This window comes from Mesorhizobium sp. ESP-6-2 (assembly GCF_020164675.1).
GTDB lineage: Bacteria > Pseudomonadota > Alphaproteobacteria > Rhizobiales > Rhizobiaceae > Mesorhizobium.
On record NZ_JAIUGT010000015.1, the window covers coordinates 54,782 to 109,748 of the forward strand.

58 protein-coding genes and 1 tRNA gene (2 of these 59 cut by a window edge) are annotated in these 54,967 nt (G+C 64.0%); 31 read left to right on the forward strand and 28 right to left on the reverse strand.

Translation table 11 applies throughout. The features are described from left to right. Positions 1 to 29, forward strand: the end of a protein-coding gene (locus LB532_RS29125; protein WP_140640258.1) for an ArsR/SmtB family transcription factor. 274 nt of this gene lie to the left of the window's left edge; the window shows 29 of its 303 coding nt (coding positions 275-303); its start codon lies off the left edge, out of view; the stop codon is at positions 27 to 29. 17 nt (positions 30 to 46) lie between these two features. Here LB532_RS29125 and lysA read toward each other — a convergent pair whose 3' ends face one another. From lysA to argH, 3 genes are all read right to left on the reverse strand, one after another. Then, positions 47 to 1,315: a diaminopimelate decarboxylase gene (gene lysA / locus LB532_RS29130; RefSeq protein ID WP_140640260.1), complete on the reverse strand. Its 1,269-nt coding sequence runs from the start codon at positions 1,313 to 1,315 to the stop codon at positions 47 to 49. Positions 1,316 to 1,383: 68 nt separating this feature from the next. Continuing rightward, positions 1,384 to 1,590 (reverse strand): lipoprotein, encoded by a 207-nt coding sequence (locus tag LB532_RS29135; protein ID WP_140525432.1) that lies wholly within the window; start codon positions 1,588 to 1,590, stop codon positions 1,384 to 1,386. 116 nt (positions 1,591 to 1,706) lie between these two features. Continuing rightward, positions 1,707 to 3,107, reverse strand: coding sequence for an argininosuccinate lyase (gene argH / locus LB532_RS29140; protein ID WP_140640262.1), 1,401 nt, complete (start codon positions 3,105 to 3,107; stop codon positions 1,707 to 1,709). A gap of 37 nt (positions 3,108 to 3,144) precedes the next feature. On the opposite strand from argH, the gene tlpA reads away from it, so the two are divergent. The 5 genes from tlpA (at position 3,145) to LB532_RS29165 (ending at position 8,512) form a co-directional block, all read left to right on the forward strand. Beyond that, a complete protein-coding gene (tlpA, locus tag LB532_RS29145; RefSeq protein WP_140640264.1) occupies positions 3,145 to 3,831 on the forward strand; it encodes a thiol:disulfide interchange protein TlpA in 687 nt (228 codons plus the stop codon). 333 nt (positions 3,832 to 4,164) lie between these two features. After that, complete coding sequence (ugpB, locus tag LB532_RS29150) at positions 4,165 to 5,469, forward strand: sn-glycerol-3-phosphate ABC transporter substrate-binding protein UgpB (protein ID WP_140640266.1); 1,305 nt, start codon at positions 4,165 to 4,167, stop codon at positions 5,467 to 5,469. 244 nt (positions 5,470 to 5,713) lie between these two features. Beyond that, positions 5,714 to 6,598, forward strand: a complete 885-nt coding sequence (gene ugpA, locus LB532_RS29155; RefSeq protein WP_140640268.1) for a sn-glycerol-3-phosphate ABC transporter permease UgpA — start codon at positions 5,714 to 5,716, stop codon at positions 6,596 to 6,598. A gap of 8 nt (positions 6,599 to 6,606) precedes the next feature. Continuing rightward, entirely contained in the window at positions 6,607 to 7,455 is an 849-nt protein-coding gene (gene ugpE, locus LB532_RS29160; protein WP_140640270.1) for a sn-glycerol-3-phosphate ABC transporter permease UgpE, read from the forward strand. Positions 7,456 to 7,462: 7 nt separating this feature from the next. Continuing rightward, positions 7,463 to 8,512, forward strand: coding sequence for a sn-glycerol-3-phosphate import ATP-binding protein UgpC (locus LB532_RS29165; protein WP_140640272.1), 1,050 nt, complete (start codon positions 7,463 to 7,465; stop codon positions 8,510 to 8,512). A gap of 45 nt (positions 8,513 to 8,557) precedes the next feature. Here LB532_RS29165 and LB532_RS29170 read toward each other — a convergent pair whose 3' ends face one another. The 3 genes from LB532_RS29170 to LB532_RS29180 form a co-directional block, all read right to left on the reverse strand. Next, complete coding sequence (locus LB532_RS29170) at positions 8,558 to 9,640, reverse strand: ABC transporter ATP-binding protein (protein WP_140640274.1); 1,083 nt, start codon at positions 9,638 to 9,640, stop codon at positions 8,558 to 8,560. Further along, positions 9,637 to 11,217 carry an ABC transporter permease gene (locus tag LB532_RS29175; RefSeq protein ID WP_181169391.1) on the reverse strand — a complete coding sequence of 527 codons (1,581 nt, stop codon included), beginning with the start codon at positions 11,215 to 11,217 and terminating at the stop codon, positions 9,637 to 9,639. Before LB532_RS29175 ends, LB532_RS29170 begins: the two co-directional genes overlap by 4 nt. Positions 11,218 to 11,385: 168 nt before the next feature. Continuing rightward, the gene (locus LB532_RS29180) at positions 11,386 to 12,393 is read right to left on the reverse strand and encodes an iron ABC transporter substrate-binding protein (protein WP_140553251.1); all 1,008 of its coding nucleotides are present in this window, start codon (positions 12,391 to 12,393) and stop codon (positions 11,386 to 11,388) included. Here LB532_RS29180 and LB532_RS29185 point away from each other — a divergent pair. The 4 genes from LB532_RS29185 (at position 12,392) to LB532_RS29200 (ending at position 16,028) form a co-directional block, all read left to right on the forward strand. Next, complete coding sequence (locus LB532_RS29185; protein WP_140640278.1) at positions 12,392 to 12,694, forward strand: hypothetical protein; 303 nt, start codon at positions 12,392 to 12,394, stop codon at positions 12,692 to 12,694. The two genes, LB532_RS29180 and LB532_RS29185, sit on opposite strands and share 2 nt — an antisense overlap. A gap of 6 nt (positions 12,695 to 12,700) precedes the next feature. Then, the gene (locus LB532_RS29190) at positions 12,701 to 13,252 is read left to right on the forward strand and encodes a sigma-70 family RNA polymerase sigma factor (RefSeq protein ID WP_140513867.1); all 552 of its coding nucleotides are present in this window, start codon (positions 12,701 to 12,703) and stop codon (positions 13,250 to 13,252) included. Position 13,253: 1 nt separating this feature from the next. Further along, positions 13,254 to 13,892, forward strand: coding sequence for an NrsF family protein (locus tag LB532_RS29195; RefSeq protein WP_140640280.1), 639 nt, complete (start codon positions 13,254 to 13,256; stop codon positions 13,890 to 13,892). A 210-nt stretch (positions 13,893 to 14,102) separates the two neighbouring features. After that, positions 14,103 to 16,028, forward strand: coding sequence for a PAS domain S-box protein (locus LB532_RS29200; protein WP_224557549.1), 1,926 nt, complete (start codon positions 14,103 to 14,105; stop codon positions 16,026 to 16,028). 33 nt (positions 16,029 to 16,061) lie between these two features. On the opposite strand, the gene LB532_RS29205 is transcribed toward LB532_RS29200, so the two are convergent. The 7 genes from LB532_RS29205 to LB532_RS29235 all read right to left on the reverse strand — a co-directional run bounded on the left by LB532_RS29205 (position 16,062) and on the right by LB532_RS29235 (position 21,472). Next, a complete protein-coding gene (locus LB532_RS29205) occupies positions 16,062 to 16,940 on the reverse strand; it encodes a 3-hydroxybutyryl-CoA dehydrogenase (protein WP_140500869.1) in 879 nt (292 codons plus the stop codon). Positions 16,941 to 17,059: 119 nt separating this feature from the next. Next, positions 17,060 to 17,989, reverse strand: a complete 930-nt coding sequence (locus tag LB532_RS29210; protein WP_140640284.1) for an electron transfer flavoprotein subunit alpha/FixB family protein — start codon at positions 17,987 to 17,989, stop codon at positions 17,060 to 17,062. 20 nt (positions 17,990 to 18,009) lie between these two features. Further along, the gene (locus tag LB532_RS29215) at positions 18,010 to 18,759 is read right to left on the reverse strand and encodes an electron transfer flavoprotein subunit beta/FixA family protein (protein WP_140640286.1); all 750 of its coding nucleotides are present in this window, start codon (positions 18,757 to 18,759) and stop codon (positions 18,010 to 18,012) included. 190 nt (positions 18,760 to 18,949) lie between these two features. Next, on the reverse strand, positions 18,950 to 19,750 hold the full coding sequence (locus LB532_RS29220; protein ID WP_140640288.1) for a rhomboid family intramembrane serine protease: 801 nt from the start codon (positions 19,748 to 19,750) through the stop codon (positions 18,950 to 18,952). Positions 19,751 to 19,781: 31 nt separating this feature from the next. Then, positions 19,782 to 20,363, reverse strand: a complete 582-nt coding sequence (locus LB532_RS29225; RefSeq protein ID WP_140640290.1) for a cob(I)yrinic acid a,c-diamide adenosyltransferase — start codon at positions 20,361 to 20,363, stop codon at positions 19,782 to 19,784. A 25-nt stretch (positions 20,364 to 20,388) separates the two neighbouring features. Then, positions 20,389 to 20,580, reverse strand: coding sequence for a twin transmembrane helix small protein (locus LB532_RS29230; RefSeq protein ID WP_140553239.1), 192 nt, complete (start codon positions 20,578 to 20,580; stop codon positions 20,389 to 20,391). A gap of 25 nt (positions 20,581 to 20,605) precedes the next feature. Further along, positions 20,606 to 21,472 carry an SDR family oxidoreductase gene (locus LB532_RS29235; protein WP_140640292.1) on the reverse strand — a complete coding sequence of 289 codons (867 nt, stop codon included), beginning with the start codon at positions 21,470 to 21,472 and terminating at the stop codon, positions 20,606 to 20,608. A 58-nt stretch (positions 21,473 to 21,530) separates the two neighbouring features. On the opposite strand from LB532_RS29235, the gene LB532_RS29240 reads away from it, so the two are divergent. Further along, entirely contained in the window at positions 21,531 to 22,382 is an 852-nt protein-coding gene (locus LB532_RS29240) for a YihY/virulence factor BrkB family protein (RefSeq protein ID WP_140500876.1), read from the forward strand. A gap of 80 nt (positions 22,383 to 22,462) precedes the next feature. Here the strand turns inward: LB532_RS29240 and LB532_RS29245 are convergent, their stop codons facing one another. Next, positions 22,463 to 23,359: a DMT family transporter gene (locus LB532_RS29245; protein WP_140640294.1), complete on the reverse strand. Its 897-nt coding sequence runs from the start codon at positions 23,357 to 23,359 to the stop codon at positions 22,463 to 22,465. Positions 23,360 to 23,509: 150 nt separating this feature from the next. Continuing rightward, the gene (gene gluQRS, locus LB532_RS29250; RefSeq protein WP_140640296.1) at positions 23,510 to 24,379 is read right to left on the reverse strand and encodes a tRNA glutamyl-Q(34) synthetase GluQRS; all 870 of its coding nucleotides are present in this window, start codon (positions 24,377 to 24,379) and stop codon (positions 23,510 to 23,512) included. A gap of 73 nt (positions 24,380 to 24,452) precedes the next feature. Here gluQRS and LB532_RS29255 point away from each other — a divergent pair, with 73 nt between their 5' ends. Both LB532_RS29255 and LB532_RS29260 read left to right on the forward strand, forming a co-directional pair. Continuing rightward, positions 24,453 to 25,094: a DNA-3-methyladenine glycosylase family protein gene (locus LB532_RS29255; RefSeq protein ID WP_140640298.1), complete on the forward strand. Its 642-nt coding sequence runs from the start codon at positions 24,453 to 24,455 to the stop codon at positions 25,092 to 25,094. Between the two features lie 130 nt (positions 25,095 to 25,224). Further along, positions 25,225 to 25,782 (forward strand): HNH endonuclease, encoded by a 558-nt coding sequence (locus LB532_RS29260; protein ID WP_023677956.1) that lies wholly within the window; start codon positions 25,225 to 25,227, stop codon positions 25,780 to 25,782. Between the two features lie 342 nt (positions 25,783 to 26,124). On the opposite strand, the gene LB532_RS29265 is transcribed toward LB532_RS29260, so the two are convergent. Further along, positions 26,125 to 26,643 carry a disulfide bond formation protein B gene (locus LB532_RS29265; protein WP_140640300.1) on the reverse strand — a complete coding sequence of 173 codons (519 nt, stop codon included), beginning with the start codon at positions 26,641 to 26,643 and terminating at the stop codon, positions 26,125 to 26,127. An 82-nt stretch (positions 26,644 to 26,725) separates the two neighbouring features. Next, a complete protein-coding gene (locus LB532_RS29270) occupies positions 26,726 to 27,313 on the reverse strand; it encodes a YqaA family protein (protein WP_140640302.1) in 588 nt (195 codons plus the stop codon). A 328-nt stretch (positions 27,314 to 27,641) separates the two neighbouring features. Between LB532_RS29270 and LB532_RS29275 the strand changes: the two genes are divergently transcribed. Both LB532_RS29275 and LB532_RS29280 read left to right on the forward strand, forming a co-directional pair. After that, a tRNA-Leu gene (locus tag LB532_RS29275) sits at positions 27,642 to 27,726 on the forward strand. Between the two features lie 290 nt (positions 27,727 to 28,016). After that, the gene (locus tag LB532_RS29280; RefSeq protein ID WP_140640304.1) at positions 28,017 to 28,226 is read left to right on the forward strand and encodes a hypothetical protein; all 210 of its coding nucleotides are present in this window, start codon (positions 28,017 to 28,019) and stop codon (positions 28,224 to 28,226) included. A 62-nt stretch (positions 28,227 to 28,288) separates the two neighbouring features. On the opposite strand, the gene LB532_RS29285 is transcribed toward LB532_RS29280, so the two are convergent. After that, positions 28,289 to 28,492 carry a hypothetical protein gene (locus LB532_RS29285; protein ID WP_140640306.1) on the reverse strand — a complete coding sequence of 68 codons (204 nt, stop codon included), beginning with the start codon at positions 28,490 to 28,492 and terminating at the stop codon, positions 28,289 to 28,291. A gap of 334 nt (positions 28,493 to 28,826) precedes the next feature. Between LB532_RS29285 and LB532_RS29290 the strand changes: the two genes are divergently transcribed. Then, positions 28,827 to 29,060, forward strand: a complete 234-nt coding sequence (locus LB532_RS29290; protein WP_140640308.1) for a polymerase — start codon at positions 28,827 to 28,829, stop codon at positions 29,058 to 29,060. 557 nt (positions 29,061 to 29,617) lie between these two features. On the opposite strand, the gene LB532_RS29295 is transcribed toward LB532_RS29290, so the two are convergent. The 5 genes from LB532_RS29295 to LB532_RS29315 all read right to left on the reverse strand — a co-directional run bounded on the left by LB532_RS29295 (position 29,618) and on the right by LB532_RS29315 (position 33,931). Further along, the gene (locus LB532_RS29295) at positions 29,618 to 30,898 is read right to left on the reverse strand and encodes a GNAT family N-acetyltransferase (protein WP_140640310.1); all 1,281 of its coding nucleotides are present in this window, start codon (positions 30,896 to 30,898) and stop codon (positions 29,618 to 29,620) included. Next, complete coding sequence (locus LB532_RS29300) at positions 30,898 to 32,298, reverse strand: lipopolysaccharide biosynthesis protein (RefSeq protein WP_140640315.1); 1,401 nt, start codon at positions 32,296 to 32,298, stop codon at positions 30,898 to 30,900. The genes LB532_RS29295 and LB532_RS29300 overlap by 1 nt, the downstream gene beginning before the upstream one ends. A 176-nt stretch (positions 32,299 to 32,474) precedes the next feature. Beyond that, a complete protein-coding gene (locus LB532_RS29305) occupies positions 32,475 to 32,681 on the reverse strand; it encodes a DUF1127 domain-containing protein (RefSeq protein ID WP_140640318.1) in 207 nt (68 codons plus the stop codon). A gap of 55 nt (positions 32,682 to 32,736) precedes the next feature. Then, complete coding sequence (locus tag LB532_RS29310) at positions 32,737 to 33,237, reverse strand: hypothetical protein (RefSeq protein WP_140640320.1); 501 nt, start codon at positions 33,235 to 33,237, stop codon at positions 32,737 to 32,739. A gap of 421 nt (positions 33,238 to 33,658) precedes the next feature. Next, a complete protein-coding gene (locus LB532_RS29315; RefSeq protein WP_140640324.1) occupies positions 33,659 to 33,931 on the reverse strand; it encodes a DUF4242 domain-containing protein in 273 nt (90 codons plus the stop codon). 213 nt (positions 33,932 to 34,144) lie between these two features. Here LB532_RS29315 and LB532_RS29320 point away from each other — a divergent pair, with 213 nt between their 5' ends. After that, a complete protein-coding gene (locus tag LB532_RS29320; protein WP_224557551.1) occupies positions 34,145 to 36,733 on the forward strand; it encodes a helix-turn-helix transcriptional regulator in 2,589 nt (862 codons plus the stop codon). 59 nt (positions 36,734 to 36,792) lie between these two features. Here LB532_RS29320 and secA read toward each other — a convergent pair whose 3' ends face one another. Continuing rightward, positions 36,793 to 39,525, reverse strand: coding sequence for a preprotein translocase subunit SecA (gene secA, locus LB532_RS29325; protein WP_140640326.1), 2,733 nt, complete (start codon positions 39,523 to 39,525; stop codon positions 36,793 to 36,795). A 259-nt stretch (positions 39,526 to 39,784) separates the two neighbouring features. Here secA and LB532_RS29330 point away from each other — a divergent pair, with 259 nt between their 5' ends. Further along, positions 39,785 to 40,711, forward strand: coding sequence for a peptidylprolyl isomerase (locus tag LB532_RS29330; protein WP_140640328.1), 927 nt, complete (start codon positions 39,785 to 39,787; stop codon positions 40,709 to 40,711). A 63-nt stretch (positions 40,712 to 40,774) separates the two neighbouring features. On the opposite strand, the gene LB532_RS29335 is transcribed toward LB532_RS29330, so the two are convergent. After that, a complete protein-coding gene (locus LB532_RS29335; protein ID WP_140640330.1) occupies positions 40,775 to 41,374 on the reverse strand; it encodes a TetR/AcrR family transcriptional regulator in 600 nt (199 codons plus the stop codon). A gap of 388 nt (positions 41,375 to 41,762) precedes the next feature. On the opposite strand from LB532_RS29335, the gene argJ reads away from it, so the two are divergent. The 5 genes from argJ (at position 41,763) to LB532_RS29360 (ending at position 44,984) form a co-directional block, all read left to right on the forward strand. Then, complete coding sequence (argJ, locus tag LB532_RS29340) at positions 41,763 to 43,004, forward strand: bifunctional glutamate N-acetyltransferase/amino-acid acetyltransferase ArgJ (RefSeq protein WP_140640332.1); 1,242 nt, start codon at positions 41,763 to 41,765, stop codon at positions 43,002 to 43,004. 29 nt (positions 43,005 to 43,033) lie between these two features. Then, positions 43,034 to 43,786: a GNAT family N-acetyltransferase gene (locus LB532_RS29345; RefSeq protein ID WP_140640617.1), complete on the forward strand. Its 753-nt coding sequence runs from the start codon at positions 43,034 to 43,036 to the stop codon at positions 43,784 to 43,786. Positions 43,787 to 43,794: 8 nt separating this feature from the next. Beyond that, on the forward strand, positions 43,795 to 44,217 hold the full coding sequence (locus LB532_RS29350; protein WP_140640334.1) for a (deoxy)nucleoside triphosphate pyrophosphohydrolase: 423 nt from the start codon (positions 43,795 to 43,797) through the stop codon (positions 44,215 to 44,217). 163 nt (positions 44,218 to 44,380) lie between these two features. Next, positions 44,381 to 44,695: a hypothetical protein gene (locus LB532_RS29355; RefSeq protein WP_140640336.1), complete on the forward strand. Its 315-nt coding sequence runs from the start codon at positions 44,381 to 44,383 to the stop codon at positions 44,693 to 44,695. A 109-nt stretch (positions 44,696 to 44,804) separates the two neighbouring features. Beyond that, the gene (locus LB532_RS29360; RefSeq protein ID WP_140500916.1) at positions 44,805 to 44,984 is read left to right on the forward strand and encodes a Flp family type IVb pilin; all 180 of its coding nucleotides are present in this window, start codon (positions 44,805 to 44,807) and stop codon (positions 44,982 to 44,984) included. Positions 44,985 to 45,011: 27 nt separating this feature from the next. Here LB532_RS29360 and LB532_RS29365 read toward each other — a convergent pair whose 3' ends face one another. After that, the gene (locus tag LB532_RS29365) at positions 45,012 to 45,884 is read right to left on the reverse strand and encodes a methyltransferase domain-containing protein (RefSeq protein ID WP_140640338.1); all 873 of its coding nucleotides are present in this window, start codon (positions 45,882 to 45,884) and stop codon (positions 45,012 to 45,014) included. 65 nt (positions 45,885 to 45,949) lie between these two features. Here LB532_RS29365 and LB532_RS29370 point away from each other — a divergent pair, with 65 nt between their 5' ends. The 4 genes from LB532_RS29370 to LB532_RS29385 are packed head-to-tail and all read left to right on the forward strand — an operon-like array spanning position 45,950 to position 48,340. After that, positions 45,950 to 46,750 (forward strand): ComF family protein, encoded by an 801-nt coding sequence (locus LB532_RS29370; RefSeq protein ID WP_140640619.1) that lies wholly within the window; start codon positions 45,950 to 45,952, stop codon positions 46,748 to 46,750. Between the two features lie 27 nt (positions 46,751 to 46,777). Further along, on the forward strand, positions 46,778 to 47,047 hold the full coding sequence (gene grxC / locus LB532_RS29375; RefSeq protein ID WP_140500918.1) for a glutaredoxin 3: 270 nt from the start codon (positions 46,778 to 46,780) through the stop codon (positions 47,045 to 47,047). Positions 47,048 to 47,057: 10 nt separating this feature from the next. Next, positions 47,058 to 47,918 carry a carbon-nitrogen hydrolase family protein gene (locus LB532_RS29380; RefSeq protein ID WP_140640340.1) on the forward strand — a complete coding sequence of 287 codons (861 nt, stop codon included), beginning with the start codon at positions 47,058 to 47,060 and terminating at the stop codon, positions 47,916 to 47,918. Further along, positions 47,915 to 48,340, forward strand: coding sequence for a DUF1178 family protein (locus LB532_RS29385; RefSeq protein WP_140640342.1), 426 nt, complete (start codon positions 47,915 to 47,917; stop codon positions 48,338 to 48,340). Before LB532_RS29380 ends, LB532_RS29385 begins: the two co-directional genes overlap by 4 nt. 4 nt (positions 48,341 to 48,344) lie before the next feature. Here the strand turns inward: LB532_RS29385 and LB532_RS29390 are convergent, their stop codons facing one another. Continuing rightward, positions 48,345 to 48,830, reverse strand: coding sequence for a MarR family winged helix-turn-helix transcriptional regulator (locus LB532_RS29390; RefSeq protein WP_140625588.1), 486 nt, complete (start codon positions 48,828 to 48,830; stop codon positions 48,345 to 48,347). Between the two features lie 99 nt (positions 48,831 to 48,929). On the opposite strand from LB532_RS29390, the gene LB532_RS29395 reads away from it, so the two are divergent. Next, positions 48,930 to 49,844 (forward strand): DMT family transporter, encoded by a 915-nt coding sequence (locus LB532_RS29395; RefSeq protein ID WP_140640344.1) that lies wholly within the window; start codon positions 48,930 to 48,932, stop codon positions 49,842 to 49,844. Between the two features lie 6 nt (positions 49,845 to 49,850). On the opposite strand, the gene ubiG is transcribed toward LB532_RS29395, so the two are convergent. Further along, complete coding sequence (ubiG, locus tag LB532_RS29400) at positions 49,851 to 50,600, reverse strand: bifunctional 2-polyprenyl-6-hydroxyphenol methylase/3-demethylubiquinol 3-O-methyltransferase UbiG (RefSeq protein ID WP_140513840.1); 750 nt, start codon at positions 50,598 to 50,600, stop codon at positions 49,851 to 49,853. 213 nt (positions 50,601 to 50,813) lie between these two features. Between ubiG and LB532_RS29405 the strand changes: the two genes are divergently transcribed. The 3 genes from LB532_RS29405 to ptsP form a co-directional block, all read left to right on the forward strand. Further along, a complete protein-coding gene (locus LB532_RS29405; RefSeq protein WP_140640346.1) occupies positions 50,814 to 51,386 on the forward strand; it encodes a putative glycolipid-binding domain-containing protein in 573 nt (190 codons plus the stop codon). Between the two features lie 210 nt (positions 51,387 to 51,596). Continuing rightward, complete coding sequence (locus tag LB532_RS29410) at positions 51,597 to 52,850, forward strand: aspartate kinase (RefSeq protein WP_140640348.1); 1,254 nt, start codon at positions 51,597 to 51,599, stop codon at positions 52,848 to 52,850. Positions 52,851 to 52,930: 80 nt separating this feature from the next. Further along, positions 52,931 to 54,967, forward strand: the 5' portion of a protein-coding gene (gene ptsP / locus LB532_RS29415) for a phosphoenolpyruvate--protein phosphotransferase (RefSeq protein ID WP_140640350.1). 234 nt of this gene lie beyond the right edge of the window; the window shows 2,037 of its 2,271 coding nt (coding positions 1-2,037); the start codon lies at positions 52,931 to 52,933; its stop codon lies beyond the right edge, outside the window.

Here is a 54,967-nt window from a genome sequence, read left to right on the forward strand (position 1 = left end):
CAAGAGCACTCATCCAGAACCGGCTATAGGGCCGCAGTCGCGGCTTCTATGCAAGCCAGTCGGGCATCGAATCCAGGCCGATCAGCTCGTCATAGGTCGGGCGCGGGCGCACCACGTGGAAACGATCGCCGTCGACCAGCACCTCCGGTACCAGCAGGCGGGTGTTGTAGGTGCCCGCCTGCACCGCGCCATAGGCGCCAGCGGTGGCGATGGCGACCAGGTCGCCGGACTTGAGTCTTGGCAGGTCGCGGTCGAGGCCGAGATAGTCGCCGGTCTCGCAGACCGGGCCGACGATATCGACCGTCATGCGCGGCGCGTCGGCGGGCGGCAGCACCACCGGTCTTATGTCGTGAAAAGCGTCGTAGAGCGTCGGCCGGATCAGGTCGTTCATGGCGGCGTCAACGACGAGGAAATTCTTGGCATCGCCTTCTTTCGCGAAGATCACTTGCGAGACGAGGATACCGGCATTGCCAACGATCAGCCGGCCCGGCTCGAACATCACCTTCAAGCCGAGCTTGGTGACGTGCTTGCGGACGATCTGCGCATAGGCGTCGGGGAGCGGTGGCGGGTTGTTGTCGACGCGGTAGGGAATGCCGAGACCGCCGCCGAGATCGACATGCTCGATGGCATGGCCGTCGGCGCGCAGCGCGCCGACCAGTTCCACCAAAAGCGCGAAGGCATCGTCGAAGGGTTGCAACTCGGTGATCTGGCTGCCGATATGGGTGTCGATGCCGGTGACCTTGATGCCCGGCAATTCGGCCGCGCGCGCATAGACCTGACGCGCCTTCTGCCATGGGATGCCGAACTTGTTCTCGGCTTTGCCGGTCGAGATCTTCTTGTGCGTCCTGGCGTCGACATCCGGATTGATGCGCAGCGAGACCGGCGCCACCTTGCCCAGGGCAACGGCGCGCGACGAGAGCAGCTCGAGTTCGGGCTCGGATTCGACGTTGAAGCACAGGATGCCCGCTGCCAGCGCAAAGTCCATTTCACGCGCGGTCTTGCCGACGCCGGAGAACAGGATCTTGCTGGCCGGGATGCCGGCTGCCAATGCGCGCCGCAACTCGCCTTCCGACACCACGTCGGCTCCAGCGCCGAGCCTGGCCAAGGTCCTCAGCACCGCCTGATTGGAATTCGCCTTCATGGCGTAGCAGACCAGTGCATCAAGCCCGGCAAAGGCCTGAACGAAGACGCGGTAGTGCCTGGTCAGCGTGGCCGTCGAATAGCAGTAGAATGGCGTGCCGACGGTTGCGGCGATATCCGATATCGCCACGTCTTCGGCATGAAGCACGCCGTCGCGGTAGTCGAAATGATTCACGAGAGTGGTTCCGAAAAGTTGGAGCAGGGTAGGAGCGGGTTTAGCACCTCAAACCGCTCTCACCGGCTCTAGAGCAGCGGGTCGAGAATGAACTTCTTGTCCGCGACCGGTTTTTCCGGTTCCGGCGGCACAGGTTGGTGGGCCTTCTCGGCGTCCTTGCGTGCCTGCACGGCCGCCTCGTAAGGCGTATCGAGACCGGACCTTCTGCCGCAAGCCGTAACGGCGGCAAGCGCCGCAAGCAGCGTCAATGTCACCAAAATCCTGCTTCCGGTCATCGATCCATCCGTCCGAAACTTTTTTCCGCCGCTGCTTTTAGCCGAGTTCTCGGCGCATTGCACCCCGGATATTGCCGTTGCAATATCCCGGATATTGCCGGACGCAATAGCTGGCGTCACGCCTTGGCCAGCCGCTTTTTCCAGTAGCGGATCTGCTTCCTGACTTCCGACGGTGCGGTGCCGCCGAAGGAGGTGCGGCTCTTCACCGAGTTCTGCACGGCCAGCACCGAAAAGATGTCCTGCGTGATGCCGGGATGGATCGACTGCAAGTCTTCCAGCGCAAGCTTCTCCAGGCTCAGCTTCTTCTCTTCGGCCAGCGCCACCGCCCGTCCCGTGACATGATGCGCTTCCCGGAAAGGCAGGCCGAGCGTGCGCACCAGCCAGTCGGCAAGGTCGGTCGCGGTTGCGTGGCCGGAGCCGGCGGCCTTCTTCATCGCCGCCGCGTTCACCGTCATGTCGGAGACCATGCCGGTCATCGCCGCCAGCATCAGGTCGAGCGTCTCGGCGGCATCGAACACCGATTCCTTGTCTTCCTGCATGTCCTTGCCATAGGTCAAAGGCATGCCCTTCATCACCGTCAGCAGGCCGACCAGATGGCCGGTGACGCGCCCGGTCTTGCCGCGCACCAGTTCGGCGGCATCGGGGTTCTTCTTCTGCGGCATGATCGAGGAACCGGTGGAGAAGCTGTCCGACAGCCTGATGAAGCCGAATTGCGGCGTCGACCAGATGATGATTTCTTCCGCCAGCCGCGACAGATGCGTGGCGCATATCGCCGCCAATGCCAGGAATTCCAGCGCGAAATCGCGATCCGAGACGCTGTCCAGCGAATTGCGCATCGGCTCGCGGAACCCGAGCGCCGTGGCGGTCCGGTGGCGGTCGATGGGAAAGCTGGTGCCGGCAAGGGCGGCCGCACCCAGCGGGCTTTCGTCCATGCGTTCGACGGCGTCGCGCACCCGCGACAGATCGCGCGAAAACATCTCGACATAGGCCATGCAATGATGGCCGAATGTCACCGGCTGCGCCGCCTGCATATGAGTGAAGCCCGGCATCACCGTCGCGGCGTGCTGCTCGGCCCGCTCCAGCAACGCACCGATCAGGCCCTTCAAGGCCTCGGCGACGCGAAAGCACTCGTCCTTCACCCAGAGCCGGAGGTCCACTGCAACCTGGTCGTTGCGAGAGCGGGCCGTGTGCAGCCGGCCGGCGGCCGGACCGATCAGTTCGGCGAGGCGGGCCTCGACATTCATGTGGATGTCTTCCAGCCTGGTCGAGAATTCAAACGTGCCCGTCTCGATCTCTTTCAGGATCGTGTTCAGGCCGTGAGCGATTTTTTCTTGATCGGCCGCCGAAATAATGCCCGTCTGCGCCAGCATCGCGCTATGGGCGATCGAACCTCTGATGTCCTGCGCATAGAGTTTGCGGTCGAACGAGATCGACGCGTTGATCGCTTCCATGATCGCGGCCGGACCCGAGGCAAATCGTCCGCCCCACATCTGGTTGCTGGTCTTCTTGTCGCTCATGGCTATAAAACCCGTGCTTCGGAGCAGTTTTGAGAAAATGGCAGACGGAAACAGATTTTTCCCGGCCCCGCGCCTGATCCTCGCCGCCCTGGTGGCGGGAGCGCTGGCCGGCGCGGTCGCGGTATATGTCAGCGAGAGCCGGTCTGGCAACAATGCCGCGCCGCAAGTCGCGGTGGGCGACAGCAAGGACGATGTCGCCTGCGCCGCCAAGAGCGAACGCGCCAAGAAGATCGCCGCTGCCGCCACCGGCGAGGTCGCGGCCCTCTTGCCCGCCGATCCGCCGCAATCGATGAAGGGCCTCGCCTTCAACGGCCCGGACGGCAAGCCGATGACCATCGCCGACCATGCCGGCAAGACGGTGCTGCTCAATCTGTGGGCGACATGGTGCGCGCCATGCCGCGCCGAAATGCCGGCGCTGGACGCCTTGCAGAAGGAAAAGGGCAGCGATGCGTTCCAGGTCGTCGCCGTCAATGTCGATGCCGGCGACGATGTGAAGCCGAAGAAGTTCCTTAGGGATACCGGCGTCGAGGCGCTCGGCTATTACAGGGATTCGACGATGGTGCTGTTCAACGACCTGAAGACGCGCGGCCTGGCGCTCGGCCTGCCCGTCACCATGCTGATCGACGGCGAAGGCTGCCTGATCGCCCATATGAACGGCCCGGCCGAGTGGTCGGGGCCCGACGCCAAGCGGCTTGTCGAGGCCGCGCTCAACCCGTCGGGCTGAGCGCGGGACGGGAATTTTCCACGCATCGACCGAGCTTTAAACCGACGCCTTTTTCAGCGTTGTCATGTCAGTGTTGTCATGCGCTGTTAGACACCGTCCGTCGGTGAGGTCGCTGACCGTCTCGACGCAGGTCCCTGGTACACCAATTCAAACAGCAAGCCGCTATGCAATCATTTCCGGTCACTTCTATCCGGAGGTCCACGCTACTTTAGCCGGAAGTGAAGTGCGCTTGCCCGCAACAAAACCGTTGTCCGCTGCGCGCGAACGACACATAGTGCCATTGCGGGAGTGCCCCTTTCGCCAATGACAAGCAATGAAAACGGGAGACGAAACATGAAGTTCTTTGGCTTCGCGGCCGGTGTCGCCGTGACCCTGCTTTCCACAACCTCCGCCTTCGCCGTGACGCAGATCAGCTGGTGGCACGCCATGACCGGCGCCAACGCAGAGGTCGTCGACAAGATTTCCAAGGATTTCAACGCCAGCCAGGGCGACTATCAGATCGTTCCGGTTTTCAAAGGCACCTATCCCGAAACGCTGAATGCCGGCATCGCCGCCTACCGTGCCGGCCAGGCGCCCGACATCATCCAGGTGTTCGATGTCGGCACCGGCGTGATGATGGCGGCCCGGGACGCGATCAAGCCAGTGGCCGAGGTGCTGACCGGCGCCGGGATGAACTTTGACAAGAGCCAGTATCTGCCAGGCATCGTCGGTTATTATTCGACGCCGGACGGCACCATGCTGTCCTTCCCCTACAACTCCTCCTCGCCGATCCTCTACTACAACAAGGACATCTTCCAAAAGGCGGGGCTCGACGTGAACAACCCGCCCAAGACCTGGAGCGAGGTGTGGGAGGATGCCAAAAAGATCAAGGCGAGCGGCGCCGCCGCTTGCGGCTACACCTCGACCTGGCTGACCTGGATTCACCTGGAAAACTTCGCGGCGTGGAACGATGTGCCTTGGGCCACGCAGCAGAATGGCTTGGCCGGCGGTGATGTCGAACTCAAGATCAACGCGCCGATCTTCGTCAAACATTTCCAGGCGCTCGCGGATCTGGCCAAGGACGGCACCTTCAAATATGGCGGGCGCACCTCCGAAGCCAAGCAGATATTCCTCGCCGGCGAATGCGGCATCTTCACCGAATCCTCGGGCGGGCTGGGCGACATCGTCAAGTCGGGCATGAACTACGGCATCGGCCAGTTGCCCTATGACAGCGACGCCAAGGGCGCGCCGCAGAACACGACGCCGGGCGGCGCCAGCCTTTGGGTCTTCGGCGGCAAGTCCGACGAGGAATACAAGGGCGTCGCGGCCTTCTTCGCCTATCTGTCCAAGACCGATGTGCAGGAATATCTGCACCAGAAATCGGGATATCTGCCGGTGACGCTCGCCGCCTATGAGGCGACGAAAAAGTCCGGCTTCTACGACAAGAATCCCGGCCGCGAGACGCCGATCCTGCAGATGACGGGCAAGGCGCCGACCGACAATTCGAAGGGCGTGCGGTTGCCGAACCTGCCGCAGGTGCGCGACATCCAGAACGAGGAGTTCGAAAAGATGCTTGCCGGTCAGGAAACCGCCCAGCAGGCGCTCGACAATGCGGTCACGCGTGGCAACGCGGCGATCAAGGAAGCGCTGGGGAATTAGGGCGCGTCGAGCCTATCGAGTTATAGTCCTTGCTCTACGAGGCGCCCCTCCGCCCTGCCGGGCATCTCCCCCTCAAGGGGGGAGATCGGCTGTCGCTACCGTTTTCGGAAGTTGCCAAGGCTGGAGAATGGCAGCCGTCGCAGGAACTGCCGATCTTCCTACAAGAGGAGGAGATGCCCGGCAGGGCAGCGGGGGGCGCCGTAGCGTGCCGCTCGGTTGACTATTTCCACGCCGGAGCGGCGCATTGACCCCGCGCGTCGTCTTTCCCAACAAAGTTTTGCCCTACCTCCTGGTGGCGCCGCAACTGGCCATCACGCTGGTGTTCTTCTATTGGCCGGCCGGGCAGGCTCTCTATCAGTCGATGCTGCGGCAGGATCCGTTCGGGCTGAGGAGCAGGTTCGTCTGGTTTGCCAATTTCCGCAAGGTGCTTGCCGATCCGGCCTATCTCAACTCGATCAAGGTCACAGTGGTGTTTTCGCTTGCGACCGTGATCGTTGCCATGGGCGTGGCGCTGCTCCTTGCCGTCATGGCGGAAAAGGTGGTGCGCGGCAAAGGCCTCTACCGCACGCTCATGATCTGGCCCTACGCGGTGGCGCCGGCGATCGCCGGCATGCTGTGGCTGTTCCTGTTCAACCCATCGATAGGCTCGCTGTCCTATCTGCTGAGACGTTTCGGCGTCGGCTGGGATCCGCTGCTCAACGGCACCGACGCCATGATCCTTCTGGTGGCGGCGGCCGCCTGGAAGCAGATCAGCTATAATTTCCTGTTCTTCGTCGCCGGGCTGCAGGCGGTGCCGAAAACGCTGATCGAGGCGGCGGCGATCGACGGCGCCGGCGAAACCAAGCGCTTCTGGACCATCGTCTTCCCGCTTTTGGCACCGACGACGTTTTTCCTTTTGGTCGTCAACACCGTCTATGCCCTGTTCGACACGTTCGGCATCGTCCACGCCGTCACCGGCGGGGGGCCGGGCAAGGCCACCGAGACACTGGTCTACAAGGTCTACAATGACGGCTTCGTCAATCTGATCCTCGGCGATTCGGCGGCGCAGTCGGTCATCCTGATGGTCATCGTCATCGCGCTCACCGCCATCCAGTTCCGCTACGTGGAACGCAAGGTGCATTACGGCTGAGGAGCGCGATGATCGGTCGGTCCCCGTTTCGCATTTTCCTTGCACATGCCGTGCTCATCCTCGGCATACTGATCGTCGCCTTTCCGATCTACTACACGTTCGTTGCATCGACGCAGACGCTGCAAACCATCCTCAGGCCGCCACTGCCTTTCCGGCCGGGCAGCGAGTTCTGGAGCAATTACAGCGAGGCGCTGTTCGGCGGCGTCGGCCGCATCGGCGGGCTTGGCGTCGGCAGGCTGCTCCTCAACTCCACGATCATGGCGCTTGGCGTCGCGGTCGGAAAGATATTCATCTCGATCCTGTCGGCCTACGCGATCGTCTTCTTCCGTTTTCCGCTGCGCATGACTTTCTTCTGGCTGATCTTCATCACCCTGATGCTTCCCGTCGAGGTGCGCATCCTGCCGACCTACAAGGTAATGGTCGATCTCGGCATGGTCGACACTTATGCCGGACTGATCATCCCGCTGATCGCCTCGGCCACCGCAACGCTGTTGTTCCGCCAGTTCTTCATGACCATCCCGGGCGAGTTGGTCGAGGCGGCGCGCGTCGACGGCGCCGGCCCATGGCGCTTCTTCTTCGATATCCTGTTGCCATTGTCGCGCACCAATATCGCGGCGCTGTTCGTCATCCTTTTCATCTACGGCTGGACGCAGTATCTGTGGCCGCTGCTGGTCACCAACAGCAACGATATGAGCACCATCGTCATCGCACTGAAGAAGATGGTCTCCTTCGCCGATGCCGACACCCAATGGCATTTGGTCATGGTCACGGCGATCCTGGCAATCTTGCCGCCAATCCTGGTCGTGGTGCTGATGCAGCGCTGGTTCGTGCGCGGACTGGTCGACACCGAAAAGTGAGAAGTCGATGGCGACGGTCGATCTGAGGGACGTGAAGAAGGTCTATGCCGGCGGCGTCGAAGCCGTGAAGGGCGTCTCCATTGCCATTCCCGACAAGGAACTCTGTGTGCTGGTTGGGCCGTCCGGCTGCGGCAAGTCCACGCTTTTGAGGATGATCGCCGGGTTGGAGACCATATCTTCCGGCACGGTCGCTATCGACGGCAAGATTGTCAACACGATTGGCCCGACCGAGCGCGACATCGCCATGGTGTTCCAAAACTATGCGCTCTATCCGCATATGAAAGTCTACGACAACATGGCTTACGGGCTACGCAATCGCGGTACGCCCAAGGACGAGATCGACAGCAGGGTTCGTTCGACCGCCAAGGTGCTGGAGCTTTCCGCGCTGCTTGACCGGCGTCCGCGCGAGCTTTCCGGCGGTCAGCGCCAGCGCGTCGCCATGGGCCGCGCCATCGTGCGCAATCCGAAAGTCTTCCTGTTCGACGAGCCACTCTCCAACCTCGATGCCAAGCTGCGCGGCCAGATGCGGGTCGAAATCAAGAATTTGCAGCGCTCGCTCGGTGTCACCTCGGTCTACGTCACCCATGACCAATTGGAAGCGATGACGTTGGCCGATATCCTCGTCGTCATGAATGGCGGATTGGTCGAGCAGACGGGCGCGCCACTCGACATTTACGAGAAGCCGGCCTCGACCTTCGTCGCCTCTTTCATCGGCGCACCGCCGATGAATCTTCTGTCCCTTTCGGGTCTGGCGCTGACCGGCAGCAAGACGATCGACTTCGCGCCTGCGAATGCCGTCACGCTCGGCTTCCGTCCCGAGGATGCCGATGTCGCCTTGGCGGCCGAGGCACCGTCCGGCGCGCTCGTACTGCCGACAATGGTGGAGGCGGTCGAACCGGTGGGAGCCGACAGCTTTCTTCACTGTGCGGCAGGCGGCGACCGCATCGTCGTGCGTGTGGCCGCGCGCGCAACAGCCAAGCCCGGCGACCAGTTGCGCGTCGTGGTCAAGGCCGAGAAACTTCACTGGTTCGATCAGGCTGCAAAGAGGGTCGACTGACGCCGATCTTGCATGCTGATCAGCGGGGTGCGGGCCGTCGGCCGGTCAGGCGAACACATGCGCCTGTCCCGACACGGTCAGCCGGACGATCTCACCAACCGCCGGCGCGTCCATGCCGGACTTGCGCAGGATCAGCGGCGTGCTGCCGATGGCGGCGGCGTCCGGCGGGTCTGGGCTGTTGAGCAATCGCACCGCGACCGTGCAGGTCGAGCCGGCGAATTCGGATTCCGTTACCTCGCCAAACAGCATGTCCGGTGTGCCCGACATGCCCTCGCGCGATGTCCGCTTGAGCCCGATCTGCTCCGGCCGCAACATGATGCGAGCGACATCGCGGCTGTCCGACGTATCGACGGCGATGCGGCCAAGCGGCGACGTGGCGAAACCGCCCGCTATCTTCGCCGGCAGGATGATGGCGTCGCCAAGGAACTCGGCGATCATCCTGTCCTTCGGCTTGAGATAAAGTTCGCGCGGTGTGCCGACCTGCGAAAACCGGCCATCGCGCATCACCGCGACCTGGCTGGCAAAGGACAGCGCCTCGGCCTGGTCGTGCGTCACCAGGATGGTGGTTATGCCGGCGGCTTCGAGCAGTTCCGCCACGGCCTTGCGCATCGAGGCGCGCAGGCCGGTGTCGAGCGCCGAGAACGGTTCATCGAGCAGCATCAGCCGTGGCTTCATCGCCATGGCGCGGGCGAGCGCCACGCGTTGCTGCTGGCCGCCGGAGAGTTCGTGTGGCCGGCGCTTCAGGATCGCCTTGTCCAGCCCAACGATATAGGCGAGCTCGACGATGCGCTCTGAGCGTTTGTACAGCCGGCGGTCCATCCCGAACCCGATATTGTCGCCAATCGTCAGGTGCGGAAACAGGGCGCCGTCCTGTGCAACCAGGCCGATACCGCGGCGGTGCGCCGGAATGGCGCCGCCGCTGTCGGCCAGCATCTTTCCGTCAAGCACAATGCTGCCCTGGTCGGGCGCCTCGAAACCGGCGATCAGCCGCAGCAAAGTGGTCTTGCCGCAGCCGGACGGCCCGACGATGGCCGTGCGGCTGCCGCTGGCAACGTCGAGATCGATGCCGGCAAGCGCCGCGACCGGGCCGTAATGCTTGTGCAGGCCACTGATTTCGAGAAAGCTCATCGTCCTGCCATCCGTTTCGACTGGGCATAGAGCAGCCAGGTCAGGGGCAGCGACATCGCCACCATGATGAAGGCATAGGGTGCGGCCGACGCGTAGTCGATCTCGCCGCTGTAGGACCAGAACGCCATCGCCAGCGTGCGGGTGCCGTTCGGCGCCAGCATCTGGGTCGCAGTCAGCTCGTTCATGATGCCGAGCCCCACCAGCGCCATGCCGGCGGCGGCACCCGGCGCCGACAGGCGGATCGTCGTCGACCACAATGCATGGAGCGGCGGCCGCCCGAGGCTGGATGCGGCGAGCTCGAGCTCCACCGGCGCCTGCGCGATCGACGCCCGCAGGCTGATCAGGGCGCGGGGCAGGAACATCAAGGCATAGGCAACCAGGATGGTGAACAGGGTCTGGTAGAGCGGCAGCGCGATGCGAACGGTGATGGTGACCAGCGCCAGCGCGATCACGACCCCGGGCAGCGATCCGACGATGTAGTTGCAGCCCTCCAGCAAGCGCTGCAAAGGCCCCGGCGCGCGGATCGAGATCCAGGCCATCGGCATTGCGGCGACGGTGGCGAGCAGCGCGCCGGCGAGCGCCAGAAACAGCGTCTGGCCGAGCGCCAGGCCGATCTCGTCGAGCCGCCAGACCTCGGCGCCGCCGGCGGCAAGCCAGCGGCCGATGGTGACGAACGGCACGCCGAGCGCCAAAAGCGTTGTGGCGGCAAGCAGCAGCAGGCAAGGCACGGTCGCCCGGCCGAGCGGCGCGCGCGGTTGATGGCGCGCCGCGCCCGAACCGACGCGGGCATAGCGCTCCTCGCCCCGCACCAGCACCTCCAGCCCGAGCAGGACGAAGCAGCAGCTCACCAGCACGCCGGCCAGCATGTTCGCGGCCGGCCCGTTGAAGGTCGACTGGAACTGGTCGACGATCGCCGTTGTGAAGGTGTCGAAGCGGATGAAGACGTAAAGGCCGTATTCGGCCAACAGGTGCAGGCCGACCAGCAATGCGCCGCCACAAATGGCAAGCCTGAGCTGCGGCAGCACGACACGCCAGAACACGCGCCAGGGACCAAGGCCGAGTGCGGCCGCGGCGTCTTCGAGCGCCGGATCGAGCCGGCGCAAGGCCGCCGATATCGGCAGATAGAGAAACGGGAAATAGGCGATGACGGAAATCAGGACGCCGGCCCACAAGCCATGCAGCCCGGGCACCATGGTGATCCAGGCATAGCTGTGCACGAAGGCGGGAATGGCGAGCGGCGCCACGCATAACCAAGCCCACAACCGTGCGCCGGACAGGTCGCTGCGCTCGGTCAGCCAGGCCAGGGTCACGGACAGGATGATGGCGATCGGCACGGCGAGCGCGACAAGCAGGACGGTGTTGGCCAGAAGCTCGCCGACACGCGGCCGGAACACCAGCGCCGAGACGGTTTCCCAGCCGGTCTGCACGGCGACCCAGACGATGAAGGCAAGCGGCAGCAGCGCCAACAGCGAAACGAAGATCGCGGCGGCAACGATCCATGACGCAGCGCGCCGGCGTGCCCTGCGGCGCGTCCTCGGCGGCAGGTCCGGGCTTGCGATGTCGGCCGCGAACTGCATCGGCTCAGACTTCGCGCCCTTGCCGCCTGGCGGCGGCAATCGAAAGACCACGATCATGGTCGGGAATACAGCGTGTCGTCATCGACGAATGCCATCTCGAAAAAACAAAACGCTCCCGCGGAATTCCCGCGGGAGCACGGCCGGTGTCCTTATTAGGACGAACGGCAACTAAAGCAAGCCGGCCGCCGTCATCAGGTCGGTGGCCTTCTTGGAGTTCAGCGTCGCGGCATCGATCTTCGGCGCCTGCAGGTCGGCCAGCGGCACCAGCTTCGGATTGGACTCCGCGCCCTTGCCGACCGCGTATTCGAAGGACGTTCCGTTCTTCAGCACGTCCTGGCCGCCCTTGCCGGTCACCCACTTCAGGAAGGCCTGGGCTTCCTTCGGATGCTTGCTCGAAGCCAGCACGCCGCCACCGGAGGTCGAGACGAAGGCGCCCGGATCCTGGTTCTTGAAATAATGCAGCGCAACGTTCTTGCTGTTTTCGCCGGTCTTGGCCTGATCGCCGAAGTAGTAGTAGTGATAGATCACGCCGCCTTCGATCTCACCGGCGTTGACCGCCTTCATCACGGTGCTGTTGCCCTTGTAGGCGGTGAAATTCTCCTTCATCGCCTTCAGCCAGTCCGCCGTCGCGGCTTCGCCCTTGAGCTGCAGCAGCGCGCTGACGATCGCCTGGAAATCAGCGCCCGACGGCGAGGCGGCCCAGCGGCCTTTCCAGCTCGGATCAGCAAGGTCGAGCAGCGACTTGGGCAACTGGTCGGCCTTGAGCTTGGTGGTATTGTAGGCAAAGACGGTGCTGCGCGCGGCAACGCCAACCCATTTGCCGCTCGCTGCCTGATAATCCTGTGGAACCTGCGCCAGCGTGTCCGCATCGACCGGCGCGAACAGGCCGGCATTCTCGACCAGCACCATGGCCGGCGAATTCTCGGTCAGGAACACGTCGGCGGGCGAGGCGGTACCCTCCGCGACGATCTGGTTGGAGAAATCGCTATCGCCGCCATTGCGCAACGTGACCTTGATGCCGGTTTCCTTGGTGAAGCCGTCGGCCCATTCCTTGGCGAGGCTCTCGTGCTGGGCATTGTAGACGATGATGCCTGTATCCTCGGCCATCGCCTGGCCAGCGATCAGGCTGACCGCCACCGCCGCGGCGCCGGCAAGGGTGGAAAGAGCGTATTTCATGGGCATCGTCCTCGATCTCGTTGAACTGGCACGCAGCACCTACCGATACATGACAGGTGTAGTCAACATTTTTGGCCTGCTTCAATCGGCCGCTGACGACATAGGCCCTATGCCAGGCGGACAATTCCGCGTGATGGCCGCGCGGGATCGCGGGATCGACGGTTCGGGGTCGCCTTCGACGAGTCGCGCGCCCAGCCCGCATTTGTCCGCAATCTTTCGTGACTTGCCGGTAGTTTGCCTTGGACATTATTTCGCCGGCCACGTAACAAATCAGCGCCGAGGCGCGAAGATCGGGGAGTGAACTCTTGTGAGCGGCAAGGACGAGGCCGAGCTTTCCCGGCTGATGCGAGCCGCGATCGCGGGAGATGAAAGGGCCTATGCCGACTTTCTGCACCGGACGGCCGCTTTGGTTCGCGGTTTTGCCAGGCGCAAGATCGTCAAAGGCGGGGTCGATCCCGAGGATGTCGTGCAGGAAACCTTGCTGGCCATTCATGTGAAACGGCACACCTGGCGTCAGGACGCACCTGTGCTGCCCTGGGTCTATGCCATCGCGCGCTTCAAGCTGATCGATGCATTCCGGCGGCGCGGACGGCGCATCGAGATCGATGTGGACGATATTGCCGAAACCTTCGCCGAGCCGGAAACGGAAACCGTCAGCGAACGCGACATCAACCGGGCGCTCGACGGCCTGCCGCCGGCACAGCGCTCGGTGGTGTCGTCCGTGTCGGTGGAGGGGCGCTCGATCGGCGACACGGCAGCCAAGTTCGGCATCAGCGAAACAGCGGTGCGGGTTTCCCTGCATCGCGGACTTGCAGCCATTGCCAAGCGGTTCGGGCAGGGGCGGTTTGGGCGGGAATGACATGAGGACCGAAGATCTCATCAAGGCGCTTGATGCCGACGCCCGCAGCAAGGCGATGCCGCTGCGCTCGGCCTGGTGGTTGGCTGCCGGCGTGGCCGCCGTGATCGCGGGTGCCGTTTTCATGATGACGATCGGTCCGCGCCCCGACTTCATGGCTGCCGCACATACGATGCGCTTTCTTTCGAAGTTCCTGTTCACCGTCGTGCTCGCCGCCAGCGCCTTCGCCTTCGTCAGGGCATTGTCGACACCGGGAGCATCGACAGGCAAGGCGGCGGCCTGGATGGCGGCTGCGCCCGTGCTCGTCGCGGTGGCCGTAGTGCTGGAGCTTTACGCCGTGCCCGAGGCCGACTGGGGCAGGCGGCTCGTCGGTTCCAACATGATGGTCTGCATGGGGCTCATCCCGCTGATCGGCATCGGCCCGCTGGCCATCTTCCTGTGGATGCTGCGCTATGGCGCGCCGACACGGCCAGTGCTGGCCGGCACGGCCGCGGGCCTGCTCGCCGGCGGGCTGGCGGCGACCTTCTATGCCGCGCATTGCTTTGATGATTCGCCACTTTTCGTCGCCACCTGGTACACGATCGCGATCGCTGCGCTGGCGCTGCTAGGCGCACTCGGCGGCCGGTTTTTCGTGCGCTGGTAGCGCGACGCCCGCTCCTGCATTCCGCGCATACCGATCCTTAATCATGCCGGCAAATGTTTGCCGGCCGGCGACATCCCCGATACCCGCGACGCAACCTTTCCTTAAAACCGATCCGTCAGGATTTTCACGGAAAATGCGATTGCCCACGGGGTGGTACAAATCGTGGCAATACGAAGGGTCATCGGGCCGGCGCCGCACAGACATGCGGGGTTGGCTTTGCTCGTGGGCGGGACAGCGGCGATTGCGGTATCGGTCCTGCTGTCGCGACTCAACCCCGGCGCCGAGACGCTCGAATTATGTGTGCAGGCGTCGGTCGGTGTGGCGGCTGGCGCACTTCTCCTGGCCGGCCTGTTCGCGCGCGTCATCCGCAAGGACCGCCGTCAGATCGCCGAGAGCGAGCAGCGCTTCCGCCGTGCCATGGAGGATTCCTCGATCGGCGTCGCGATCGTCGGCCTCGACGGGCGCATTCTCGAGGCCAACCCTGTCTTCGCCGCCATGCTCGACTACAGCCGCGAAGAGATTGAGGCGCTGACGTTCATTCAGATCACGCATCCCGACGATCATCAGATCGGGCGGGAGACGATGGAGGGCCTCAAGGCCGGCAAGATCGATTCCTTTCATTTCGAGAAGCGCTATCTCAAGAAGGACGGCACGCCCGTCTGGGCCCGGCTGGCCGGTTCTGTCATTTGCGACGGGAATAGCGGCCAGCCGCTGTATCTCGTCTCGCAGATAGAGGACATCGACGCGCGCAGGCAGGCAGAGGCGCGCATCGCAGAGGCCGAAACGCGCTGGAATTTTGCATTGGCCGGCGCCGGCCAGGGCGTCTGGGACTTCGATATGCGCAAGGGCGGCACCACCTATTCGGCGACCTGGGTCAAGATGCTGGGTTACGACGATGGCGAACTTGACGGTGACCCCGATCGTTGGCTGGCGATGATACATCCCGACGACCGCGAGGCCGTGGCCGAGGCGGACCGCGCCCATCTCGAAGGCCGCACGCCGTTCTTCGAGGCCGAATTCAGGATGCGCCACAAGGATGGCCGCTGGCTTTGGTTCCTCGACCGCGGCAAGGCGATCGAGCGCGACGAAGAGGGGCGGCTGATCAGGGCGATAGGCAGCCTGACCGACATCACCCGGCGCAAGCAGGCGGAGGAGCGTCTCGCCGTGTCGGCGGCCATGCTGGCCGACGAAAAGGAGCGCCTCAAAGTGACGCTGCAGTCGATCGGCGATGCCGTCATCTGCACCGATGCCGCGAACCGCATCACCTTCATGAATCCTGTCGCCGAAAAGCTGACCGGCGTCTCCTGCAATGATGCCCTCGGCAAGACGCTTGGCCACGTCTATTGGGCGGTCGACGAGGAGACCGGCCACAGGATCGGCGTGGCGCGGCCTGCGACCGGCGGCCAGGCAGCCGACGACCAGAACAGCCGCGCGGTCCTCATCCGGCGCGACGAGACGCGCTGCAGCATCCGGCAGGTCGTGTCGCCGATCATGAACGAGCGCAACGAATTCTGCGGACTGGTCATCGTCTTCCAGGACTTCACCGATGCGCGCGCGCTGCAGCGCCAGCTTGCCCACGCCGCCGCGCATGATGCGCTGACCGGCCTTGCCAATCGCGCGAGTTTCATACGCGCCATGGAAGACTTGGTCGATCAGGCCCGCAAGGATGGGATCGGACATCAGTTCATGTTCATCGATCTGGATCATTTCAAACTGGTCAACGACACAGGCGGCCACGCGGCGGGAGACGCATTGCTCAAGCGCGTTGCCGAGGCCGTGCGTGGCGTGCTTGGTCCGCAGGACATGGTCGCGCGTCTGGGCGGCGACGAATTCGCGGTCCTTCTGAAGTCGGGCTCGGCCGCTGGTGCCAGGATCGCGGCGCGATCCATCATCGATGCGATACAGGGCCTCGATTTCACGTGGGAAGGCCGTCCTCATTCGATCGGCGCCAGCATCGGACTGGCTCCTATCAACGCCGATTGTGGTGCGGTCGACGAGATCATCGCCAGGGCAGACGCCGCCTGCTACGTGGCCAAGGCTGCGGGTCGCGGATGCGTGTCCGTGGCGCCGGAGAACGATGCGAAGGACGACAGGGTCGAAATCGAGACGCCCAAGCCCCTGGCCGCCGCGTCGTAGCCCCGCGATCGGGCCGCGATCAACCCTGGCGGGTCAGCGTGTCGGAACGGGGTGCTCGCCGCGATAATCGTAGAAGCCGCGACCGGTCTTGCGGCCGAGCCAGCCGGCCTCGACATATTTGACCAGCAACGGGCAGGGGCGGTATTTCGAGTCCGACAGGCCGTCATGCAGCACCTGCATGATCGATAGGCAGGTGTCCAGGCCGATGAAATCGGCCAGCTGCAGCGGCCCCATCGGATGGTTGGCGCCGAGCCGCATGGCGGTATCGATCGCATCGACCGTCCCGACGCCTTCATAAAGCGTGTAAATCGCCTCGTTGATCATCGGCAAAAGGATGCGGTTGACGATGAAGGCCGGAAAATCCTCCGAGACCGTGATCGTCTTGTCGAGCTGCTTCACATAGGTCTTCGCCGCCTCGAAGGTCTGGTCCTCGGTGGCGATGCCGCGCACCAGTTCGACCAGCTTCATCAGAGGAACCGGGTTCATGAAATGGATGCCGATGAAGCGCTCGGGGCGGTCGGTCTGCGCGGCTAGCCGCGTGATCGAGATCGACGAGGTATTGGTCGCCAGTATGGCCTCGGGATTGAGCTGCGGACAAAGCTGGGCGTAGATCTTGCGCTTGACCGTCTCGTCCTCGGTCGCCGCCTCGATGACCAGGTCGGCACCGGCGAGATCGGCCATGGATGGCGCCGCCGCGATGCGCGCCATCGCCTGGTTGCGGAGCTTCTCGTCGAGCTTGCCGGACCCCACCTGGCGGGCCATGTTGCCGCTGACGGTGGCGATGCCCTTCTCGATACGGTCGGGTGATATATCGTAGATCAGCACCTTGTAGCCCGAAAGCGCGGAGACATGGGCGATGCCGCCGCCCATCTGGCCCGCGCCGATGATGCCGATCGTTTCGATCTTGCTCATTACACCGATCCCGTCGAAAAAGACCTTTGCGGCCTGCTTTTTGTGCGGTGCAAACTAAAAGGGCGGGGCGACTTCGTCTACCCCACCCCTCACAATTTAATACGCTTTGCGTCAGGGCGTCAAAGCGCCTTCTGCAACTCCGGCAGGACGACGAAGAGGTCGCCGACGAGGCCATAGTCGGCGACCTGGAAGATCGGCGCTTCCTCGTCCTTGTTGATGGCGACGATGACCTTCGAGTCCTTCATGCCGGCAAGGTGCTGGATGGCGCCGGAGATGCCGACGGCGATGTAGAGGTCGGGGGCGACGACCTTGCCGGTTTGGCCGACCTGCCAGTCATTCGGCGCATAACCGGCATCGACGGCAGCGCGGGATGCGCCGACGGCAGCGCCGAGCTTGTCGGCGACGGGCAGGATGACCTCCTGGAACTTCTCCGAGGAGCCGAGCGCGCGGCCGCCCGAGATGATGATCTTGGCCGAGGTCAGTTCCGGTCGATCGGTCTCCGACAGCCTGTTCTCGATGAAGGAGGAGAGGCCCGGATTGGCCGCGGCGCCGACGGTTTCGACAGCGGCCGAACCGCCCTCGGGCGCCGCCTGGAAGGAGGCGGTGCGCACGGTAATGACCTTCTTGGCATCGGTCGACTGTACCGTCTGGATGGCGTTGCCGGCATAGATCGGCCGCTTGAAGGTATCCGGCGAGACCACTTCGATGATCTCGGAGACCTGCGCCACGTCGAGCAAAGCGGCCACGCGCGGCGCGACGTTCTTGCCCGACGAGGTTGCCGGCGCGACGATGGTGTCATAGGAGCCGGCCAGCGACACGACGAGCGCCGCGGTCGGCTCGGCGAGACGCTCGGCAAGCTCGTCGGCTTCGGCGAGCAGCACCTTGCTCACGCCCTTCAGCTTGGCGGCGGCGTCGGCTGCGCCCTTGGCGCTCTTGCCGGCCACCAGCACATGCACGTCCGAACCGATCTGCAGCGCGGCCGACAGCGCCTTGCCGGTCTGGTCCGAAAGGGTTGCGTTGTCGTGTTCGGCGATGAGGAGAATGGTCATTTTATCTGTTCCTTCCGATCTCAGAGCACGCCGGCTTCGTTCTTCAGCTTGTCGACCAACTCGGCGACGCTCTTGACCTTGACGCCCGCCTTGCGGCCGCCCGGCTCCTCGGTCTTGATGACCTTCAGCCGCGGCTTGACATCGGCGCCGTAGTCGGCCGGGCTCTTCTCGTCGAGCGGCTTCTTCTTGGCCTTCATGATGTTGGGCAGCGAAGCGTAGCGCGGCTGGTTGAGGCGAAGGTCGGCGGTGACGATCGCCGGCATCTTCAGCTCAACCGTCTGCAGGCCGCCGTCGACCTCGCGGGTCACCCTGGCCTTGTCGCCCTCGAGCACCACCTTGGAAGCAAACGTGCCTTGCGCCCAGCCGAGAAGGGCTGCAAGCATCTGGCCGGTCTGGTTGGAATCATCGTCGATCGCCTGCTTGCCGAGGATGACCAGGCCGGGCTGCTCGGCCTCGACCACTCCCTTCAGCACCTTGGCGACGCCCAGCGGCTCGGTCTGCTCGTCGGTCTTGACCAGGATGGCGCGGTCGGCGCCCATGGCGAGCGCGGTGCGAAGCGTCTCCTGCGCCTGCTGCGGGCCGATCGACACGACGATGATCTCTTCGGCCTTGCCGGCTTCCTTGAGTCGGATCGCCTCTTCGACCGCGATCTCGTCAAACGGGTTCATCGCCATCTTGACGTTGGCCAATTCCACCGCCGAACCGTCAGCCTTGACGCGAACCTTCACATTCGCATCCACAACCCGCTTCACGGGCACAAGGATCTTCATTTTCCTGTCACCTCTCTTGAGATAGTTGGGGCGCGCTATACCAGCGTGAACCCTGTCAGAGTTGTCGAAAGCCGACATTCCGGATGGAAATTCTGCTCTTCAACCGCCTAAGGCGGGCGGAAACGCTTCCGTAGTTGCGGCAAACCCGCACGTCAATATGCCAGGGCATCGGGCAATTCACTCAATCGGTTCAGTCGGGGCCGGGGACACTTCCCCGACCCCAGCGTCGCGCAGGCTGCGCCGCAATGGGTTCGCTCACGGCCGGATCGACGGCGATGGCGGGCTGGTCGGCCGGTGCGACCTCTTCGTCCGCGCCCGCAAAAAGCGGCACGCCGCGGCTGCGCAGCACGAGCACCAGCACGGCGCCGGCGATGATGCCGCCTACGTGGCAGGCCCAGGAAATCTGGTCCTCGCCACCGGCGGCGAACATGACGATCTGGAACAGCACCCACAGGAGGAGCGGGATGAAGGCCGGGATGCGCAGCGGAATGCGAGCAAAGGCCAGCACCCAGACCTTCACCCTGGGATAGAGGATCAGGTAGGCGACGACCACGCCGGCGATGGCGCCGGAGGCGCCGATCAGCGGCACCTGCGAGTCCCACGCGATGAGGCCCTGGAAGGCGGCTCCGGCGATGGCGCACAGGAGGTAGAAGATGAGATAGCGGATATGGCCGAGCGCGTCCTCGACGTTGTCGCCGAACACCCACAGGAAGAGCATGTTGCCGCCAAGGTGGAAAATGTCGGCATGCAGGAAGGAATAGGTGAGATAGCTCAGGCTCTCGGGAATGACGATAAAACGCGGGTCGAGCTCTGCCGTGTCATGCACCACGGAGGGGATGAAGCCGAGGCCGAGCACGGCGGCATTGGTGAAATTCTCGCCGCCGAGCGCGGTGGCGCAATAGACCAGCGCGTTGGCCAGGATCAGGCCGATCGTCACATATTGCAGCCTGATGTGCCGCAGCCTGTTGGTGTCGTAGAGCGGGATGAACATCGGTGCCTGGCCTCTCCCGCCTTGGCATAGTTCAGCGGTTCTTGCCGGGAACCCATAACACGTCGGCATTTCCATTGTCATTGACCGCCCTGGCGGCGACGAACAGGAAATCGGAGACGCGGTTGATGTATTTCAGCCCGTCGCGGTTGACGTGCTCATCAGGATGCTGTGCGAGCGCCACCATCAGCCGCTCGGCCCGCCGTGCCACCGTGCGGGCGAGATGGAGCGCAGCGGCGGCCGGCGTGCCGCCGTTCAGCACGAAGGATTTGAGTGGCTGGAGGTCGTTGTTGAGGAGATCGATGTCGTGTTCGACGCGCTCGGTCTGCGCGGCAATGATGCGCAGCGGTTCGTAGCCGAGCGGCTTGCCGTCGTCGGGCACAGCCAGATCGGCGCCGAGGTCGAAGAGATCATTCTGGATGCGGGCAAGCATGGCGTCAATCGCCGGGTGGCTTGGGGCGGTGTGAACACGAGCCATGCCAATGCAGGCGTTGGCTTCGTCGACGGTGCCGTAGGCGTCTACCCTGAGATCGGACTTCAGCCGCCGCTCACCCGTGCCGAGCCCGGTGGTGCCGTTGTCGCCCGTGCGGGTGTAGATCTTGTTGAGCTTGACCACGTCGCCTCCCGAACGGCCGGTGTCCTCACTTGCGGGTGAAATACACGGCCAGCAGGATCAGCGCCAGCGCCACGGCCTGCAGCACGACGCGCGTCTGCATCAGCTTGTTGGAGGTGATGCCGGAACCGCCGCGCATCATGTTGATCAGACCCCGGACCAGCACGATCACCACGGCGACCATGACCAGGATGGCAAGGATGTTGAAGACGGATGCCATTTTGCGTTTCCAGTCCTTTTCTTGTTCAGGCGCGTTTGGCGAGCAGGCGGTGAAGCATCGATGCCGGAAGGATGCGTTTGAGCATGGCCCCGAACCTGGCCGGCACTGTTACCACATAGTGCGGGCGTGGGCGCCGCGACAGAAGTGCATGGCGAAGCGCCTTGTGGACCACTTCCGGGCCAGGTTTCAGCGCCGATTTGCTGCCGCCGCCGCGCATGCGTTCCAACTGCGCCTCATAGTCGGCGCGATGCACGGAATTCTCATGGTCGATATTCCTGAGGAACCAGGCGAGGCCATTGCTGGCGATCTTCGATTTAACCGGCCCCGGCTCGATCAGCGAAACATGGAGGCCGCTGCCGGCCAGTTCCTGGCGCTGACAGAGCATCAATGCCTCCAAAGCGTGTTTGGATGCCGAATAGGCGCCGCGAAAACGTACCGGCACCAGGCCAAGGATCGACGAGCAATGAACGATCCGGCCACCGCCCTGGCGGCGCATCACAGGCACGAGCCGGCGGGTCAGGTCGTGCCAGCCGAAGAAATTGGCCTCGAACTGCTCCCGCAAGGCGGCCACCGGCAGATCCTCGACCGCGCCCGCTTGCGCATAGGCGCCGTTGTTGAACAAGGCATCGATCCTGCCGCCGGTCCGCTCCAGCACTGAAGCCGCAAGCGCTTCGATGGAGGCAGGTTCGCGATAGTCGAGATAGAACGCCTCGATGCCATCCTTTTCCAGGGCCGCGATGTCCTCGGGCTTGCGCGCCGTGGCGAACACCCGCCAGCCTTCCGCCTTGAGCGCCCGCGCGCAATAAGCGCCTATGCCGGACGACGCGCCGGTGACGATGATGACGCGCAACGCGCGCGCCGGCGGATTCGTCTTATGACCAAGGGTTGCCATTTGCCGCATTCCCTTCCCATATTCGCGGCGTCGAGACAATCGAAGGGGAGCGCGGTTCTTGTTGCGGAATATCGTCGCCCTGCGCCGCGTACTCTACGACGCGATCGGTCATTTCAACACCGATGACGGCTGGGCGATGGCCAGCCATCTGGCAATCACCTCGCTGATGGCGCTGTTTCCGTTCCTGATCTTCGCCACCACGCTGGCGAGCTTCCTCGGCGCGCAAGCCTTCGCCGACACGGCCGTGCACCTGGTCTTTGACACCTGGCCGGAGCAAATCGCCAAACCGATCGCGCGCGAGGTGCTGAACGTGCTCACCGTGCGACGATCGGATCTGCTCACCTACGGCGTGCTGCTGGCCGCCTATTTCGCCTCGAACGGCATCGAGGCGCTGCGCACCTCGCTCAACCGGGCCTATCGCGTCACCGAGACGCGCGGCATCATCTATCGCCGTGTGCAGAGCATCTTCTTCGTGCTGATCGCCACGGCAGGCTTCCTGGCGATCAGCGTGCTCCTGGTCTTCGCGCCATTGCTGGCGCGGCTGGCCGAGGCGCATTTCGAGTGGATAAAACCCTATACGGGCACCATCACGCTGTGGCGCTACGTCATCGCCTCGACCGTCATCGTCGGCGGTCTGTTTTCAGTGCATTACTGGCTGCCGGCCGGCAAGCGCCGTTTCGTCTCGCTGATCCCCGGCATCGTCTTCACGCTCGCCGCATGGCTGATCGGCTCGACCATTTTCGCCACCTATCTCGACCATTTCTCGTCCTATGTGACGACATATGCCGGGCTTGCCTCGATCATGATCGCGGTGGTCTTTCTTTATATCGTGTCCGCGATCTTCATTCTCGGCGGCGAACTCAATGCAGCGATCAGCCGCTATCTCGAGGCGCGCGCGCGGGTGGGATGACCGGCTGAATTGAAGAACTGGAGAATTGTAGAATTGAAGAATTGAAGAAGAAGCCCCAGCGCCAGATGGCACCATTTTCCTCAATTCCTCAATTCTACAGTTCTTCCCTTGGTCTGCCGCGCCGTTGCCAGGCCAACACCGAAGGTCGTGATCGCCATGCCGGCAATCTGAAGCGCGTTGAGCTGCTCGCCGAACAAGGCCCAGGCGATGACGGCCGTCACCGCCGGCACCAGATAGAACAGCGAAGCGACCTTCGACATCTCGCCGTCGCGGATCATCACCATCAGAAGGAAGATGGCGCCGATCGACAGCACCAGCACCAGCCAGGCCATGGCGAAGATCAATTCGCCGTTGATGACGACCGTGTGGGTCTCGAAGGCCAGGGAAGCCAGGATCATCACCGAAGCGCCGCCGACATATTGCCACATGGTCGCGGCGACAAGGTCTCCGCCGGAAGCAAAACGCTTCTGCCATATTGTGCCGGCGCTCATGCCGAGCACCGAGACGAGCGAGGCTGTCAGCGTGGCCGATGTCACACCGCCGCCGAGCGCGCCGAGCTTTGGCCAAAGCACGATGACAATGCCGGCCAGGCCGACCGCGAGGCCGGCCCAATGGCGCGGCAGGATCGCCTCGCCGAGAAATTTGCCGGCGAGCACCGCCGTGATCAACGGCTGCAGGCCGACAATCAGCGCCGACAGCCCGGCGGGCATGCCCCTGTGGATAGCCCAGAAGACCGCGCCGAGATAGACTCCATGCATCAGAATGCCGGCCCCGGTGGCGTGCAATGCCTCTTCGCGGGAGGCTCTCTTGGAGCCAAGCACGACCACCAGGCCGGCGAACAACACGGCTGCCAGGACGAAGCGCGCGGCCAGGAACGTAAACGGTTCGGCCCACGGCATGGCATAGCGGGCGCCGATGAAGCCGGTCGCCCACAGGACGACGAAAGTGGCGGGGATGAGCCGCTTGACGCTGTGCATTTTCCGGGAACCGCGCTTGATGAGAATTGAGCCGTGGCGAAGCTCTAGTCCGGTTCAAGCCGGCGCGCAAAACGAAACGATTGATCCATGCATCACCGGAATTCAACCGGCCGTGTTTTCTGCAAGCTGCCCCTTCGGCCTTCGCCTGCGTCAGAGACCGACCATTCGCCTGACATCGTGAGCCGACACGCCCGCTTCGCGCAAGACGGCAAGGCCGGTGTCCTTAAGGCTTTTCGACAGCTTGCGTCCGTCGGGTCCCAGGATCAGCCGGTGATGGAAATAGGCTGGCTGCGGCAGGCCAAGCAGTTCCTGAAGCAGCCGCTGTATCCCGGTCGCGGAATAGAGATCCTGGCCGCGCACGACATGGCTCACGCCCTGCAGCGCATCGTCGACGACGACGGCAAGATGATAGCTGGTCGGGATTTCGCGGCGCGCCAAGATGACGTCGCCCCAATCGCGCGGGCGGGCCTCGACGACGCGCGTCGCGGAGAGCGTTTCGTCTGAAAATTCGTCCCATGACAAATCCTTGCCGACGCGTGCCATCGCGGCATCGACATCCAGCCGCCAGGCGAAGGGAGCGCCCTCGGCAATGCGGCGCCGGCGTTCCTTCGCCGGCAGCGCCTTGTCGACGGCGGGATAGACCGGCACGCCATCGGGATCGCGCGGCCAGTCGCGCCTTTCGCTGTCGGCGATGAAAGCCCGGATCTCCCCCCTGCTCATGAAGGCGGGATAGACCAGTTCATCCCGGATCAGCCGGTCGAGCACCGCCCCGTATTCGGCGAAGTGTTCCGACTGTCGGCGCACCGGCTCTTCCCAGCCCAACCCTAACCATCTGAGATCGGCAAGCATCCCGGCCTCGAATTCCGGCGAGCAGCGCGTGGTGTCGATATCCTCGATGCGCAGCAGCAGGCGGCCGCCGACCGCTCGCGCCAGTTTCTGGTTGAGCAGCGCCGAAAAGGCATGGCCGAGATGCAGTTCGCCATTGGGACTGGGCGCGAAACGGAATGTCAGGAGCGTCATCTCTTGAGCGGCAATCAGGTTGTGCGGCGATTTTGCCAATTGCTACCGTGCGGCCGGTTCAGGAACAAGAAACATGCAACGTATCGCCACATTGGACGACATCGCCCGGGGACTCGACGCGCTTTGCGCAATCGACCCAAGGCTGGAAAAGATCCGCGGCATGGCGGGCGAGGTGCCGTTACGGCTTTCCCAGCCGGGATTCTCGAGCCTTGCCTCGATCATCGTCTCGCAGCAGGTGTCGCGCGCCAGCGCCGATGCGATCTTCGGCCGGCTGACGAAACTGGTCGACCCTTTGACGCCGCTGGCGATCCTTGCCGCCGGCGAGGACATTTTTCGCGAGGCGGGCCTCTCGCGACCCAAGCAACACGGCCTCCTCGCCACCGCCCGGGCGGTGGCGGACGGCCTCGACCTTCATCATTTGTGTTCGCTTGACGCCGGCGAGGCAATCACGACCATGACGGCCGTGCCCGGCATCGGTCCGTGGACGGCGCAAGTGTATCTGCTGTTCGCCGCAGGCCATCCCGATATCTTCCCGGCGCGCGATGTCGCGCTCCAGACCGCCGTCGGCCATGCGTTCGGCATCGACCCGCGTCCGCCGGAGAAAACACTGATCCAGCTCGCCGAATCATGGAGCCCATGGAGAGGTGTCGCATCGCGGCTTTTCTGGTCCTATTATCGCGAATTGAAGGGCAGGGATGCCGCACCCCCGGCCTGAAAGCGCGAAAAAGCATCAAAATCTCGTTTTTTTGGGCCTTCGGACGCGTGACAATCCGCTTCACATCCCTGTCATGTCGGGCTTACAGTATCCGCGCCATTCAGGTTAGAGAACCAAGGAGGCCAACGACGTGACGGTTGCCGTATCTCCGGATGGGCTTCCAGCGCTGGTGCTGAACGCGGATTACCGTCCGCTCAGCTATTACCCCCTGTCGCTCTGGTCGTGGCAGGACGCCATCAAGGCGGTGTTCCTCGAACGGGTGAACATCGTCGCCGAATACGAGCACGCGGTGTCCTCGCCGACCTTCTCGATGAAGCTGCCGAGCGTCGTCAGCCTGAAGGCCTATGTGAAGCCGTCGCGGCATCCCGCCTTCACACGCTTCAATGTCTTCCTGCGTGACCGCTTCCAGTGCCAATATTGCGGCACGCCCGACGATCTGACCTTCGATCACGTCATCCCCCGCCACCGCGGGGGTGCCACGACGTGGGAGAATGTCGTCGCCGCCTGTTCCCCCTGCAATCTCAGGAAGGGTGGCATGATGCCGGCGCATGCCAAGATGTGGCCGTTGCAGAAGCCCTACCAGCCGACGGTGCACGACCTGCACAATAATGGCCGTCTGTTCCCGCCCAACCATCTGCATGAAAGCTGGATGGATTATCTATACTGGGATGTCGAACTGGAACCCTGAGATCGTTCGAGGATTCGGGAGGCTGGCAGTCTGGAGCGATTGTCTGCGCTTCCGGCCTTCGCCGGCCAAAGCACTCGTCAGGGATCGTCTCAGCTTAAGGCTACGGCCGGCGTAGGCCGGTGCCCCATACTTGCCAGACCATGATAGCCTGACACCCCGATGTCGGACCAGCTCGGCCGCGCTCACTTCTCAGCGGGCTTCGCGCTTGAAGACCGGCTTCCCCACTCCGTCGCTGCTTCGCCGGGGCGGATTGGGGGTCGACCTTGGCTCGGACCTTGAAAGCAGCGCCAGTCTACGCAGTCTGCCGAATTTCTGGACGAACTCTGCGTCGCGCTGGTTTATCTAGTCGCGTGAGAACGCGCCGCGGAAGGCGACGGCGGCGAGGATGAGGCTGACGATGGCGTTCCAGCCGGCCAGCGACAGGCCGAGTATGCGAAGGGCCGCCTTGTCGCAGGAGGGTGGCACGAATTTGTCGAGCGCGTCGAGCACGCCCTTGCCGCCGGTGTCGACCGGGCCAGCGCCCGCCGTACAATCGGCCGGACCCTGCCACCAAGCCCATTCGACGCCGGAGTGATAGACGCCAAGATAGAGGCCATAGAGCATCAAGAGGCCGCCGATGCCAAGCAGTCCACGCGTCAGCCATGCGGGTGCGCGCAGCATCGAGGCGATCACCGCCAGCACCATCAGCGGCACGCCGATATAGTAGGGTGTGCGCTGTTCAAGGCAGAGGTGGCAAGGGATGTAGCCGCCGAGATACTGGAAGCCGAGCGCGGAGCCCACCGTGGCGGCCATGGCGACGGCGAGAAACAGGGCCGTCCGTGTCCGTTGGCGTCCGGTGTCGACATTCATGGTCGCTGTCATGGGTCTTTCGTCCGTTGTGTTGGCCGTCCGCCAAGTCTGCGGCCGCTCTCCCGAAACCGTTACCCGGATTGGGGAACATGCGTCAGAGGGCGTATTTGACCAGGATATAGAGCAAAATCAGGGCAGCCGCCGCGGCACCGGCGATGAGGCCAAGGCGCTTTTCGATGAATTCGCGGATCGGCTCGCCGTAGCGGCGCAGCAGCCAGGCCAGAAGCAGGAAGCGTCCGCCGCGCGCCACGATCGCCAGCGCGATGAACAGCAAAAGGTTGACGCCGATGACGCCCGACAGGATCGTCACCACCTTGATCGGCGGCAGGTGGGCGGCGCCCGAGGTGATCAGCATCAGGATGATGAAGCCGATGCCCGAAGAGACGCGCAGCGCCTCGAACTCGTCATACTTGCCGTAAAATTCCAGGATCGGCTTGGCCAGCGCGTCATAGGCGTAGTGGCCGATGAACCAGCCGGCGATGCCGCCCAGCACGGAGGCGACGGTGGCGATCAGTGCATAGCGGTAGGCGCGATCCGGCCGCGACAGCGCCATCGGCAGATAAAGCACATCGGCCGGCACCAGGAACACCGAGCTTTCGACGAAGGCGATGAAGGCCAGCCACCATTCGGCGGATTTGCGCGCCGCCAGCGACAAGGTCCAGTCGTACAGTCCGCGAAGCATCGGCTCTCCTAATGTCGTAGATGACTACCGCACGTCGCCCACATGCACGGTCTGGCCGGCATAGGGGCAGGCAGAAAACCAGGGCATGGATGAAGCAGGGGGCATGCGTGACACCAAGACCCGAAGCGCGCCGCGTTCCTTCTTCCGGACGCCAGGCGCTTCGACACGACGCTTGTCTAGAAAAATTTTCCGCGCCGCACAATGGCAGTGCCCGCAGGAAACCGAAAGGTGCGGTTTGGTCGCGGCTCCGCACGCTATCGGCAACAGGCCAGTTGACGAACAGGCCTCTGACCGTATAGTCCGCGCCCATCCAGGCCGCCCGGCCTGAGCCCCTATGGCGGAATTGGTAGACGCGCTCGACTCAAAATCGAGTTCCGCAAGGAGTGCTGGTTCGATCCCGGCTAGGGGCACCATTTCAGTCGCCGCTTCGATGCGTCTGCCGCTGCTTTCCCGATCGGCGCTTCGGCAATGCGGATATGGTGTCGAGGTCGTCGTGAGCGGCTCAGGCCGATGTCGAAGAGCGACATCCGGGGGCGACTCGGCCGGGTGCAGGACTGCATCTTCGGCCTGTCCAATGTGGTAGCCGGCTTCACGCTTCAGGACCTATGTTGGGCGCCTACCGTTCCTCGGTGTGGATATATTCCGGCCTTGAGATTGCCCCTTGCATCAGTTGTCGCTTATCTACCCGGAAAGGGAGGAACTCATGCCGATTCGTCAGAAAGCGCAGGAAGCTGGGGTCTTCGATTCCTCCGAAGTGGCCCTCCTTGGCCGCGTGTTCGACAGGCTGAAGCTCGACGCCCGATCGGCCCAGGAACGTGAAGCGATTTCATCCCGCATAATTGCGAATTACATGGCCGGGATCAGGGATGAGGACGAATTGGTTTCGGCATCCAGACAGCCGCTAGGACGCTAGCGCAATTCTGGTGCAAGTCGCGTCGAAACGATTCATCGACGAGCTTCGGAATTCATCCGGGTTCAACAGGGAACTCCCGCGAAGCTGAATTCGGCGATCGTGCCGTCCTCCGATCTGGTAACCCGAACAAACAGCGCACCCGGAATGCGGGGTTGCATCGGATGCCCGGTTGCCCGTCTGGCAGCCCCCGCGGGACTTGAAGCCGCCACCTCGTGCGTGCCGATAATTCTCTCGCCCAGGATTTCCTCCACCTTGTAGCTGGTCATTTTCCCCTTTGGGCGACGATCTTGACTATCGACAGAAGGAGCCCGGCCTGCTTTTGGCGGTAGGTTCGGCACTTGGCGAGCAGGCCGGGCTGTGCTCCGGCTGTCTGGTACCTTGGTGGAGGGCTTAGCCGGTGCGAAAGGCAGACTGTCTCCTTCTCCTCGGACCCGCAATTGGGACTGAAGTCCGAAGCATCGGCGCATTGGTCCTAAACCCTGAACATAAGCCGCCGTTCCTCATTGGCGTGGAAGCCGTCGAGTAAAGTCCCTTCATCGACGGTCCGTGGACGCCCGCCGTTGCTGCGAGCGGCGGGTGTCCGACTTCCGGGAGAAAGACATGCAGCTTGGCGAGATCATCGCGAACACCTTCGCCGTCCTGCTGCTGATTTGTTTTCTCGCGATCGTGTTCTTCCTGTTTGGAAAGCCGCTGTGGCCGGACCACCATGCTCATATGTCCATTATTCTCCCGGTCGACGCGATGACCACGGCTTCGGTGAGTCGGACCGCCGCGCATCCTCACCTGCCGGAGACTTTCGACATGGCCCTCGCTCGCCCAAGGCCGTCCCCGTAGGGCTCCGTGGCCGGCCGCTTTCCCATTGGCGGCTTCCCGTTGAAGTGTCCGCTGGTTCCGGCAGGCGGATTTCTTGCATTCAACGCCTGTTCCTCGCGATCCGCGCGCTACCGCCGGAAGCACCGGGGAAGAAAGAGGACGAGCGGCTCAACTCGGGCCCGGCTAGCCGTTCCAAGTTCCTGAAGAGCAATGAAGACTAGCCTCACACTCGCGGCCGGATTTCGTGAGATGGACCAAAGTCCCAGGGTTTGCTCCCAAAGGTCTTATGTTACCACTTAAGTTCCGTGAATGTCCTTTATATGTTCGAATGAATTAGCTAATTCTGATGTCTGCCACGCGGAAAAGCGCTGAAGAAAAATGGATTCACCGCCGGCAAGCGACGTGAATTATACCCAAAATCGTATCACCTTTGTAACTCTTTGTTGAAAAATTGCGACTGTTGCTCAAGTAGCTGCTGGCAAATAAACGCTATCAATACAGTGACTGTTTACCCCATGAAGCAACCGAATGCTCAGGCTTGAAGCAAGCATCCACGCGTCCGGAAGATGCGAGCGCGTCTATCGTCTCTTGAGCAGGCTCTTCATCCGGTTGCGCAGCAGGCGGGCCATGTTGCGGGTCTCTCGGTAGAGATGCAGTTGCGAGGCCGCCTGGCGGGCGAGGCGGTCGGCGTCCGGCGTCAGGCCGATCACCAGCGTGCCCATCGGCTTGCGCTCGGTCCACAGCCGGCTCATCACCGGATGGTCGGGCACGGCACAGGAATCGGTCATCATGATATTGGGGTCGTCGAGATGCTGCCTGGTCACCTCGATCATCAGCAGCGTGCCTGGGGAATAGCCGGCCAGCGTTTCGTCGTAGGCCGTCTTCCAGGTGTAGGCGACGCCGGCTTCGACGAAGACGATCAGGCATGCAATGGTGCGGCCGTCGAGCGTCAGCGAATGGATGCGGCACAGGTCCTGTTCGGCCAGCCTGTGTACGGCCTCGCGGGCGAAGGCGGCGCGGTAGCGGTCGACCGCCATGGCCGTGCGCTCGCGGCCCTTCCAGCCGGCCGCCTCCAGCGTCAGGAAGCTCTCGATGGCGTGACGGATCTCGTCGGGGCCGCGCGCCACGACATGGTTGAGCTTGCCGAGGTCGCCCAGCCGCCGCTTGAGGCGGCGGAACTCGCGGTAGTGGTGCGCACGCAGCGAGGTCTTGAGATAGTCGTCGCCGTCGCGTTCGCTTTCGAGCAGCGGACGCTGGGCGTTACCGGTGGTGACCAGCATCAGGCCACGCGTCTCGGCCACAGTGGCAACCAGGCTCGCCACCGCGCCGTCGAGCCTGATGTCGGGCAGGACGAACACTTTCGGCAGCTTCAGATGCGGGCGCGACAGCATCGAGAAGAAATCCTCGAGGACACCGACCGGATCGTCGCGGTCGACCAGCGGAGTGCCGAGCGGGCCGAACGGGCTCGACCATGTGCGCATGACCGGAACCCCGAGCGGCACCACCGGCCGCTCCACCGAGAACGGCACCAGAAGGCGTAGCCGGTTGCGGTATTCATCGCCGTCACGGATGACGGCCAGACGCACCTCGCGGTCTTCCAGCCGGGGCATTGCGGGCGCGAGGAAACGCGGGTTGAAGAAGACATTGGGCTCGATGGTGCGGGCGCACAGATAATCCAGCTCCTCGACGAGGTCGAACCCGGCCGACGCCGGATAGATGGCCAGTTTCCGCTCGGGCCGGTTGTTGGCGAGGATCTCGATATGGGCCGGGTCGGTGTCGCGCCCCAGTCCGGCAAGGCCGGACACCATGGCACCGGCGGGGCCGCCGCTGGTTTCCTCGAGCAAGGGGATGGCGGCCATCACGCGGCTCCTTTGGTTGGCACGAAGATCGCCATGACGATGCCGAGCTTGCGCCAGACCGTGAAGGACAGCGCGCCGGCCTCGAAGATCATGGCGAAGGCGGTGGCCATGGCGGCGCCCCACAGGCCGAAAAGCGGGATCAGCACCACGTTGAGGCCAATGTTGAAGGCCAGCGTCATGGCATAGACGGCGGCGCAGACATTCTGGTTGCCGCTCATGGTGAGCAGGCTTTCGCACGGGCCTACGGCGGCGCGCGCCACGACGCCGAAGACGAGCAGGAACAGAAGCGGATAACCCGATGTGAATTCGGGGCCGAACAGCATCAGCATCGGTTTGCCAAGCGCCAGCACCAGCAGCGCCATCGCGAGCGATGGCCAGAAGGTCCACGACACCGTCTCGCGGGCAAAGGCGGCAAGCTTTTCCGGCTCGCCATGGGTGAACTGGGCATAGCGCTGTGCGACGCCTGCCTTGACGGCGAAGTAGACGAAATGCACCAGTGCCAGTGTCTTGACCGTGGCGAAATAGACGGCGACGTCGTTGGGGTCCATATAGGCGCCGACCATCAGCACGTCGGCATTGGTGAGCAGGAAAAAGAAGCTTTCGACCAGGAAGATCGGCAGCGAGACGATGAACCATTGTGCGAAATGCACCTTCATCGGCCCGGCCGGAATCTGCCTTTCCATGCGCCGGGTGACGCCGATAAGCTGGGCGAGCGTGGTGACGTAAGTGGCGGCGATCGAGGCGAAGATCGCGGTCTTCGCGTCGGGCGCGTAGCCGGCGAAAAGCATGAGCGCCATGAACAGCAGGATCAGCACGGGCCGTATCAGATAGGTCGGCGCCAGGGCGAACAGCGCCCAGCTGTTCGCCCTGGCCTGGCCTTGCAGCAGATCCGACAGCGCTATCATCGGCAGGCAGATGACGCCGAGGATGAACGGCACGACATAGTAGTTTTCGGTCCATGACGAGGCGAGCCACACGCCGAGCGCGCCGAGTCCGGCGATGACCGTCGAGGCGATCAGGACGAACAGGCGGCTGGCCACGACGATGCCGCGCAACTCGTCGATCAAACCGCGCTCGCGGTATTCGGGAATGAAACGGATGACCGAGGTGTGGAAGCCGAGGCAGGCGAGATTGCCGACGATGACCATGGTCACCCAGACAAGGACGAAGATGCCGTATTCGAACGAGCCCATCCAGCGTGCCATCAGCACCTGGCTGACGAAGGCAATGACGGCGCTGACGATGCGGATGGAAAAGGCGATGACCGACATGCGGCCGGCCTCGCCGCGCTCGTCGGCGGTGAACAGCACGGCGTCGACTCGGCCAAGCAACGGCTCCACGCGCAGCGCCAAACGCTGCGGCAAGAACCGCCCGGCTGTCGTGGCCGCGGAAAAGCGCACCCCGATTGTTCTCCGTTTTCCGCTTCTCTTCAGGCCTTGGTGTAGCGGAGACACCTTAAGAAAGGGTGGGTGGGAGAGGCGTGCACAATGGCAGAGGGGCGAGCGAGGACGACCGGCGTGGGTTCCATGCCGCAAGCAGGAGACAGGCGCTCTGTCGTTCCAACTCCCAGCCAAGCCTAAGGGCGGCGCGCTTCGCCGTGAGTTGCGACATAGTCGATCTCGGAACGGCTGATGCCGATGTCTTTCAGCATGAAATCGGGCATGGCCTCCAGGTGACGCCGCTCATGTCGGAGGCGCCGTCCGCGCGCCAGCCAAGCGAGGATGGCCATCAGCCGCAACGGTGGGGCGCGCAGCCTTGCCAGGAAGATAGCGATCTCGGGCATGATTTCTCCTCGCGACGCGTAAAAGACCTGCCGGCACTGCCGGCAGGCGGTGCCGTCAGTCGGCCTTTTTCATGGCCTCGCATGAGACATTCGGGTTCATGTCGGCGAAGGCGCCGGTCGGGTTCTGCTTCCAGGCCCAGACATGAAGTTCGTAGAAGGGGCCGAGGCCATAGCGGTTGGGGGCGCTGTCGAAGTTGAACAGTTGGCCTTCGAGCGACGCGGGACCCTTCGCGGTGATATATTCGACGGCCACCAGCTTCAGCGTGCCATCGGCCATCGGCTCGTACATCACGGCCTCCGGCTTGGCGACGTCTACGGCATCGTCCTTAAGATAGGCGCTGTTGACGTAGTGAATGCCCATCGCGCCCCCGGTGATGATACCGCTGGCGCAGGGAATCGGCGCATAGCCCTCGGCGGTGGCCGCCGCGACATTCACGAAGCGGCCGTTGGCCGCCCGCACCTCGGCGGCCAGCCGATTGCCACTCTCCGCAGATGCGGCAGTGGCGGCGATTGCCATAGTGGACAGCGCGGCAAAGCGCCAGAAATTGGCGTTCATTTTATCCTCCATTGGTTGTCGGTGACGCGCAGGCGGGCAGGACCGGCCAGTAAGGCCCCTGCTGCCATGCCTGCGCGTTGGATTGGCAATTGCGGGACGGGGTCCGATCCGTCCCTCTCTAACCGGGCGGCGGTCTCATTGATGCCACGACCAGTATTCCCAGTAGTCCCGCCGCATCTCGTGCTCCGGCAGACCGACGTCCCGTCTTAGATAATCGTCTTGCGGTGGCAGGCGCCTGCGCCGGCTTCGCAACGGCGCGAGCAGCGCGGACACAATCCGCGATGCGAGACCACGCCGGGAGGATGCATGGTCGAACGCCACGATGGTGGCTGCCGTTTCGGGAGGAAACAGCGGGGAAAGCCGGCACCCATCGTTGTCCAGGACGATCTCACGCTCATTGTTCCATCCTTGGTCCATAGGGTCAGCGATAAAAGTAAGGGTCCAGGACCCTCACCTCCGTGATCTTGTCCACCGGGAGCGAATTCTTCTGCGCCGTGCTGTGGATCGCCTCCGGCGAGGGGGCGTCGTAGATGCAGAAACTCTTGTTCTTGTCGGGCGATACGAAGGACTGCAGCCAGGTGACCCCCTTCTCGGCGTTGCGCATGATGATGCCGCCGAGCGCCGTTGCGCCGACGTCGTTCGTCGGCACGTTGAGCCCGTCGGGGAATGTCCGTTCGATCAGATAGCGAGGCATTGAGTGGCTTCCTTTTGTGACTGATTCACGCTCGAAATGAGCGCGGTTGGAGAAAAATCACGATCGTCGAAAGCGCACATCGGAGCCTTTCCCCATATTGCGCGGGACGATTCCCTATGTTTTCGACGTTTGGTCTGGGAGCCACACTGCGGATACCGAAGCGGGGGTAATTTTGGAGAAGGGTCGAGCGACGACGAAACTTTTGGGCCGGTGATGATGCTTCTGGAGCGGCAGGCACAACTCGATCAATTGGAGGAACTGCTCGCGGAGGCGGCGAGCGGTCGCGGCCGCGTGGCGGCATTGCTGGGCGAGGCCGGGGCCGGAAAGACGGCACTCGTCGAGGCGTTCGTTACCGGTGCCAGGCAGCACGTTTCCATATTCCGCAGCGCTTGCGAGGACCTGTCGATTCCCGATCCGCTGGGACCCCTCTATGATCTGGCCCGGGACGCGCAGTGGGCACTGCCCCGGGCAATCGATGACCGCCAAGGTCAGCGGCTGCCCCTCTTTTCAGACGCTCTCGAGGTTTTCGAGGCGAGGTCTCGGCCGGGTTTGCTGGTCATTGAGGATATGCACTGGGCCGACGACGCGACCCTCGATTTCGTCCGTTTCCTGGGCCGGCGCATCACCAACACGCACATGCTGGTGCTGTTCACGGCGCGCACCGACCGCAGCGAAGGGCAGATGCGCGCGCGCCGGGTGCTCGGCGAAATTCCAGCCGGCAACGTCCAGCGCATCGAAGTGCCATTGCTCAGCGAAGCGGCGGTGTTGTCGCTTGCCGAGGCAGCCAACCGCGACGGCAGCGCAATCTATCGCGCCACCGCGGGCAACGCTTTCTTCGTCACCGAATTGCTGGCTGCCGAAAGCGAGATGATCCCGCCGGCCAGTGTCCGCGACGCCGTGCTGGCGCGTGCCGAGCGCCTGTCGCGCGGAGCGCGCTCGATGCTCGACGCGGTGTCGGTGTTTCCACGCCGCGCCGATGCCTGGGCGCTGCGCGGCCTCTGTGGCGTCGCCAGCGCCGGCCAGTTGGCGGAATGTGTCTCGAATGGCTTGCTCGACGATCTCGGTGATGGCTACGCGTTCCGGCACGAGATCGCCCGTCGCGCCATCGAGATGGCGCTGACCCCGAGCCATCGGCGCGAATTCAACCAACGCGCGCTTTCCGCACTGCAGGAAAACGCCGAGGTGGCGACCGCAAGGCTTGTGCACCATGCGGTTGAGGCCCAGAATCTGGAAGCGGTGCGCGAGCTTGCCCCGCTCGCAGCGCGCGAGGCTTCCCGCGTCGGCGCGCATCGCGATGCCGCCGGCTACTACGAAGTCGCCTTGCGGCATGCCGACAGCCTGCCGATGAGCGACCGGGCGAGGCTTTACGAAGGATATGCGTTTGAATGCCACCTGATCGGTCGCATCGACGCGGCCATCGAGGCGCAGGGTCAGGCGCGGCGGCTACAGCAGGCGCTGGGCGACACGCTCAGGGAGGGCGACAGCCTCAGATGCCTGTCGCGCTTCGCCTATCTGGTGGGTGACCGCGAACAGGCGCACCTGTTCGGGGCACAGGCAGTGGAACTGCTGGAACAGGCGCCTGCCAGTCCGGAGCTTGCCATGGCCTATTCCAATCTCTCGCAGCTGGCGATGCTGGCCGAGAAGCTCGATGAGACGCTGCTGCTCGGCGGCAAGGCAGTCGCTCTGGCCGAACGGTTGAACAAGCCGGAGATAATCTGTCACGCGCTCAACAATCTTGGCTCGGCCGAGCAGTGGCTTGACCTGCCCAAAGGTCGGCTGCACCTCGCCCGCAGTCTTGAAATCGCGCTCGTGCAGAATTTCCAGGAGCACGCGGCACGCGGCTTCACCAATTGCGCCTGCGCCGAAATGAACCAGCTCGATCTTGTGCGGGCGCAATCCTTTCTCGATCGCGGCATTGCCTATTGCGTTGAGAATGACCTCGCGACCTGGCGCGACTATATGCGGGGCGTGCAGGCGCAGCTGCTTTTGCGACGCGGCCTTTGGGATGATGCGGCCGCCATGGCTCTCGACGTCATCGACGATGGTGCAACGACGGCCCTGGTGCGTTACCCATCCTTGGTCGCGCTGGCGAAACTGCGCATAAGGCGAGGCGATCCGGCTGGGCCGGTGCTGGAGGAAATGAAGCGGTTCCTGGATAGGGGAATGGAGCTGCAGCGGCTGGCACCTTACACGGCGTCGATGGCCGAACTGGCATGGCTTGGGCAAGGCGACCCTAATGAGGCGCTTCGCCTGATCGATCTGGCAGAAAGCCTGTCGCCGACGAGGGCGATGTTCGCCGAGCTGGCCGTCTGGCGGCTCCTCTTGTCGCCTGAAAGCGACCCTGGCGATACGACCGGCATGGCGGAGCCCTATCGCCTGCTGCTCGCCGGCGACTGGAACGGTGCCGCGACGCTGTGGGCCCGGCTGGGCGCTCCGTTCGAGCAGGCGCTCGCCCTGCTGCACGGCGACGAGCCGGCCCTGCGCTTGGCCCTGGACATATTCGAGGGTCTCGGTGCCCGGCCGGTCGCCCAGCACGTCCGCGCCGTCATGCGGCAGAATGGCGTCAATAACATTGCAAGGGGACCGCGGCAGACCACGCGCGCCAATCAAGCTGGCCTGACGCTGCGCCAGATGCAGGTTCTGCAGCTGATCGAACGCGGTTTCTCCAACAAGAGGATAGCCGAGCACCTGACCATCTCACCGAAGACCGTCGATCATCATGTCTCGGCGGTGCTGGGCAAGCTGGACGCCATTTCGCGTGGCGAGGCGACCGCCGCCGCGCGCGATTCCGGGCTGATCTGAGCACGTAGGAATCGCGCCCGGGTCAGAAATCCGGGAACGTGAGCCCCGCAGGTTTTCCTTTACGCGAAAGCTCCGTGGCAGTGCTTGTATTTCTTGCCGGAGCCGCAGGGGCACGCTTCGTTGCGGCCGACCTTGCCCCAGGTGGCGGGGTTGTTGGGGTCGCGGTCTTCGGGGGCAACGATGGCGTTGCTTTCCTGGCGCACCAGAAGGGCGGTTTCGCCGCCTTCGAAATCATTCTCGCCGGTGGTGCCGTCAATATGCGTGCCGAACATGTCGGGGGCTTCCGGCGGCGGGGCCTCGGCAGCCTGGCGGACCAGTTCGACGCGCATCAGCTGCGCGGTGACGGCCTGGCGCAGATTGCCCAGCATCGCCTGGAACAGCTCGAACGCCTCGCTCTTGTATTCCTGCAAAGGATCGCGCTGGGCGTAGCCGCGGAAGCCGACGACCGAACGCAGATGGTCGAGGTTGACGATGTGCTCGCGCCACAGATGGTCGAGCGTCTGCAGCACCACCGAGCGCTCGACATAGGTCATCACCTCGGGCCCGAAGCGCTCCGCGCGCTCCTTGGCGGCGGCATCGGCGGCTTGGGTTATGCGCTCGCGAATGTCGTCTTCGGCGATGCCTTCTTCCTTGGCCCATTCCTCGATCGGCAGGTCGAGATTGAGGAACTCGGCGACCTCGGCCTTCAACCCGGCGACATCCCACTGCTCGGCATAGGCGTTCTCGGGAATGGCCTTGGCGACGATCTCGTCGATGACGCCTTCGCGCATCTCGGCAATGGTTTCCGACAGGCCTTCGCCGTCCATCAGCTCGATGCGCTGTTCGAACACAACCTTGCGCTGGTCGTTCGAGACGTCGTCATATTTCAGAAGATTCTTGCGGATGTCGAAGTTGCGCGCCTCGACCTTCTTCTGCGCCTTTTCCAGCGCCTTGTTGATCCAGGGATGGATGATGGCCTCGTCTTCCTTGAGGCCGAGCTTCTGCAACATGCCGTCCATGCGCTCGGAGCCGAAGATGCGCATCAGATCGTCCTGCAGCGACAGGAAGAATTTCGAGCGGCCGGGGTCGCCCTGACGGCCGGAGCGGCCACGAAGCTGGTTGTCGATGCGGCGTGATTCATGGCGCTCGGTGGCGAGCACGTAGAGGCCGCCGGCGGCCAGCGCCTTTTCCTTCAGGCGCTCGACGTCGGCATGGATTTCCTTTTCCCGCGCCTCGCGCTCGGGCCCTTCAGGCATGTCGCCCAGTTCCTCGGCAATGCGCATCTCGGCATTGCCGCCGAGCTTGATGTCGGTGCCGCGGCCCGCCATGTTGGTGGCGATGGTGATGGCGCCGGGCTTGCCGGCCTGGGCGACGATCGCAGCCTCGCGCTCGTGGTGGCGGGCGTTGAGCACCTCGAAATCCTTAAAACCTTCCTTGCGCAGCCGCTCGGCCAGTTGCTCGGACTTCTCGATCGAGGTGGTGCCGACCAGCGTCGGCTGGCCCTTGGCGCTGGCTTCGCGGATCTCCTTGACGATCGCCTTGTATTTTTCCTCGACCGTCCGGTAGACCTCGTCGTCCTCGTCCTTGCGGATGACCGGCAGGTTGGTCGGGATCTCGGTGACTTCGAGGCCGTAGATATTGCCGAATTCCTCGGCCTCGGTCAGCGCCGTGCCGGTCATGCCGGAAAGCTTCTTGTAGAGGCGGAAATAGTTCTGGAAGGTAACGGAGGCGAGCGTCTGGTTCTCCGGCTGGATCGCCACATGCTCCTTGGCTTCAAGCGCCTGGTGCAGGCCTTCCGAATAGCGGCGGCCGGGCATCATGCGGCCGGTGAACTCGTCGATAATGACGATCTCGCCATTGCGCACGATATAGTCCTTGTCGCGCTGGAACAGGCGATGCGCCTTCAGCGCATTGTTGACGTGATGGACGATGGCGACGTTCTCGACGTCATAGAGCGACTCGCCCTTGAGCAGGCCGGCGTCGCGCAGCAGGTTCTCGAGCTTCTCGGTGCCTTCCTCGGTGAAGATGGAGGTCTTCTGCTTCTCGTCGATCTCATAATCCTGCGGCTGCAGCTGGATGATGAAAGTGTCGATGGTGTTGTACATTTCCGAACGGTCCTCGAGGGGACCGGAAATGATCAGCGGCGTGCGCGCCTCGTCGACCAGGATGGAATCGACTTCGTCGACGATCGCGTAGTTGTGACCACGCTGCACCATCTGGGCGCGCTCGTATTTCATGTTGTCGCGTAGATAGTCGAAGCCGAGTTCGTTGTTGGTCGCATAGGTGACGTCGGCGGCGTAGGCGACGCGGCGCTCCTCGTCGGACAGGCCATGGACGATGACGCCGACCGAGAGGCCGAGGAACTTGTAGACGCGGCCCATCCATTCGGAGTCGCGGGTGGCGAGATAGTCGTTGACGGTGACGACGTGGACGCCATTGCCGGCCAGTGCATTGAGATAGACGGGCAAGGTCGCGACCAGCGTCTTGCCCTCACCGGTGCGCATCTCGGCGATGCCGCCATTGTGCAGCACCATGCCGCCGATCAGCTGGACGTCGAAGGGGCGCATGCCGAGGACACGGCGCGCCGCCTCGCGGGCGGTGGCGAAGGCCGGGATCAGCAGGTCCTCGAGGCTGGCGCCGTTGGCGATATCCTGGCGGAATTTTTCCGTGCGGCCGGCGAGCTCTGCATCGGAGAGCGCCCGCATCTCGTTCTCCATGGCATTGATCGCCTCGACACGGGGCCGGGTCGACTTGACCCTACGGTCGTTGGAGGAGCCGAAAACCTTACGGGCGAGACCGCCGAGACTGACCATCCAATGGTCCTTTCGATAGAATTCTCAAACTGAGACGAGCGCCGGCCGGCCCCATCAAATCCACGTGAACGCGCCGCCTGTATACGGGCAACGCAAAAAGCGCCCGGAAAACGGTTCTGGACGCAAAGTCGTTGGACAGATAAGAGGGGGCTCAACTGATGTCAACGCCGCGCTGGCCCTGCCGGTCGCGCCAAATTCGGCCACAATCTGGCTGATCTGGAAGCCTCCCGTCCTTCACATCCTCACCGGAGTCATCTTAATGTCCTTGTTGTTCCGCCGTGCGTCGCTCGCCAGCCTCGGTCTGGCCGTCGGCCTGTCGGCTCTTTGCCTGTCGCAGCTGATGGCGCAGGAAACCGCACCAGCCCAGCCGGCACCACCAGCGGCACCGGCCGCACCGGCGGCACCGGTCGATCCGAATACAGTGGTCGCAACCGTCAACGGTCAACCCCTCACCGAAGCAGATCTCGTGCTTGCCGAAGGCGAGCTGTCGCAGCAGTTCGCGCAACTCCCGGCCGAGCAACGCCGCGCCGCGGCGCTTTCGGCCGCAATCGAGATCCGCGTCATGGCCGCCCAGGCCGTCTCGACCGGTCTCGACAAGGATCCCGACTTCCAGCGCCGCATGGCCTTCCTGCAGCAGCGCGCGCTGCATGGCGAGATGGTCGAGAAGGGCGTCGTCGACAAGGTCACCGACGCCGAGATCCGCGCCCGCTACGACCAGGAGATCGCCAACACGCCGCCGGTCAACGAGGTGCATGCCCGTCACATCCTCGTGAAGACGAAGGAAGAGGCCGAGGCGATCATCAAGCAACTCGACGGCGGCGCCGATTTCCAGAAGCTCGCCAACGAGCACACCTCGGATCCGAGCGGCAAGACCAGTGGCGGCGATCTCGGCTGGTTCGGACCTGGCCAGATGGTGCCGGAATTCGACAAGGCCGCTTTCGCGCTTGAGGTCGGCAAATACACCGAGCAGCCGGTGCAGTCACAGTTCGGCTGGCATGTCATCAAGCTCGAGGACAAGCGCACCAAGCAGCCGCCGGCCTTCGACGACGTCAAGGACCAGGCCAAGCAGGCGGTCATCCGCGACAAGTATTTCGCGCTGGTCAAGTCGCTGCGCGCCGATGCCAAGGTCGAGATTCCCGATGCCAATTTGAAGAAGGCCGTCGATACGCTGGAAAGCGCCAAGTAAGCCAGAACGGTTTCGAAAAAGGGGCGCGGCGGCCAAAGGGCGCCGCGCCCTTTTTGCGCCAGTTCAGCCGTCGGGCGCTTCTATGCCTCGCAGGAGGTAGCGGACCACCGTGCGGATCGTCGCCTCGCCCTCGTCGAGCCGGTTGGTCAGGAGCTGCCGCCAGGCATAGGAAGCCACCAGGTCGGCGGCCACAGCCGGATCGACATCGGCCGCGACCTCGCCCCTTGCCCTGGCGCGCTCGATGATCTGGCCGGTGTGGGCGCGGCGCCCGCCGGTATAGCCGGCAAGGGCCGCGGCCGTCGTTTCGTCCGACTGCGCCTCGGCAATCAGCGACCTGAACACGCTGCCCGACGACGTCTCGCGCCAGTGCGCGAACAGGTTCTTAAGGAAGCCGACGAGATCCTCTTCCAGCCTTCCCGTATCGGGAACATCGACGCGTTTCTGCCGCTGATAGACCTCCAGCAGCAGCGAGGCCTTGCTCGGCCACCAGCGATAGATGGTCGGCTTGCCGGCGCGCGCCCGCCGCGCCACCGCCTCGATCGAGAAGCCGGCATAGCCAGCCTCGACCAACACCGCTTCGGCCGCTTCGAGAATAGCGTCAGCGCTGGCGGGATTGCGCCGCGCGCCAATGGATTTGCGCGCCGTATCCGCCTCTTCGGCCATTCCTGTCGCCCTCGCCGTCGGTTAGGCCGGCAATATAAGGGATCCGACGATGAAACGAAACGGCCCGTTCTTGGCGGCTGACGCGGGAGACATTTTGCCTGCCATGTCTCCCGCACGATGCGCAGCCGGTCATCGGTGCTGACCAACTCCGCCCGCGCGCCCGCGCGGCGTCGCAACAGGCCCAGAAATGCCAAAGGCGAGTGTCACAAGCTGCCCCTCGGAGAGATCGCAACTTGGGCACGGCGGCGCCAAGGAACTGCAACGGGGGCGACTGCGAACCCGGTCAAGGCCAATTCCGGTTCTCACGCGGCCACCAAAACGCCTTGCGCGGGCGCGCCGTATCGGGCAAACCGGCGTTTCTCCGCCGATTTTTCCCGTCCGAGGTTCCATGTCCACGACGATTTCGCCACTCGCGCCGAAGAAATATCCCAAGATGCCTGAGATCGAGGGGGTGCGCATCGCCACCGCCGAAGCGGGGATAAAATACAAGAACCGCACCGATCTCCTGGCCATGGTCTTCGAGCCCGGCACGGCGGTCGCCGGCGTGTTCACAAAGTCGAAATGCCCCTCGGCGCCAGTCGATTTCTGCCGGCAGAACCTTACCGCGGGCAAGGCCCGGGTGCTCGTCGTCAATTCCGGCAACGCCAATGCCTTCACCGGCAAGAAGGGCCGGGACTCCACCGCGCTGACGGGCGAAGCGGCAGCCAAGGCTGCCGACTGCACGCCAGGCGAGGTGTTCCTGGCCTCTACCGGCGTCATCGGCGAGCCGCTTGACACAACCAAGTTCAGCCATCTGCTGGCCGGGATGGTCAGCAACGGCAAGCCCGACCTGTGGACCGAGGCGGCCAAGGCCATCATGACCACGGACACTTATCCGAAGGTGGCGACGCAGACCGTCAAGCTCGGCGACACCGATGTCACCATTAACGGCATTTCCAAGGGCGCCGGCATGATCGCACCCGACATGGCCACGATGCTGTCCTTCGTCGCCACCGATGCGCCGATCGCCGCCCCCGTGCTGCAAGATCTGCTGTCGCGCGGCACGGCCAAGACCTTCAACGCGGTGACCGTCGACAGCGACACCTCGACCAGCGACACGCTGCTGCTCTTCGCCACCGGAAAGGCCGCCAAACGCGGCGCGCCGGAGATAACCGATCCCAAGGATGCCCGCCTGGGGGCGTTCCGCCGTGCGCTCGGCAAAGTGCTGAAGTCGCTGGCGCTGCAAGTGGTGCGCGACGGCGAGGGTGCCCGCAAGCAGGTCGAAGTCACCGTCACCGGCGCGAAATCGGCTCGCTCGGCCAAGCGCATCGCGCTCTCGATCGCCAATTCGCCGCTGGTCAAGACGGCGGTCGCCGGCGAGGACGCCAATTGGGGCCGCGTCGTCATGGCCGTCGGCAAGGCCGGCGAGCCGGCCGACCGCGACCGCCTGTCGATCTGGTTCGGCGACAACAGGCTGGCGCATGAGGGCGAGCGCGATCCGGCCTATTCGGAGGAAGCGACCTCGGCCTATATGAAGCGCGACGACATCCGCATCCGCGCCGATATCGGCATCGGCCGCGGCAAGGCGACCGTGTGGACCTGCGACCTCACCAAGGAATACGTCGCCATCAATGGCGACTACCGGAGCTGACGGACTTGGTTTCCAAACATCCGGCCAGCATGCTGGCGACAGTGCGCCGCTATGAGGCGGCCGGGTTCCGTGCCTGGCCCGCGGCGGCAGTCCATTATGACGGCACCTGGGTGGTGCGGCTGACGGCCGGGCATCCGGCCAAGCGGCTGAATTCGGTCAACCCGCTCGATCCCGGCGACACCCAGCACATCGCCGACCGCATCGGCCGCGCCAGCCGCCGTTTCGATGCCTATGGCAGGCCGCTGACCTTCCGCATGTCGCCGCTATCGGGTCCGGATCTGGCCAGCCATCTCGACCGCGAGGGTTGGAGCCGGTTCGACGAATCGCTGGTGATGCGGCTGCCGCTGGCCGATGCCCAACTCGATGCCGCCATGGACCAGATCCCGTTGAAGGACATCAGCCGCTTCATCGGCGCGTCGCTGAAGGTCAGCGGCTCGGACGCGTCGCTGCGGCCAGGCCTGTCGGAGATCATCGGCGCGATCCAGCCCGAAGCCGGGCTGTTCGCGCTCGAGGATGGAGCGGAACCACTGGCGACGCTGATCTGCGTCCATGATGGCGATCTCGCCGGCCTGTTCGAGGTCGCCACCGACAAATCGGCACGCAACAAGGGCCACGGCCGCAACCTGATCCTGTCGGCGCTGAAATGGGCGCGGCTGCGCGGCGCGCGGGAAGCCTGGCTGCAGGTCGAGGCAGGCAATGTGCCGGCGCTGGCGCTCTATCATTCGCTCGGCTTCGACGAGGTCTATCGCTACCACTACCGCCGGCCGCCTGTTCATGGGTGAAATCGGGCATGAATGATGTGACAATCGCCGGCAAGCGCCTGCTCCTGGTCGCCGCCTGCGCCCTGGTCGACGCCGACGGGCGCGTGCTCCTGGCGCAGCGGCCCGAGGGCAAGCAGCTTGCCGGGCTGTGGGAGTTTCCCGGCGGCAAGGTCGAGCCCGGCGAAACGCCGGAGCAATGCCTTATCCGCGAACTCTATGAGGAGATCGGGATCGAGACCGAGATCCCGTGCCTTGCGCCGCTCACCTTCGCCAGCCATAGCTACGACGATTTCCATCTTTTGATGCCGCTGTTCATCTGCCGCCGCTTTCGCGGCATCGCCCAGCCGAAGGAGGGGCAGGCGCTGAAATGGGTGCGGCCCAAGCAGATGCGCGACTACCCGATGCCGCCGGCCGACGCTCCGCTGATCCCGTTCCTGGTCGACCTTCTGTAGGCGAAACAGAACTCCCCCGCCTGCGGCCGAGCGGAGCTGCGGGGCCGCAACAGCCGACATTGCCGCATGAGCCAGCATTAATGGAAGATTTATCTCATCATGAAAAATTGATGCAAGGCTGCCTCGTCGCGGCCGTGCCGGCGATTTTCTGGGGAGCGACAGCATGAGCCTTGAAAGGGAATGGGACTCTATCCGGCCCGACCGCAGCTTTCGCGCCGCGGATGCGGGCATGGGCGTGCTGCGCGTCACGCTGCTGTTCGGTTCGGCCGCGGTGGCGCTGGCCCTGATCGCAACGCCTTTCCTCGACAGCCAGACGCGCGCGCAGCCTATCCGCGACTTTGCCGGCGGTCTCGACATGACAGCCACTGGTTCGATCACTCGTCGCGATATCTATACCGTGCGCCGCAGCGTGCTGCAGCCGCAGCCCGATTCGGTCTGCATCATCCGATCCGACGGCCGGACCAGCGGCGACTGCTGATCGGGTCCAAGACGTTTTCAGAGGCGGCGGTTTCATCGCCTATTAAGCCTGTGCCGTTAACCTTTCTTAACAGGTCGGCGGTATGGTTCCGGCAAGAGGGATCGACGTGATGAAAACAGTGCTGCTGCGTTTCCTGAACGATGAAAAGGGCGCCACGGCCGTCGAATACGGCTTGATCGTCGCCGTACTGTCGCTGACGATCGTCGGCGGCATCAGCCAGGTCTTCAACGCGATCACCTGGCTGTTCAGCGACAATGGCAGCAGGCTTGCCAACGCTTTCGCACCCTGATCTGGCTGTCCGCGTCCGCGGACACTGTCATTGCCCCTTAGGCTGCTCCAACACAGTCTTCAGCGAAATCTTGGCCGAACCCGGCTTGAGCGGCTTTTGCTGCGATGCATCGGGCGCCCAGCCGGACATCCAGACCATCGAAAAGCTTGCGCGGATGCGACCGTCGGGATCCGAAAACCGCTCGGCGTAGATTTGCGCGGCGCGGGCGAACAGCTGGCGTGTGCCCGGCCGCCGGCTGCGATCGGCAAGCGCGCTGGTTTCGCCCATCGCACGCAAATCGGCCATCAGGTTGAAAAGGCTGTCATAGCGCACCGTCACCGTCTCGACATCGGCGACCGGCAGAGCGAGGCCGGCGCGCTGCAGCAGCGCTCCCGCGTCGCGAACGTCGGTGAACGGAATGACGCGCGGGCTGGCGCCGCCGTAAAGCTCAGTCTCGGCCGCCAGCAGGCTTTCACGCAATTCGCCGAGCGTGCCGGCGCCGGCGAAGGCGCCGAGGAAAAGCCCGTCCGGACGCAGCGCACGGCGGATCTGCACCAGCATGCCGGGAATGTCGTTCATGGCCTGCAGCGACAGAAGCGACACCGCCAGATCGAGGCTTTGCGGCTCGAAGGGCACGGTTTCCAGCGGCGCGACCATGCCGGCGGAATCGCCCAGGAAAGCCGCATCCGCCTCGATACGGACGATGTCCGCCACCTTGCCGCTCGCGGCGAGGATGTCGGCTGCGGCCGACGTCTGGCAAAACAGCACCGCTGCCTTGCTAAACCTGCGCTCCACGGCACCCAGCCGGTCGGCAAGATCGTCGGCACTGCGCCGCATCAGGAAATCCGCGCCACCGACCGGATGATCGAGCGCGCGCCGCTTGTGCGCCAGCCACAGTGAGGTGTCCATTATCGGCAGCAAACGGGCAGATCCTTGTTTGTCCATTCCCCGATGGAGTTGATATAGTGGCGCACAGCACCCACCACGTGGCCGATCCCATGCCCAAGATCAAGCCTCTGGACATCAGGAACCTTGCACGGTCGGCGGCGAACTGGCCGGCGCGCATCCTGTTCCCGCCGGTCTGTGCCGGCTGCCGCAGGCATGTCTCGCAGCCCGGCGTTCTGTGCGGGGTCTGCTGGCCGAAGCTGCGCCTCCTGGAGCGGCCCTGGTGCCCGGTGATGGGCACGCCCTTCACCCACCATATGGGAGAGGGCTTCCTGTCCGCCGAGGCGATCGCCGATCCGCCGCCCTTCGAGCGGGCGCGGGCGGCCGTCGCCTATTCCGGCGTCGCCCGCCAGATGGTGCAGGGGCTGAAATACCAGGATCGCACCGACCTGGCGCCGTGGATGGCGCGCTGGATGCTGCGCGCGGGCGCCGACCTCATTGCCGAGGCGGATGTCGTGGTGCCGGTGCCACTGCACTGGCGGCGTTTTTTCAGGCGGCGCTTCAACCAGTCGGCCGAACTGGCGCGCGCCGTTTGCGAATTGAGCGGCCTGTCTTTCGCACCTTCCGCCATGCGGCGGGTGAAACTCACCCGCCAGCAGGTCGGGCTGGAGCGGCAACAGCGCGAGGACAATGTGCGGGCCGCCTTTCGCGTGCCCGCCGAAGCGGAAATCGAGATCGCCGGCCGTCGCGTGCTTTTGATCGACGACGTCTACACCACGGGCGCCACGGTTCGCGCCGCCAGCAAGGCGCTGAAAAAAGCAGGGGCCGGCGCCGTCGACGTGCTGACCTTCGCACGCGTGCTGCCGGGGGACTTTCGGGCCGACGAGTCCACGACTATATAAGTCGGCAACAAACAGTGGAAATTCGTCATGGTCGACGTCACCATCTATACACGCATGATGTGCGGCTACTGCACGGCCGCCAAGCGGCTGCTCGAGCGCAAGGGCATCGCCTATACGGAGCATGACGCGTCGTTTTCGCCGGAACTGCGCCAGGAGATGATTTCGCGCGCCCATGGCCGCACGACCTTTCCGCAGATTTTCGTCGGCGACACGCATGTCGGCGGCTGCGACGACCTCCACGAGCTGGAGGCGCAAGGCCGGCTGGACAAGTTGCTCGCCAATGGCTCGACGAATTGAGGATATGACGATGGGTGTTTTCAAGGCGGCCGCGATCCAGATGCGTTCGGGCGAGAGGCCAGAGCGCAACGCAATCGAGCTCGAGCGGCTGGTGCGCGAAGCAGCCGGCCAGGGGGCCAGCTACATCCAGACACCGGAAATGACCGGAGCGCTGGTGCGCGACAAGAAGGCCGTGTCTTTCACCTCAGAGGACAAGGACATCATCGTCGCGACCGCCCGCCGACTGGCCCGCGAACTTGGCGTCCACCTGCATGTCGGCTCGACCGCCATCCTGCGCGCCGACGGCAAGCTCGCCAACCGCGCGCTGCTGTTCGGACCGGACGGCGCCACGCTCGCGTCCTATGACAAGATCCACATGTTCGACGTCGATCTCGACAACGGCGAGAGCTGGCGCGAATCCGCTACCTACGAGCCCGGCACGGAGGCGGTCGTCACGGCCATCGAAGGCGCCAAGCTGGGCTTTGCCGTCTGCTATGACCTGCGGTTTCCGCAACTGTTCCGCGCCGAGGCGCTGGCCGGCGCCGACCTGCTTTCCGTGCCCGCCGCCTTCACCCGCCAAACCGGCGAGGCGCATTGGCACGTGCTGCTCAGGGCCCGCGCCATCGAGAACGGCGCCTACGTCGTGGCCGCTGCGCAAGGCGGCCTTCACGAGGACGGCCGCGAAACCTATGGCCACTCGCTGATCATCGATCCCTGGGGCCGCGTCATCGCGGAGGCGGCGCACAATGAGCCGGCGGTGATCGTCGCAGAGATCGACCCGGCGCAGTCGCTGGCGGCTCGCAAGAAGATCCCCAATCTGAAAAATGCGCGGGATTTCGCCGTCAATGCCGGTTCGTCCGAGGCATCGCGTCTCAGGGGAGCGGCCTCTTGATCCGCTTCTCCCTGATCTGCGAAAACGAGCACGAGTTCGAGGGCTGGTTCCGCAGCAATGACGATTTCGACACGCAGAAGAAGCGTGGCTTCGTCGATTGCCCGACCTGCGGCTCGCGCAAGGTGGAGAAAGCCCTGATGGCGCCGGCCGTGTCGACGGCGCGCAAGCAGGAAACGATAGCGCTCGCCATGGGCGAGGCGCAGAAGCAGGCGCTGGCGCAACTGAAGGCAATGGCCGAGAAGGTTCGCGAGAATGCCGATTATGTCGGCGACAAATTCGCCGAGGAGGCGCGCAAGATCCATTTCGGCGAGACCGACCCGCGCGGCATCTATGGCGAGGCGACGCTGGAGGAGGCCAAGAGCCTGGCCGAGGACGGCGTCGAGTTCATGCCGATCCCGGTGTTTCCAGAGGATCGGAACTGAGCGGTCAGCTCACGCTGCCGATCAATTTTTCAAGCAGGCGCGAAAGCGTTTCCCGTTCGGCTTGCGTCAGGCCGGAAAGGATCTCGTGCTCGTTGGCGACATGGGCAGCAACGGCCTCGTCGATCAAAGCGAGACCTTTTTCAGTCAGCCGCACGACGATGCCGCGCCGGTCGTTGGGATGCGGACCGCGCACGATCAACCCTGAGGTTTCGAGCCGGTCGAGCCGGTTGGTCATGGCGCCCGAGGTCACCATCGTCGCCTCGTAAAGGGCGGTCGGGGTCAGCGCGTAGGGCGCGCCCGAGCGGCGCAACGTAGCCAGCACGTCGAATTCGCCGGCCTGCAATCCATAGCGCGCAAACAACGGCGCGAGGCGCTCGCGGGCAATCAGCGAGGACGCTTCATTCAACCGCCCGATCACGCCCATCGGCGAGACGTCAAGGTCCGGCCGCTCCCTGTTCCATTGTTCGATCGCTTTTGCCGCCCTGTCCATCTATTCCGCCCATGTATCTTGACGTTAAGAATCTTTTCGTTATCTTATCGGAAAATGAAGTGGCGGCCAAGTGCCGGCGACGATGACGAGGACCATCAGATGAAATTTCTCTGGGATTCGGCGCTTGGCCTGCTGGTCGTGACAGGCGCTCTGCTTGGCCTGACGCTGCCGTTCGGCAAGCTTGCGACCGCCGCCGGCGTTCCAGCCATGGTCTGGGCCTTCGTCATCTCGCTCGGCGCTGGCGGCGTGCTGTTGCTGGCTCTCCTGCTGCGTGGCGAGCGCATCAAGCTAACGGTGCGCAAGCTGCGCTATTTCCTCGTCACGGCGGCAGTGTCTTATGCCTTTCCAAACCTCTTGATGTTTTCGGCCATCCCGCATCTCGGTGCGGGATACACGGGCATCATGTTCACGCTGTCGCCGGTGATCACGCTCGTGTTCTCGATCGTGCTTGGCGTGCGGCGCCCCAACCTGCTCGGTGTGATCGGCATTGCCGTCGGCTTCATCGGTGCGGTCATGGTCGCGCTCACACGCGGCGAGGCCGGCCAACCGGCCGATTATTTCTGGGTAACGATCGGATTGCTGATCCCGGTCAGCCTTGCCGCAGGCAACATCTACCGCACCGTCGACTGGCCCGAAGGAACCGGCCCGATCGAGCTTGCCGTGGGCAGCCATCTGGCGTCGGCGACCTTGCTTCTCCTCGGCATCCTGATGCTTTTCGGCTGGCAAGCGTTTGTTCCGCTGGGCGCGGTACCGCTTGTGGTCGTCGCGCAGATGGCGTCGGCTTCGGCAATGTTTGCCTTCTTCTTCCGGCTGCAGGCGGTGGGCGGCCCGGTCTATCTCAGCCAGATCGGCTATGTGGCGGCGGCCGTCGGGCTGTTTGCCGGCACGATCTTCCTCGGCGAGCACTATCAGCTGCTGACCTGGGCAGGCGCTGTCATCATCACGGCCGGCGTGTTCATCACCACCAAGGCGCAAAGCCGGACCAGCGCGAGGGCGCAGAGTCAGGCGGCGTGAGCCGGTTCAGACCGTGCCCTTTTCCGCCAGCACCATGTAGTTGACGTCCATGTCTTTCGACCGCTGCCAGCGGTCGGCGAGCGGGTGGTAGACGACGCCGGTGCGGTCGATGACGGTCAGGCCGGCGCCGCCGAGCGCCTTTTCCAGCTCTTCCGGGCGCACCAGCTTGCCGAACTGATGAGTGCCGCGCGGCAGCCAGCGCAGCACATATTCGGCGCCGATGATGGCCAGCCCTAGCGCCTTCAGCGTGCGGTTGATCGTGGCCACGAACATGATGCCGCCGGGCTTGACCATCTCGCCGCATTTGGCGACGAACAGGTCGATGTCGGCGACATGCTCGACCACTTCCATATTGAGAATAACGTCGAATTTTTCGCCAGCGTCGGCCAGGTCCTCGGCCGTGGTGGCGCGGTAGTCGATCGTCACGCCGACTTCGGCGGCGTGCAATTTGGCCACTTCGATATTGGTGGCGGAAGCATCGGCGCCGACCACTTCGGCGCCAAGCCGCGCCATCGGCTCGCACAGCAGGCCGCCGCCGCAACCGATGTCGAGAAAGCGCAGGCCCTCGAATGGCCGTGCCGCGCGCGGATCGCGGCCGAAGCGCGTTGCCACCTGGTCGCGTATATAGGCAAGCCGGATGGGGTTGAACTTGTGCAGCGGCCGGAACTTGCCGTTCGGGTTCCACCATTCGGCGGCAAGGGCGGAAAAGCGCTCCACTTCTCCGGCATCGATCGTCGATCGTCGGGGCTCTGGCATCGATTGGTCTCCTCGGACGCTAGCAAGTCGGGCGTGGGGGTGGGAAAGTCAAGGCTGCATTTTCGCCTGCTGACGGTACGCGGGCCGGCACTGCCGACAAGCGCCCTCTATTGCCGGCGGTGCCCTGTCAGGACATGTCAGCTCGGGGGCACCTCGGCCGAAACAAAAAAGCGGCGGCGTGCGAAAAAAGGAAAATCGTGTTGAGAAAAGGAGATGGCCGTGATTCAGACCGCATCGATCCTTTGGCGCAGGCTCGACCTTGAAGGTCACGATTCCTGCATGCTCTCGCAGCGGCCCGGCGGGCACCGCCTGAAGGGGCAGGCCATCTTCCTGCAAGACGACAAGCCGTGTTGCATCGCCTATGAGGTGGATTGCGATGCCGGCTGGCACACGCGCTCGGCACGGGTCGAGGGCTTTCTCGGCCCGCAAGAGCTTTCCCTGGGGATCGAACGCCGCGCCGACGGCTCCTGGGCGCTGGATGGCGAGCCGCAGCCGGAGGTGGCCGGCCTGATCGACGTCGACCTCGGCTTCACGCCGGCTTCGAACCTCCTGGCGATCCGCCGGTTCGCGCTCGCCGTCGGCGAGGCGACGCCCGCGCCGGCCGCCTATCTGGCCTTTCCCGAGCTCAGAATGACGCGGCTCGACCAGACCTACAGGCGCCTCGACGCGGCCCGCTATGCCTATGCCGCGCCGGCGTTCGGCTATGAGGCGGTTCTGGAGGTCTCTCCACTCGGCTTCGTGCTCGACTATCCACATTTGTGGAAAAGCATCGTGCGCCCGGGTTGACGCCCGTCGCCGCGGGGGCCTTGCCGGTTGGGCCCTGCGCAAAATGAAGTTACCGTCCAGCCCGCGCGCGGCGCTCTTCTTATGAGCCGTCGCTTGCGAAGCCTGGATGTTTTGGCTAAGGAGGCCGCGCATTCAGCGGCCGGCGCCAGCCGGGCGCTTTCCTCGGTTTTTCGGCCCAGAGCCGGCTTCAGTCAAAGGCATTTCGCTTCCATGGCGCGTATCGTGATGAAATTCGGCGGAACCTCCGTCGCCGACATCGCCCGCATCCGCAATGTGGCGCGTCACGTCAAACGGGAGGTCGATGCCGGCCACGAAGTGGCGGTTGTGGTCTCGGCAATGGCCGGCAAGACCAACGAACTGGTCGGCTGGACGCGCGAAGCCTCGCCGATGCACGACGCGCGCGAATATGATGCCGTCGTCGCCTCCGGCGAGCAGGTGACGGCAGGCCTCCTGGCGATCACCTTGCAGAACATGGGCGTGCACGCCCGCTCCTGGCAGGGCTGGCAGATCCCGATCAAGACCGACAACGCGCATGGCGCGGCACGCATCCTCGACATCGACGGCGCTTTCCTGGTCAAACGCTTCGGCGAGGGCCAGGTGGCCGTCATCGCAGGTTTCCAGGGCATCGGACCGGACAACCGCATCGCAACGCTTGGTCGTGGCGGCTCCGACACCAGCGCGGTGGCGATCGCGGCCGCCGTCAAAGCCGACCGTTGCGACATCTATACCGACGTCGACGGCGTCTACACTACCGATCCGCGCATCGAGCCCAAGGCGCGGCGGCTGGCCAAGATATCGTTCGAGGAAATGCTTGAAATGGCCTCGCTCGGCGCCAAGGTTCTGCAGGTGCGTTCGGTCGAGCTTGCCATGGTGCACAGGGTGCGTACCTTCGTGCGGTCGTCCTTCGACGATCCCGACGCGCCCGGAATGGGGGATTTGCTCAATCCGCCCGGAACGCTTATTTGCGACGAGGAAGAGATCGTGGAACAGCAGGTCGTCACCGGAATTGCCTATGCCAAGGACGAGGCGCAGATTTCGCTGCGCCGTGTCGGCGACCGGCCGGGCGTCGCCGCCGGCATCTTCGGGCCGCTGGCCGAGGCCAACATCAACGTAGACATGATCGTCCAGAACATTTCCGAGGACGGCAAGCTTACCGACATGACCTTCACCGTGCCCTCCGGAGACGTCGACAAGGCGCTGGCCGTGCTCGACCGGCTGAAGGCCGATGTCGGCTACGACGTCGTCCAGTCGGAAGCCGGCATGTCGAAGGTCTCGGTCATCGGCATCGGCATGAGAAGCCATGCCGGCGTTGCCGCCACCGCCTTCAAGGCGCTGGCCGACAAGGCGATCAACATCCGCGCCATCACCACCTCCGAGATCAAGATTTCGATACTGATCGACGGTCCTTACACGGAACTCGCGGTTCGCACTTTGCATTCCGTCTACGGTCTGGATAAGCAGTAGCAGACTGAATCAGTTGTTGCGTGCGTGCCGGCGGCGGCCGAAACTGCGCCGGCAGGAAGCCTATTGGAGAAGAAGCCGCGATGCGTGACCCGGCCAGTGGCCCGCGCGTTCTGCTGAAACGGCTCCGCGAGCTCATGCAGGAGCCGCTGGAGCCGCAGGAGCGGCTCGACCGCATCGTGCGCGACATTGCCTCCAACATGGTCGCCGAAGTGTGCTCGCTCTATGTGCTGCGCGCCGATTCCGTGCTCGAACTCTACGCCACCGAAGGCCTGAACCCGAACGCGGTGCACCTGGCGCAGCTCAGGCTGGGGCAAGGCCTGGTCGGCACGATCGCCGCCAGCGCGCGGCCGCTCAACCTGTCCAATGCGCAGGAACATCCGGCCTTCGCCTACCTGCCGGAAACCGGGGAAGAGATCTACAATTCCTTCCTCGGCGTGCCGGTGCTCAGGGCAGGGCGCACGCTGGGCGTGCTGGTGGTGCAGAACAAGACCATGCGCCATTACCGCGACGACGAGGTCGAGGCGCTGGAAACCACCGCCATGGTCATCGCCGAGATGATCGCCACCGGCGATCTGGCGCGACTGACCAGGCCCGGCCTCGAGCTCGACCTGCGCCGCCCCGTCAGCTTCACCGGCCTGTCCTTCAATGAGGGCGTCGGGCTCGGCCATGTCGTGCTGCACGAGCCGCGCATCGTCGTCACCAACCTGTTCAACGAGGACAGCGAGGAGGAAGTCCGCCGGCTCGAGGCATCGCTCGGTTCGCTCAGGCTCTCCATCGACGACATGCTGGAACGCCGCGACGTCGCCTTCGAGGGCGAGCACCGCCAGGTGCTGGAAGCCTACCGCATGTTCGCCAACGACCGCGGCTGGGTACGGCGGCTGGAAGAGGCGATCCGCAACGGCCTGACGGCGGAAGCTGCGGTCGAAAAGGTGCAGAGCGACATGCGCGCCCGCATGCTGCATATGACCGATCCTTATCTGCGCGAGCGGATGAGCGATTTCGACGATCTCGCCAACCGGCTTCTGCGCCAGCTTATGGGACGCGGGCCGGAGGATGTCGCGGCCTCGCTGCCGAAGGACGCCATCATCGTCGCCCGCTCGATGGGCGCCGCCGAACTGCTCGACTATCCCCGGGACAAGCTGCGCGGGCTGGTGCTCGAGGATGGCGCCGCCACCAGCCACGTCGTCATCGTCGCGCGCGCCATGGGCATTCCAGTCGCCGGGCAGATGAAGGGCGCCGTTTCCATGGCGGAAAATGGCGATGCCATCATCGTCGACGGCGAGGAAGGCGCGATCCATCTTCGTCCACAGTCGGATCTCGAAGCCGCCTATGCCGAAAAGGTGCGGTTCCGGGCGCGCCGGCAGGAAGTCTACCGCGAACTGCGCAAGAAGCCGTCGGTGACCAAGGATGGCGTTGCGGTCGACCTTTTGATGAATGCCGGGCTTGCCGTCGACCTGCCGCAACTGGCCGAGTCGGGTGCCGCCGGGATCGGCCTGTTCCGCACCGAATTGCAGTTCATGGTCGCCTCGACCTTTCCCCGTGCCGAGGCGCAGGAGCGGCTCTACCGCGACGTGCTCGATGCCGCGCGCGGCAAGCCGGTGACCTTCCGCACCATCGATATCGGCGGTGACAAGGTGCTCCCCTATTTCAAAGGCGCCATCCAGGAGGAGAACCCGGCGCTCGGCTGGCGGGCGATCCGCCTGACGCTGGACCGTCCGGGATTGCTGCGCACCCAGATACGCGCCCTGCTCAAAGCCTGCGGCGGGCGGGAGCTCAAGCTGATGCTGCCGATGGTCACCGAGCTTGGCGAGATCGCCCAGGCGCGCGAAATCATCGACCGCGAGGTGCGGCATCTGTCGCGCTTTGCCCATCATTTGCCGACCAGCCTCAAGCTCGGGGCGATGCTGGAGGTGCCGTCCCTCCTGTTCCAGCTCGACGAGTTGATGAAGGCGGTCGACTTCGTCTCGGTAGGCTCGAACGACCTGTTCCAGTTCGTGATGGCGGTCGACCGCGGCAACACGCAGCTTTCCGATCGCTTCGACACGTTGTCGACGCCGTTCCTGCGGGTGCTCAAGACCATCGCCGATGCCGGCGCCCGCAACCACACGCCCGTCACT

Bases quoted from the DNA above. Each gene is read 5' to 3' on its own strand.
- LB532_RS29135 (WP_140525432.1), bottom strand. From the start codon at position 1,590: ATGACCGGAAGCAGGATTTTGGTGACATTGACGCTGCTTGCGGCGCTT.
- LB532_RS29185 (WP_140640278.1), top strand. From the start codon at position 12,392: ATGGGCATCGTCCTCGATCTCGTTGAACTGGCACGCAGCACCTACCGA.
- LB532_RS29410 (WP_140640348.1), top strand. From the start codon at position 51,597: ATGGCGCGTATCGTGATGAAATTCGGCGGAACCTCCGTCGCCGACATC.
- LB532_RS29405 (WP_140640346.1), top strand. From the start codon at position 50,814: ATGGCCGTGATTCAGACCGCATCGATCCTTTGGCGCAGGCTCGACCTT.
- LB532_RS29205 (WP_140500869.1), bottom strand. From the start codon at position 16,940: ATGAGCAAGATCGAAACGATCGGCATCATCGGCGCGGGCCAGATGGGC.
- argH (WP_140640262.1), bottom strand. From the start codon at position 3,107: ATGAGCGACAAGAAGACCAGCAACCAGATGTGGGGCGGACGATTTGCC.
- LB532_RS29235 (WP_140640292.1), bottom strand. From the start codon at position 21,472: ATGGCAACCCTTGGTCATAAGACGAATCCGCCGGCGCGCGCGTTGCGC.
- LB532_RS29270 (WP_140640302.1), bottom strand. From the start codon at position 27,313: ATGCTTCGCGGACTGTACGACTGGACCTTGTCGCTGGCGGCGCGCAAA.
- LB532_RS29265 (WP_140640300.1), bottom strand. From the start codon at position 26,643: ATGACAGCGACCATGAATGTCGACACCGGACGCCAACGGACACGGACG.
- LB532_RS29360 (WP_140500916.1), top strand. From the start codon at position 44,805: ATGAAAACAGTGCTGCTGCGTTTCCTGAACGATGAAAAGGGCGCCACG.
- LB532_RS29395 (WP_140640344.1), top strand. From the start codon at position 48,930: ATGAAATTTCTCTGGGATTCGGCGCTTGGCCTGCTGGTCGTGACAGGC.
- grxC (WP_140500918.1), top strand. From the start codon at position 46,778: ATGGTCGACGTCACCATCTATACACGCATGATGTGCGGCTACTGCACG.
- LB532_RS29230 (WP_140553239.1), bottom strand. From the start codon at position 20,580: ATGGCATCCGTCTTCAACATCCTTGCCATCCTGGTCATGGTCGCCGTG.
- LB532_RS29295 (WP_140640310.1), bottom strand. From the start codon at position 30,898: ATGGCCGCCATCCCCTTGCTCGAGGAAACCAGCGGCGGCCCCGCCGGT.
- LB532_RS29175 (WP_181169391.1), bottom strand. From the start codon at position 11,217: ATGCAGTTCGCGGCCGACATCGCAAGCCCGGACCTGCCGCCGAGGACG.
- secA (WP_140640326.1), bottom strand. From the start codon at position 39,525: ATGGTCAGTCTCGGCGGTCTCGCCCGTAAGGTTTTCGGCTCCTCCAAC.
- ubiG (WP_140513840.1), bottom strand. From the start codon at position 50,600: ATGCCAGAGCCCCGACGATCGACGATCGATGCCGGAGAAGTGGAGCGC.
- LB532_RS29285 (WP_140640306.1), bottom strand. From the start codon at position 28,492: ATGACCAGCTACAAGGTGGAGGAAATCCTGGGCGAGAGAATTATCGGC.
- LB532_RS29310 (WP_140640320.1), bottom strand. From the start codon at position 33,237: ATGAACGCCAATTTCTGGCGCTTTGCCGCGCTGTCCACTATGGCAATC.
- tlpA (WP_140640264.1), top strand. From the start codon at position 3,145: ATGGCAGACGGAAACAGATTTTTCCCGGCCCCGCGCCTGATCCTCGCC.
- LB532_RS29315 (WP_140640324.1), bottom strand. From the start codon at position 33,931: ATGCCTCGCTATCTGATCGAACGGACATTCCCCGACGGGCTCAACGTG.
- LB532_RS29280 (WP_140640304.1), top strand. From the start codon at position 28,017: ATGCCGATTCGTCAGAAAGCGCAGGAAGCTGGGGTCTTCGATTCCTCC.
- LB532_RS29245 (WP_140640294.1), bottom strand. From the start codon at position 23,359: ATGCACAGCGTCAAGCGGCTCATCCCCGCCACTTTCGTCGTCCTGTGG.
- LB532_RS29320 (WP_224557551.1), top strand. From the start codon at position 34,145: ATGATGCTTCTGGAGCGGCAGGCACAACTCGATCAATTGGAGGAACTG.
- LB532_RS29195 (WP_140640280.1), top strand. From the start codon at position 13,254: ATGAGGACCGAAGATCTCATCAAGGCGCTTGATGCCGACGCCCGCAGC.
- LB532_RS29220 (WP_140640288.1), bottom strand. From the start codon at position 19,750: ATGTTCATCCCGCTCTACGACACCAACAGGCTGCGGCACATCAGGCTG.
- LB532_RS29335 (WP_140640330.1), bottom strand. From the start codon at position 41,374: ATGGCCGAAGAGGCGGATACGGCGCGCAAATCCATTGGCGCGCGGCGC.
- LB532_RS29255 (WP_140640298.1), top strand. From the start codon at position 24,453: ATGCAACGTATCGCCACATTGGACGACATCGCCCGGGGACTCGACGCG.
- LB532_RS29350 (WP_140640334.1), top strand. From the start codon at position 43,795: ATGAATGATGTGACAATCGCCGGCAAGCGCCTGCTCCTGGTCGCCGCC.
- LB532_RS29210 (WP_140640284.1), bottom strand. From the start codon at position 17,989: ATGACCATTCTCCTCATCGCCGAACACGACAACGCAACCCTTTCGGAC.
- LB532_RS29290 (WP_140640308.1), top strand. From the start codon at position 28,827: ATGCAGCTTGGCGAGATCATCGCGAACACCTTCGCCGTCCTGCTGCTG.
- gluQRS (WP_140640296.1), bottom strand. From the start codon at position 24,379: ATGACGCTCCTGACATTCCGTTTCGCGCCCAGTCCCAATGGCGAACTG.
- LB532_RS29170 (WP_140640274.1), bottom strand. From the start codon at position 9,640: ATGAGCTTTCTCGAAATCAGTGGCCTGCACAAGCATTACGGCCCGGTC.
- LB532_RS29345 (WP_140640617.1), top strand. From the start codon at position 43,034: ATGCTGGCGACAGTGCGCCGCTATGAGGCGGCCGGGTTCCGTGCCTGG.
- LB532_RS29380 (WP_140640340.1), top strand. From the start codon at position 47,058: ATGGGTGTTTTCAAGGCGGCCGCGATCCAGATGCGTTCGGGCGAGAGG.
- LB532_RS29305 (WP_140640318.1), bottom strand. From the start codon at position 32,681: ATGCCCGAGATCGCTATCTTCCTGGCAAGGCTGCGCGCCCCACCGTTG.
- argJ (WP_140640332.1), top strand. From the start codon at position 41,763: ATGTCCACGACGATTTCGCCACTCGCGCCGAAGAAATATCCCAAGATG.
- ugpE (WP_140640270.1), top strand. From the start codon at position 6,607: ATGATCGGTCGGTCCCCGTTTCGCATTTTCCTTGCACATGCCGTGCTC.
- LB532_RS29330 (WP_140640328.1), top strand. From the start codon at position 39,785: ATGTCCTTGTTGTTCCGCCGTGCGTCGCTCGCCAGCCTCGGTCTGGCC.
- ugpB (WP_140640266.1), top strand. From the start codon at position 4,165: ATGAAGTTCTTTGGCTTCGCGGCCGGTGTCGCCGTGACCCTGCTTTCC.
- LB532_RS29390 (WP_140625588.1), bottom strand. From the start codon at position 48,830: ATGGACAGGGCGGCAAAAGCGATCGAACAATGGAACAGGGAGCGGCCG.
- LB532_RS29355 (WP_140640336.1), top strand. From the start codon at position 44,381: ATGAGCCTTGAAAGGGAATGGGACTCTATCCGGCCCGACCGCAGCTTT.
- LB532_RS29215 (WP_140640286.1), bottom strand. From the start codon at position 18,759: ATGAAGATCCTTGTGCCCGTGAAGCGGGTTGTGGATGCGAATGTGAAG.
- LB532_RS29180 (WP_140553251.1), bottom strand. From the start codon at position 12,393: ATGAAATACGCTCTTTCCACCCTTGCCGGCGCCGCGGCGGTGGCGGTC.
- LB532_RS29165 (WP_140640272.1), top strand. From the start codon at position 7,463: ATGGCGACGGTCGATCTGAGGGACGTGAAGAAGGTCTATGCCGGCGGC.